The sequence below is a fragment of the uncultured Xylophilus sp. genome, from assembly GCA_913776965.1.
Lineage (GTDB): Bacteria > Pseudomonadota > Gammaproteobacteria > Burkholderiales > Burkholderiaceae_C > Xylophilus.
Genome location: CAJYQL010000072.1, coordinates 1 through 42,076, shown reverse-complemented (window position 1 = coordinate 42,076; position 42,076 = coordinate 1). Strand labels below are relative to the sequence as shown.

Sequence of the window (42,076 nt, the reverse complement as noted above, 5' to 3'; positions counted from 1 at the left end):
GCGCTTGGCGATCAGCGGGCCCCACTGCAGGATCTGCTTGACGTTCTCCAGCGTGATGACCCGCGGCTGCACCTGGCCGGCCCAGCGCACGCCGACCCAGGCCAGGCCGCGCAGCACCTTGCTGCGCGGCTGGCCGCCGCGGGCCTGGCTGTGGTGGGTGCAGTCGGGCGACATGTGCAGCAGGCCGACCAGGCGGCCGCGGGTCGCGTCGCGCGGCGCCACGTCGAACACGTCGCGGCAGTAGTGTTGGGTCTGCGGGTGGTTGGCCGCGTGCATGCTGCAGGCGTCGCTGTCGTGGTTCACAGCGATATCGACATGCCGGCCGATCGCCTGCTCGATGGCTTCGGACATGCCGCCGCCGCAGGCGAAGTCGTCCACCAGCAGTTCGTCGGATAGGTCGAGGATGAATTGTGGGGTGCGCATCAGTCGGCCCGTCCCTTCTGTGCCGCACCTATTGGCGCCACGCTACCGCAGGGCTTCCCACTGTTCGGGCAGATCGGCCCGAAGTCGGCGCAGTCGCGGCACTTCGGCTCGCTCTTGCCGACCGGCACGAATCGGCGGGGCACCAGCACCGGATCCGCAGGGGCGGCCGGCTCGGCCGGTGCCGCTGTCAGAGCACGCCAAGCGACGCCCGCCAACCATGCAGCCCAGGCGCGCTGCACATTGAACGAGTCGTAGAAGCACGCGGTGCGGTCGAGGTTCGGGCCGCAGTCGAATTCAACGACCCACGCCTCGAAGGCTTCGCGCTCGGGTTCGCCTCGGCCATCGTTGGGCTGCGACGGCAGGGTGCCGACACGCGCGAGGACCGCACCGGCATAGTCGCGCATCAGCCGGCCGAGCGCGCCCTCGACGTGCTCGGCCGCTGCGATCTTCGGCGCGCCGGTGGCGGCGTTGGACCAGCGCAGCAGCAGCGGCCACAGCTCGGTGTTCTGGAAGTCGGGCAGCGGCGGGAGGCCGCCGGCGCCGGCGGTGGCCGCGGCGGGGCCGCCGGCCGGGATGCAGGTGATGTCGGTCATGGTGTCTCCATGTCGAGGGGGAGGGAACGGGCGGCGGCCGGCGCGTCGAACATCCGGCGGCTCTGCAGGGCGGCCTCGATGCGGCGGCAGGCCACGTCGAAGAAGTGCGGGCTCTGCTCGCAGCCGATGAAGCGGCGGCCGAGCTGGACGGCGGCCACGCCGGTGGTGCCGGAACCCATGAAGGGATCCAGCACGACACCGCCGGCGCTGCAGATGCGCACCATGTCGGCCATCAGCTCGACCGGCTTCTGCGTGATGTGCTCGCGGTTGGCTGGCGGCGTGTACTGGTAGAAGCCGGGCAGGACGCCGATGCCGCGCTCCAGCGGCATCGGGCCGGCGCTGCCCCACACCACGTACTCGCAGGCGGCGGTGAAGCGGCCGAGCTGCGGCCGGGCGCTACGCTTGAACCACGGCACCACGCCGCGCCAAACCCAGCCGCCGCCCTGCAGGTAGTCAGTGGAAACGGGGAGCTGCCGCCAGTCGGTAAACAGCAGGCCCGGCGCGCCCGGCTTGCAGGCGCGCAGCGCAGCCGCCGCCCACAGGCAGCTCCAGAAATGGAAGTTCCGCTGGTCGCGGTTGTCGCCGCCGAAGTTCTCCAGCGCTAGGTTGCCGCTGTCGCTCTGCAGGTATTTCGACCGCGTGTCCATCACGCGATCACCGCGGAAGGCGCCGCCGCTGCTGTAGGGCGGGTCGGTGATGAGGGCATCGACCGACTGCGCGTCCAGGGACTGCAGCATTTCCAGCGCGTCGCCGCGGTAGAGGATCGCGTCGCCGATCTTTTCCCGGAACATCAGGCACCTCCCGCGGAGGCATAGGCCGCGGCGCCGTCTGCGTAGAGCACCGGCAGGCCCAGGCCGGCGGCCAGGGTCTGCTCGACCAGGGCGCCGCGGGAGCGCTCCCAGCCTGGCAGCAGGAACACCGCGTCGCAGGTGACCAGGCGGGCGATGTCCATGCGCATGCAGTCCAGCCACTGCGCCGACGGGTCGGCGTTGATTTCCGCCGGGTTCTCGACGTGGTGGCCTTCGGCGCGCAGGGCCGCGGCCGCGGCGTGGAAGGCCGGAAAGTTCAGCTCGGGATAGCCCGACATCGGGCCGGCGATGTAGACGCGCATCGGGTCAGTCCTCCACCCGTTCGACGTGGTTGACCGGCAGGCCGGTGACGTGGCGCGCGGCGCGCACGGCGTGGGAGGCGTGGGGAGCGCGCACGCGGATCGTGCGCAGCAGGCCGGCGGCGGCGGCGCCCTCGACATCCTCGGCGGCGACTTCGGCCGGGACGACGGTGGCGCGGTAGCTGTGCAGGGTCTGGACGTGGGGGATGGGCAGCATGGTGGGATTTCCTCGGGTGGTCGGTGGTGGATCGGGTCAGGCGACGAGCTGGAGCTGCGCCGCGTTGTCGCCAGCGGGCGGTACCGGCTTGCGGCGCCGGCGGCGCGGGGCGTTCTGCTGGGCGATGCGGGCGCGCTCGGCGTCGAACACGGCGCGCAGGTGCTCGGTGGTGGTCTTGGACGAGTTCACGTAATCGCCGTCGATCGGCCGGGCGTAGGCGTGCATGCGCGGCTCGGTGCGTTTCGCTGTCATGGGGTGGGCTCCTGGCGGTGGGGTGGGACCGGCGCGGGGGCGCCAGCGGGGAGTACTGCCGCCGTGGCCGGGCCGGCGGCGGTCGTGCGGAAGGGGGACACGAAGTCGGCGCGGGTCAGGCGGTGCTCGGTCAGCACGCGCAGCAGGTCGGCCAGCAGCTCGGGCCGCGTGTCGAGCACCGCGCGCTTCATCGCCTCGCGGGCGGCCTGGCCGTCCTCGAAGTCGTCGCAGCGCCGGCGGGCTGCATCGAGCGTCGCGGCCAGCAGCGGCGACACCGGGCGGGCGCGATCGGGCACGGCGGCGCCGGCCTGGGCGGCGGGATGGGGGCGGGTGGTGCGGTTCGGTGTCACTGGAACCCCCCGGCGGTGGCGCGGGCGAAGGCCGCACGCATTTCCGCGACCCCGGACGGGGTGCACCAGTCCGGTTTTTCGGGCTCGGGCTGGCCGAAAAGCTCGCGCGCCAGCGTCCCGGTGATGCGGGCCGTACAGTTATTGAAACCAGTCCAAGCGCACGGCAGAGCCGCGCGGACGGCCGCGTCCTCGACCGCCGGCGCGGCCTGTTCCACGGTCGGGCCTGCGCCATCGACCACCGGTGTCCAGGCGATCCGGCGCGACACCAGCCACCGGCCGGCCATGCGGCCGCACTGCGCCCGCAGGCCGACGATGCGGCCGACGGTCACGGCCTCGCCGTATTTGTTGACCTGACCGTCCTCGGGCGGCCGGTGGGCGGTGCGCAGGCGCCACTGGCAGCGCTTGACCGCGTGACCGCCCATCGCCTCCATGAAGATGCGCCAGTCCGCGCGGACAGCGCCGCGGCGGTGGCATGCGTGATAGGCCCGCACGGTGTCGCGGTCGCCCTCTTGCTGGAACAGCTCCAACTGGTCGGGCGTCACGCGGCGCAGCTCGCGCCACACCGTCACGCTCGGCATGCCGAGCGGCTGGAATTGCCGGATGCCCCAGGTGGCCGCCCAGGCATCGACCCGGCGGGCGCCGGCGTTGCCGCCCGTCGCGGCCGGCTGGTCGCCTTGGTCCACTGCCATGCCGGGCAGGTCCATCGTGATGCCCTGGCCCTCCACCACGTCAAGGTGCTCGCGCAGGGCGATGTGGCCGACGCTCTTGGCGATGTACTTCGCCACGTAGCCGGCGCCGCCGCCGGCGACCATGCGCTTGACGTTGATCCGGTTCGCCTGCGCGCCGCGTTCGTTGCCGGCGTCGGACAGCCAGTAGCGGCGCAGCGAGGCCTCGAAGCGGATGGCCTCGGCCTCGCTCTCTACCCACACCAGGGCATGCCAGTGCGGCGTGCCGTCGTGGTGCGGCTCGGCCACGCGCAGGCCATACAGGCGCAGCTTCTTGCGGCCCAGGTGGGAGCGCAGGCGCTGCCACTTGTCGCGCAGCCAGAGCTGGCCGTCGCGCGGCGTGGCGCCCTCGTAGGTGCGATTCGGCACCGGCCGGCCGCCGGTGCCCAGCTTCACCGCATGGAAGCGGCTCGGCGTGGTCAGGGTGATGAACAGGCCGACGTGGCCGCGGCTGTCGGCATATTCCTCGGCGCCGCGGATGCGCGTCATCAGCTCGCCGCCGCGGATCGCCGGGTTGGCGGTGCCGAGCGCGGCCAAGTCGCGCAGGGTGTAGACCTGGCCCACCTCGTTGCGGTACAGCGTGCGGCCGAGGCTGTCGGCGTTGCGCTGTAGCTGCTGCTGCCGGCGCTGCAGGGTGCCGTGGCTCACGTAGCCGCCGCTGTCGCGGTGGACGACGCCCAGGCCGACCGCACCGCCCTCGACCACGCGCGCCACGTGCACGCGCAGGCGGCGGCGCCACCATGTCGGATCCTGTGCGCGCTTGATTGCCGGCTCGCCGGTGATGGCCTTGTCCTCTTGGATGCCGACCGAGCGGACCAGCAGGCGCACCGCATCGACGCGGGCCGGCAGGTCCAGGCCCTGCGCGATCGAGCCGTCGTCCAGCTCATCGGCATAGCCGGCCAGCTTCTTCGCCATCGCGCAGATGTCGTCGTCGCTGATGTCCCAGCCGATCGCGTCGCCGTGTTCGCGCTCGAAGTGGCGGACCAGCTCCAGCAGGCTCCAGGCTTGCGCCCACTCGGGCAGCTCCAGGCGCCAGCCGTCGGCGCTGGTGAGGATGTCCTGGGTCTGCTCGCGGCCGAAGCGGCGGCGGATCGCCGTGCGCCAGCCGGGCGGCGCGCAGTCCACCACACGCTTGAGGTGTGCCGATGCCTGGCCGAAGGTCAGCCGGTCCTCGCAGCCGAGCGCTGCGGCGCTGGCGTAGTTGAGTTCCCAGTCCTCGACCGACTGCGGCAGGTGCACCTTGGTCATCGCCTAGACCCTCGCCGCCAGCGCGGTGACGCGGGCGAAGTAACGTTTGCCGAAGCGCACCACGCTCTTGATTTCGTCGCGCTCGGGCGGCGGAATCTCCAGCCAGGCGCGGGAGGCGAGCGTCGACAGGTCGGTCTCGGTGCCGATGCCGGCCAGCAGCACCAGGGCCATGCGCCAGTTGGACGGCAGCTCGCACCACTCCTGCGACGCGGCATCGAGGTACTTCCCCTGGCTGGCGATCTGCACGAACTCATCGCGCAGGCGCATGAACCGCTGCAGCTCTGCGGGCAGCGCCGGCCGGCGCGCGACCGCCTGCAGCGCGGCAGGCACAGCGGCGAGCCCGAGGACGGGATCCGCCGAGGTGGCGATCGGGTCGAACGACACGCGGTCAGCCCTTGAACGGCCGCCACACGCCACGCGGCGGGTTGGCGTAAAGGCGGCGGTAGTCCACCGCGACGGATTCGCGCAGGTCGCGCAGGCGGGCGCGCTCGGCGACCGTCGGTGCGCGGGGGCGATCGGGGCAGGCCGGGTTGTCGGTGTGCGGTGCCAGGGGGCACAGCACGCCGTACTGCGGCGCGGTGAGGGTCGAGGGGTTCACGCGCGGCGGCCCTTTCGTGCGGGCACCACCGGGTCCACGATGAGCAACAGGCCGCCGCGCTTGCGGATCAGCTCCACCGTCCGCTCATGTTCGTTGAGCACGATGATGTAAGCGCGGCACACCGCGTCGAAGTTGCGCGTCCCATAGGTCCGCTGCCGGGCGGCTTCGAGGTACTGGACCGCGGCGCGCTCATCCCGTTCAGCGGGCAGGAACAGGCTGCCCAAGTCGTTCTTCTTGATCGTCAGTGCCATGACCGGTTACCCCCGCCGCGGCACGCGCAGGGCCGACATCGCCCGGGCGTCGCCGAACATGCGCTCGGCGCAGTCCATCGCGTCGCCGTTGCTGCGGGCGGCGACGCACATGCGGCGGCGCTGGCCGGCGATGTCGGTGTGCTTGACCGTCCACAGCTTCATGGGCGACGGGGTGTGCGGCTGCAGCCACTGCGGCAGGGCGCGGGGCGTGCGCAGGGTGGGCGACGGGGGCAGCAGGGACAACATCAGGCTTTCTCCGGGCAAGGCTTCGCCCAATCCGCAGCGCAGCGCGCTGCAGCGGGACGGGGAACGGGATGGGGCGGGGAGGGTGGCCGCGCTACGGCGGCGGACGGTTACGGGCCATGCGCGGCCACGCCGTCGTGGAAGATGTCGAGCTGGCCGCGGGCGACCTCGAAGGCTTCGCCGCTGGGCGGCAGGTCAGCGACGTGCAGGTGCTGCAGGGCGTCCTGCAGGCCGCGCACGTTGATGGCGGGCGACAGGGGCACGTTGAGCTGCGGGTTCAGCTTCACCGGCAGTTGCAGCCAGCGGGCCACCTCGCCGGTGAACACGAACCGCGCGAAGCAGTGCGGGTTGCGGCACTCGTAATAGACCTCGGTGACCAGCTCGGACAGTTGGCGCTTGTGGGTGCCGAAGGCCGCCTTGCCGCAGTTGGGGCAGGTGATGTGCAGCTTCATGCGGTGCCGTCCCTTTCGCTGACCAGGTAGAGCACGTTGCCGCCGGCTTGGCGGCTGATGCGACGGATGCGGGTCTTGACCAGCCACTCCAGGGCCTGCTCAAGGTTCGCCATGCCGCGGCGCACGCGCACCCGCTCCAGAAGGCGCTGCAGCTCGGCATTGACGGTGAGGGTGTGCTCAGGCATGGGGGTGGTTTCGGATGCTTTTCGACCGACGACTCGCTGCTTTTTGTCGTCTTCCGTCAGGCGGCGCGCTGTTCCAGACTCGGATCCTGTTCGGTAGCGACGGAGCGCAGGGCCTCTTTCATGCCCATTTCCCGAAACATGCTGGACGGCTGTTCGCCCCGGGCGTTCGCCATCTGCTGGATGAAGTCCCACTCATAGTCGTTCACGCGGATGGTCAGCCGGATGTCGCGCACGCGCTTCGGGTCGGGGTACATGCGAAACCTCAGGAGAAAACGATGGGAGCAAAGGACGAATCAAGAGCCGCGGAGCAGGCTGGAGGGGTGGCGGTCGTAGACCTCGGCGCCCTTGAGCGCCAGCAGGCGGACGACGGATGCCAGGCTTCGTTGTTCGGTTTCGGCGATGCGCTTGTGCCGAGCGCGTTCCTCGGCAGTGAAGCGGACGGGGACAGGCTTGGAGCTGTCCAGGCCATTCGGGGCGCGACGGATGCCGGTGCTGCTAGCGGTGAGGGCCATACGGGTACGATTGAGGAACGTAGAAATGCACTTTTTCAAATTATGACGCCGAATTATGCGCAAGACAAGCTCGGTAAGGCTGAATTGCGCGCAATCATCGGATCGCGCTTGCGAGAAGAGCGACAGCGGCTCAACTTGAGCCAAGCCGACTTGGCCGAGCGCAGCGAAGTTTCCAGGCGGTCAATCGTCGAGTGGGAGAGGGGTGCGCTCGTGCCTACCGTTGAGTTCATCGCGCACGCGGCTGAACTCGGCTTTGACCCGCTCTACGTCGTCACCGGTCAACGCATTGCTCTCAAGCAGGCGCAGGTTCTCGGCGTGCAACTCGATGCTGCAGAGCTGGAAGTGGTGGAAGCGTTCCGAGCGTGTGTGGAAGATGATCGGAAAGTGGTGAAGAGGATCGCAACAACGCTGGGGGGTATTAGCCGGTGATCGGCGAGCGCCTTAAGTCCGAGCGCATGCAGCTGGGTGCTGTGCAGGATGGGTTCGCCCAAACGGCGGGGGTGTCTCGACGGACGGTGCTCGCCTGGGAAAAGGGAGAGCAGACGCCGAGTGCGGAATTTCTCGCCAAGCTTGCGGTGGCCGGCGTTGACGTGCTGTACGTGGTCACTGGCACGCGCTCCAGCCTGCAGATGCAGTTCCTCGGTGCCCAACTCACGGACGAAGAAGCGGAAATGCTGACGGTCTTTCGCAGCGCGCCGGCGGAGTTCCGACGCAGCTTGTCCCAAATCGCCGCCGGCCTGGCGCGCGGTTCACTTCAACCCGACATACCTGCACGCACATGACGGACGTGACCCTCTCCCCCATCCGGTTTCGCTACTGCAACGCCGTCGGCGAAATCACCGAGCGAACGCTGGTGAAATGGGGTGAGGTAGGGCACTACATCCGCGGATGGGGCGAGGGTGATCCGCAGGTGCGAACGTTCCGCAAGGACCGGGTGCACGAGTACTACGACGGGTGCGCGCGGCTGCTGCGCGACCCCGCCGGCCAGCCGCCGCCGAAGGTGGTGCGCGATCGCCCGGCGGATGCACGGCCCCACATCCTCTTCACCGGCTTCGCCAAGGTCCAGCGCGCGACGCTGGAGAGCAAGGCCAACGCCGCCGGGCTCAAGGTGGTGCAGACCGTGACACAGGGACTGGTCTTTCTCTGCTGCGGTCCGAACGCTGGGCCGTCAAAGGTGGAGAAATCGCGGGCGCAGAACGTCTATGTGCTGACGGAGCCGGACATGCATGTGCTGATGGCGACGGGTGAGCTACCCGACAGTGCAATCGACTTACTGATGCGGTAGCACTCTGAGTTCTGTTGGTGTTTATTCAAAGCCCGCACTATTTAAATCGGTATTCGACTAACATTTAAATTTATTGAAGGTGCGTTGTGATTAAGGTTCCAGCAATCTCTGGATTTGCCATCAAAGATGAAGGATGGAGCCACGAAGAGGAGCGATTGCGAGTTTTGCAATCAACGAGGTTGCTGGAAGATGACACCGGAGTATGTTTTGATGAAGTGACGCGGATCGCGGCCGCGCTATTCAATGTTCCCGTAGCGCTCATCAACTTGATCGACTCTCAAAGTCTCCATCCCAAAGGTCGGTTTGGGTTGGATCAAACCTGTATTCCGCGCAATGGAGCATTTTGCGATTACACCATCAGGCAATCGACGCCTATGGTCATTCAAGATACTGAGCTGGATTCGCGGTTCGGCGATAGTGACCAAGATTCGACGGGCAAGATTTTCAGGTTTTATGCTGGCGTGCCTTTAATAACTTCGAAGGGCTTTGCCGTCGGTAGCATGTGCATACTCGACTACCAGCCTAGGCAGTTTTCCGTACAACAAGTAGGGCAACTCATCGACTTGGCAGCACTTGCTCTGGTGCAGATCGAGCACCGTCTTGCCACTGGTAAGTTGGACCATATCACCGGGCTGCATAACCGCACGCAGCTTGTTGAAGATATTGAAGATCTTGATAAATCAGAGTCGGGCCATCCGCGGTCTCTGATGGTCATGGAATTGATTGACCACGGTGAGCTTCAAGACATATCACGCCTGATGGGCGTTAAAACTCTCGAGATTTTTTTTCAGCAGATCGCTCGGCGAATTGCAGAACTAACCAGCGATTATCGCGTACGCCTCTACTATGTAGGTGTTTCTCGCTTTGCGGTGCTTTTTGATCACGCAGGCCGAACTGACACAGTCGTCCATGCCAACCAGCTGATACTTGAGGTTCAGCAATACTTGCGTTCAAAGGACGTGGTGATTGTCGGCGGGATACATGGAGGATTCAAACGGATAGCACGCGGTGAATCCGGAGATGATGTCATTCGACATGCTTTTGCAGCCTTGTATGAAGCCAAGTTGCATCATCGGCTACTCTTCGATTTCAACAGCGAGATTGACGAAAGACAGCATCGCATCAACAGCCTCATACGGGAAATACCTTTGGCTGTCAGCGAGGATCAGTTTTCCTTGGTCTATCAGCCCAAGTACAACGCGCGCCTGAAGAAATTCACTGGCGTTGAGGCTCTGCTGCGATGGAATCATCCAAAGTGGGGATTTATTCCCCCCAGTGAATTCGTGCCTTTGGCTGAAGCAACGCGGATGATTCAGGATATTACGACTTGGGTGTTGTCCAATGCACTTGCTCAGTTGAGATTGTGGAAGGTGGAAGGGCATTCTTTGACAGTTGCTGTCAATGTATCGTCAAAAAATCTTGAGCAACCCAATTTTGTTGACTATCTGCGGAGTATTCTGGAGGGTAATGAAATATCGCCTGCATCATTGCACATTGAATGCACCGAAAACGCTGTATTGACGGGCGGTATGACGAAGGGCGTACTTCGTGAGATTCAGGCACTTGGATGCTCAGTGTCGCTAGACGATTTCGGAAGTGGATATTGCAATCTTGCGTGCTTGCCCGAACTACCAGCAGAGCTTCTGAAAATAGATAGAAGCCTGATCGTGGATATCGAGAATGACACCCGCGCGAATTTACTGATTCAATCCATAATTTCTATGGGTCATGCGATGGGATACCGGGTTTTGGCTGAAGGTGTAGAGAGTAAGGGTATCTTTGATATTCTCATTGGCATGGGTTGTGATGCAATACAGGGATATTTTCTCGGCAAGCCCATGCCGCCTGAAGAAGTCATAAAGTACATCAGCAATTTTGACTACGAAAGTCTGCGCTGATGTAAAACTCGCTTGATGGAGGAGCCAGTGAACACCGTGAGTTGGATACTTCTTGCGCTAGGTTTCATGTCTGCGATTGCTGGGATTGCAGGGCTCTTCAACCCACGCTGGTTCCGCAGCCGGATGACAGGGCATGTGCCACACCGATCAAGTATTGCGCTGATCACGTTGGCCGGAACTCTGTTCCTCGGGTTGCACGGAGTTTTGTTCCATGACGAAGGACGGTTATGGCATGAATGGAGCTATCACAGAGATGTTGAAGACCGTACGCCTAAGATAGTAGGGACACCGCAGAAGTTCTCGACGCCGACCGTTATGGCCAGTGTCCTTGGCGACTTTCCACCGGAGTCTGGTGCATTCAGAATGATCAGAGCTGATCCGCTGCATATCCAACTGGTAATTACCGACACAAAATTTTTAGTAGATGCGCGGCAACTTCAAACACGTATGCTGCAAGCCTTTCAGTGGGGCGTCTGGCGGACTTTTATGCACACCGATCATGACGAGGTGACCGTGACGGTGATCGCATCTATGGCGATTGATGGACATACGACGCTCAGCGGACGGGTGCGACGTGATACGGCAGTGCACGTCCTGCAGAGGCACCTAGGTGTCCAGGAGTTCGCGGCACTCATCATGCCCGACCAAAAATGGACCGAGGTGGCAAAGCGGTGCCATTACGAGGGACTTGGGGAGCCGGGCCTGCATGCCTGTTCGCGCATTCTTGCCGGACGCCGTCTTTTTTGATCGAATGTTTTTGCTCCAGTCGCCCCGGCGTCGCGCTTGGCTCCTTGCGAAGTCACCCCATTGCCTAACATCGCATAGCACTACCCGCAAGCTCATCTAGCCAGTACGTCAACCACTTTTTTCAGCCTTTCGATCAACCGAAACAACCCTTATAACCCCCGCCGTACATTTGTCAGTAGTTACGGTGGTGGTCATACATGGATAACAACGAGCGGGCCCAAGAAAGCGGCAGCGCAAGCACAGATCAGCGCCTCCGGTCGATCTTCAACAGCGCCGTAGATTTCGCCGTTATCGGCATCGATCTGCACGGCATCGTCACCGACTGGAACCCTGGCGCAGAGAACATCCTGCGCTGGTCTGCCTCCGAGATGGTCGGACAAGACGCCAACCTTTTCTTCACGCGCGAGGATCGTGCAGAAGGTCGGATGTACACTGAAATGCGCTGCGCCCGGGAAGCAGGCCGCGCCTCGGACGAACGCTGGCATCTGCGCAAGGACGGCTCACGGTTCTGGGCCAGCGGCGAAATGATGCCGTTGCTCGATAGCAACAAAACCCATGTTGGCTATCTCAAGATCCTGCGCGATTCCACGGCCAAACGGATCGACGAAGGTGTCCTACGGTCCGAAACCGACTTTCTGAAAAGCGTCCTGGCGTCGTCGGCCGACTGCATCAAGGTACTGACCCTCGATGGCAGATTGGTCTACCTGAGCGAAGGCGGCCATTCTGCGCTCGAGGTCGAAAACTTTGACCAGATCCAAGGAAAGTTCTGGCCCGACCTTTGGCCGGATGCAGCGCGAGCCCAGGTAGCGGCATCAATCGACAGCGCCCGCGTCGGTGAAGGTGCGCGCTTCCAGGCATTCGCCCCCACGCTTAAAGGTACCGAGAAGTACTGGGATGTGCAGGTCTCTCCCATCCGTGGCCGCGATGGCACTGTCTCCCGGCTGCTGTCAGTTTCTCGCGATGTGACGGACGTGCGGTCTGTCGAGAGCAAGCTGGCTCGCAGCCAGGAACGCCTGCAGGCCGCGCTGAACGCTTCCGACATGATCGGCATTTGGGATTGGGACATTCGCGGCGATGTGGTGTACGCCGATGCGAAATTCGCCAAAGCCTATGACGTCGATCCGCAGGAGGCCGCGGCCGGGGCGCCCCTCGTGCGGTTCTTAGAAGGCATCCATCCCGACGATCAGGCGATGGTTGCGCAGGCGATCGACCGCGCACTGAAAGACGGCGCGGACTACGCATGCGAATACCGGCTTCTGCAAAAGGGCGGTGAGCCCATGTGGATCTCCGCACGCGGTATCGTGATCCGAGATGAGGCTTGGCAGCCGCTGCGAATGACCGGTGCCGGGATCGACATCACCGCACGCAAGCGTGCGGAAGAAGCGGTTCAAGACGCCAACCGCCGCCTTGCATCCCAGGTGCTCGAGGAACTGGCGAAGCGTGAGGTAGCGGAAGAATCCCTGCGTCAGTCCCAGAAGATGGAGGCCGTTGGCCAACTCACCGGCGGCTTGGCGCACGACTTCAACAACCTGCTGACCAGCGTGGGCGGCAGTCTGGAACTGGTGAAGAAACGCGGCGCGCAGGGTCGCTTCGACCAGCTGGACAAGTACCTGGATATCGCCTTGGGCGCCACCCAGCGTGCGGCAGCGCTTACCCATCGGCTGCTTGCTTTCTCGCGCCAGCAGACGCTCGATCCGAAGCCCACGAACGTGAACTGGCTGGTTGAGGGTATGGCCGAGCTCATCAACCGCACGATCGGACCGGAGATCACGTTGACGACCCGGCTCGATCCGAACCTGTGGAGTTCGCTGGTCGATCCCAGCCAACTCGACAACGCCCTGCTGAATCTGTGCATCAACGCCCGCGACGCGATGCCCAATGGCGGCACCTTGAACATCACGACCTTTAACTATCCGATGGGCGAAGCCGAGGCGGGACGCTGGGCGATCGAGCCGGGAGAGTATGTCGCGATCGATGTGAAGGACGACGGGGGCGGCATGCCCCCCGAGGTCATCAAACGGGTGTTCGAGCCGTTCTTCACGACAAAACCGTCAGGCCGGGGGACCGGGCTGGGGCTCTCGATGGTCTACGGATTCGCCAAGCAATCCGGCGGAGACGTGCGGATCCGTTCGTTCGTCAATGTAGGCACGACAGTCACCATCTGCCTGCCGCGGCACCATATTCATGAAGTCGAGAAGATTGCCAGCGAAACAGTGGCGACACCGCTCGCACAAGTCGGCCAGACGGTCCTGGTGGTCGATGACGAGCCATTGGTGCGCATGCTGCTGGTCGAAGTGCTGCAGGAACAGGGCTACACCGTGCTGGAGGCCGGTGAAGGGCCCAGCGCGACGGCGATCCTGCAGTCGGAAGCACGCATCGACCTGCTGGTCACGGATGTCGGCCTGCCGGGCGGCATGAACGGTCGGCAGATCGCTGATGCGATGCGGGTGAAGCGGCCGGACCTGCCGGTGCTGTTCGTGACCGGTTATGCGGAGAAGTCGCTGTCAGGCGAGCTGCCGGCGCGTATGCACGTGCTGACCAAACCATTCGCGATGGACCTATTCGTGGCGCGGGTGGAACAGTTGATCGACGTGCCTTGACCGGCGTCCGGCGCATGTTTGGCTAATCAGCGTCGTCGTCGGGCGTGTAGTTCGCGCCCGGCGCAGGCGCATCCGCGTTCTCCAGCTCCACCCGCGTGTGGAAGCCCGCATCACCCATCGTGTGCGTCGTCTTGACCGTCAGCCACGACGTGCCATCGATCTGCGGTTTGAAGCCTGCCACCGACACCGGCACCTGCGGGCCGAGCAGCGGCACGCCTAAGGCCAGGGTCAGCTCCAGCGTGGAGGCGCCGCGCTTCACGCGCTGATATTCCGCCTTGGCGGCGCGCAGCGCGTCTGTGGCGTTCGCATAGGTTTCGCGCAGGCGCTTGGCGTTGCCGCTGGCGCCGACGAGCACTCCGCGGCGCTTGGCCTTGCCCGGGTCATGCCAGTACGCGCGCACGCCGCTGTAGGCGTCGCGGTCGCTGGTGTGGTAGCGATGGTTGTCGCCCGATGCGCGGGTGATGGCGACGGCCTGCAGCGGCTGGCCGCCCGAGGTGGTGGTGCCGTTGATGGGCAGGAACAGCAGCCGATCGCGTTTGACGGTGCACACTGCGTCGTGCTGCTTCGCCAGGCGGGTGAGGAAGTTGACGTCGCTCTCGCCGATCTGGTCGATGTGTTCGACCGGCAGGGCGGCCAGCGTGGGATCCACGCGCGGCGTCAGCTGGTTGCGGCCGGCGATGGTGCCGACGATGGCGCCGACGGTGGTGCGGTGGTAACTGTGCTCGGCACGCACCCGCAGGGACTGCCGCAGTTCGGCACTGCGGGCGCGGATGGTGAGCATGTCGGGCGCGCCGGTATGTTCGGTTTCGTCCACCACGAACGTTCCTTTATCGACCAGGCCGGTGTCGGCCCAGCCGATCGCCAGCGACAGCTCCACGCCCTTGCCGGGGATATCGAGCAGGCCGTCATGGTCGGAGAGCGACAGGTCCAGCCGGTCGGCCTCGTCGCCGCGGCACTCGGTCAGGCTCAGGCCGATGAGGCGGGGATCCACGGTCGGAGTAATGTCCCGGCCGTCGAGGGTCAGGCGGTAGATGGGTCGGGGGTGCGCGGCCATCAGTCGTCCAGCCCGTTCGCGCGGACGGTGGCGGCCTGGGCGCGGCGGTCATCGACGCGGGTGAGCTTGAGCTGGAATTCGATGCGCTGGGCGGTGCCGTCGGCGAGGAACACGCTGTGCGTTTCGTTCATCGACTCGAGCACGAACTCGCCGTAGATGCGGCCGGCGCCGTCGGCCAGTGGCTCGGCCGCGCCGCTGTCGCCCATTTTGCGCAACTGGTCCAGGCCGACCCGGCCGCCGGTGATTTCGAGCGCCACCAGGCCGTTGAGGTCGATGGTGTCGTCACCCGGGCCGACGAACTGGCGCGCCGGCCGGGCGCCGACGCGGCTGTGCCACGGGTGGCGCCAGGTGGTCTGGCGCTGCAGCTCCTGGAACGCGGCGGTGGTGAGGCTGAAAACGAATTGTCCGAAGGCCATCATCATGACGGGCGGCTCCTGGCGGTCAGTCGATGTCGGAGAGGCGCGAGCGGGCGGCGGCGCCGCGCTCGCGCTGGCGGCGGTCCAGCTCGGCACTGATGGCGCGGGCGATGGCCTGCGCATCCATGCCGGGCGCGGCGGTGATGTTGATCGTGATGGTGTCGCCGCCGGCGGCGGCGGCCTGCGCGGTCCGCGGGCCGGCGGTGAGCGGCGGCCGCGCATCGACGCCGAGCGCGTCGCCCGCCATCGCGGCGCCCGGCATGGCGACCATCGCCGAGGCAGCCAGCGCGGCCGCGGCCCGGCGCACCTGGGCCTGCCGGTTGTCGATGCCGATGGCCGCGCCTTCGCCGATGTACTGGCCGGCGGCCATGAAAACCCGGCTCGGGCTTTGGATGCCCAGCTTTTCCTTGAACCAGCCGAGCGCGGCACCCGCGGCGCCGACGATCGCGTCCTTGACCTTGCCGAGCGTGCCGGTGATGCCGTTCGCTAGTCCGTTCATGATTTCCGCGCCGGCGTTGTAGAAGCGCATGGGGAGCTGCACCAGCCACGCGAGGGCCGAGTCGAAGGCACCGCGCACGGTGGTCCAGAGCTGCTGGAAGAAGGCGGCGATCGGACCCCAATTCCGATAGATCAGGTACGCGGCCGCGGCCAGGGCGACGATGACGGCAGTGATGGCCCACACGACAGGGCCGCCGGCGACGAAGGCGGACCACATCAACCCGGCGCCGCGCGCCACCCAGGAGAACACGCCCACGAGCTTGGCGAAGCCGCCGGCGACGGTCGCCAGGACAGGGCCCGAGAAGTACGCGAACACGAAGCGCGCCAGCATCATCTTGCCGACGACCAGGGCGAGCGGGATCAGCAGCATGCCGAAGGCTGCGACCAGGGCGGAGGCTGCTAGGGCCAGCGTGAGCACGCCGCTGACCAGGGCGGGGTTGTTCTGCACGAAGCGGGTGAAGTGCTCCAACAGCGGATTCACGACAGCGCTAATGCGTGCCAGGGCCGGCTCCAGCCGCTCGCCCAGCACGGCGCCCAGGTTGAATGCCCGGTTTTGCGTGGTCTGGAGTTGCGCCGACATGTTCTGCATGCGGGCCTCGAACTCGCGCGCCATCGCGCCTTTGGCCTTGTCGCCGTTCGCCAGATCGCGCTGGCGCTGCAGTTCCTCGGGCTTGTCCACCAGCTTCGCCAGCGTGTCGGAGTGCTCCAGGCCGGCCAGCTCGACCATCACGCCGATGCGCTTGTCCTTCGGCAACTTGCCGATGGCGGCGATCACCTTGTCGAGCGTGCCGACGGCATCGACGGACATGCCCTTTTGCACGTCCTTTCCCTTTAGGCCGATCTCACCGAGGGCGGCCTGGAACTTCTTGGAGCCCTTGGTCGCCGCGGCGAACTTCTGCACGATGGCGTTGGTCGCGGTGCTGGCGGTTTCCGTCCGCTCGCCGAGAGTCAGCAGGGTGGAGCCGATGGCCGCCGCGTCCCGCGCAGACATGGCGACGGTGGACACCACGCCCGACGTGCGGTTGAGGAAGTCGATGATGTCGCTGCCCTTGCTGATGGCGTTGTCATCGAGGTAGTTGATGGAGTCGGCCAGGCCCGCGATTTCCGTCACCGGAATTTTGAAGTTTTTCGCGACCTTGCCCATCGACTCGGCCACATGGTCGGGCACGGCGTCGAAGGCGGTCGCCATCATCGCGGCGGTGCGGGCGAAGTTCTGCAGCTCCTGGCGCGGCACCTCCATCCGGGCGGCGGCGGTGACCATTTCCGCGATCTGCGTCGTCGGGATCGGCAGCTCATGGCTCAGGCTGCGCACCTGTTCCTCGATCGCGCGATAGACCGGCGTGAGCTGGCCCAGCTCGCGGGCGCCTTCGACCTGGCGGGCGACGCCGAGCATGGCGTCCTGATGGGCCATGTAGCTGCGGACGGGGCCGAGCACCGTGCGCACGCCGGCCTCGCCGGTGGCCTTGAGCGCCACACCGGTGCCGGCGGCCATGCCGGTGTGCAGCATCGCCTTGGCGTGCCGTGCCTTGAGGTCGGCCAACGCACGCTGTTTGTCGGCAACCCCTTTTAACTGCGCCTCCTGCAGTTTTAGCGTGGCGTTGAGCTGTTCCGCGCTGGCGCGATATGCGCGGGTCTTGCCGGCCAGCCCATCCGTACCGATGCCCGCCTCTTCCAACCGCCTCCGGTAGCCTGCGAGGCGATCTTCGCCGGCACGCATCTGGGCGCCGACTTGGGCAGTGCGATCGCCGACATTCTTGACCTGCGCTTTAAATTTCGACAGGGCGGCGGCGGACCGTTCATAGGCCGACTGGTTTGACAGCAGACTGATGCGCGCAAGTTCGAGTTGGCGCGTGTATGCCGCGCTCTCGATCTTCCCGTCTTGATATCGCTCGGTAAGTTCCTTGTGTGCCTGTTGGGCGACTTTCAGACTCGCCTTGATGTTGATGTGCCGTGTGCGCTGCTCTTCGAGTTGGGCCGCGAAGCGCACGCCCTTTTCCTGAAGCTCCTGCAAGGTCCGGCCCTGGGTACGGAGCTGGACCGTGGTGGTGCGGAAGCCGCGCATGTCCGCCTGGGCGCGGTCGAGTTCCTTGAGCCGGTCGCGGGTTTCTTTCAGCGCTTTGCCAGCTTCGCCGCCGGTCGCATTGATCTTGCGCAGGACGGCGCTTGCCTTGTCGATGGTCTGCAGGACAACCTGCAGGCGCAGGTCATTCGCCACGGGCACCCCCTGCCGGGGTGCGGCCGGTCAGTCGCCGGCTAGGACGCGCTCCATGTCGCGCACCCGCTCGGCGTCCTCGCGGGCGGAGAAATACGCCCATACGCTCGACAGCGCCAGGAGCGGCCAGCAGACGAACGCCAGCACTGCCAGGCAGAGCAGGACGACGAACAGCAGGGACAGGACGGTGGACATGTGGGCGCATCGTACTACTCATCGGCGGGGGTGTTGCGCGCGCGGGCGCGCTCGCGCCACTCCATCAGTTCGGTCAGGGTGAAACCCTCCATGTCGGCCGGCCGCCAGTGAAACACCAGGGCCAGGTCCGCCATGGCTTCTTCTACGCGGTCGGGGAGGCCGGCACCCGGTCCGCCTTCGGCAGCAAAAAATTCGACACCTCGGTGCCGAGCTGCACCAGGTCGGCGGGGTCGAGGTTGTCCACGTCGGCCTTGATGAGCATGGGCGTGGTGATGCGCGGCAGCACGGTCTGCAGGGCGCCCACGTCCATCTGCAGCAGGGCGACCAGCGACACGCCGCGCAGCTCGCCGGACTTCGGCAGGCGGACCTGCACCTGGGTGACGGTCTGCGATCCGCGCTTGATGGGCACATCGAGGGTGACGGTGCCGGCCATGACGGGGCCGGCGGCCGGGGTGGCGGACGGTGCAGCGGATGCGGGGAGGGTTTCGGATGCGTCGGGCATGGTGGTGGCTCAGGAGGGAGGGCAGAGAGGAAGGCGCCGCGGCGTCGGCCGCCGCGGCAGGACGGCGCCGGTCAGGCGATGCCGAGGGCGGTGCGGACCCGCGCGAGGCGGTCCACGCCGGCGATGATCTCGACCATGTTCATCAGGTCGATTTCGTGCAGCACCTCGCCGTCGTAGGTGAGCTTGTAGTAGCTCAGGACGCTCTTGACCTTGATTTCCGTTGCGTCGCCGGCCTTGTGCTTGCCGAAGTCGATTTCGGAGTGCCGGCCGCGCACCACCACCTCCAGCGGGATCGCGTCGGCCACGTCGTCGGCCTGCAGCGCTCCGGCGAAGCGCAGCAGCACCGCGTCGTGCCGCAGCTCGGCCCATTGGGTCAGGAGGGACCGCAGGTAACCGGCGGCGGTCCATTCCATTTCGAGCGCTTCCATGCCGAAGTCGAGCTTGATGGGGCCGTTCATGCCGCCGGCGCGGTAGTCCTCCATCTTGCGGGACAGCTTGGGGAGCTGCACCTCGGGCACTTCGCCCGCGTAGGACACGCCGTCGTTGAACAGCACGAAGTTTTTGAGCTTGCGGGGCAAGGTCATGGGGCCTCCAGGGCGATGCGTTGAGAGGGGCGGCGGTCGGGTCAGGTGCCGGCGGCGACGCGGCCCGCGAAGTCGGCGAAGTAGCGATCGGTGATGCGCTGCTGGAACGTCAGATCCTCGATGGGCGGGATCGGCGTGTAGTCGTAGTCGATGGTGAGCTTGCCGCTCTTGAGCGTGGCCGACGTGTTGAATTCCTCGTTGAACCAGGCGCTGCCGTCGATGATGTAGCCGAAGGCTTTCAGCTCGCGGAACTTCGCGTTGATGCCTTCGATGATGTCTTTCACGATGGACGGATGCAGGGGTTTGTCCACCGCCCACATGTGCGCCTCGGCGATGCTGTCGGCCAGCACCTGGGCGGTGCGGGTGGCGGACTCGAAAGCGAACAGCGGGTCATCGCTGCAGGTGCGCGAGCCCCAGAAGCGGAAGCCGTTTTTGTTGACGAGCGTCGTCACGTCGGCCGCGTTGAGCACGCCGGCATCGGTGGCCGGGTTCTGCAGGTCCCAGTAGATGTCACGGCTCAGGCCGGTGACGCCGTTGACTGCCATGTTCGACAGGGTTTTGTGCCAGCCGATGTCTTGGTCGATCTTCGAGCGCAGGCCTAGCGCATAGGCAGTGGCCGGCGCGTTGACGGTTGCGCTGGTGCTGGTGTCCCAGCGGGTGAAGTCGGGATGGATGAGCATCAGCTCGCGCGCGGCGAACAGGTTGCGGTAGGCGGTCGCGTCGGCCACGGTCTTGCAGTCGTGCGCGCTGGCATAGACGAAGCCGCGGAGCTGCTGGGCGATGCTGACCAGCTCGGCCGTCACGGCTTGGGTGTCGAGGCCCGGCGCGCCGAGGATGCGGGGCTTGACGCCGAGTTGCGACGGGGCGGCCAGCAGGGCCTTCGCGCCGGTGTACTGGCCGGTGTTGGTGACGGTGCCGATGACCTTGCTATTCAGGTCGGCTGCCTTTTCTGCGGCGGTGGCGCCCACACCGTCGGCCACGCGCACCACGACGATGACGGGGCGGACCTGCTTGGAAATGGCTTCGAGCGAGGCGGCCAGGGTGCCCAGCGTGCCGGCCTTGCCGATCGCGGCGAACACGTTGGTGACGAGCACCGGCTTGTTGAGGGGGAAGGTGGCCGCATCGGCGTCGGAGCCGGTGGCGACCAGGCCGATGACGGCCGTCGAAACCATGCGAATCGGGCGCGTGCCTTCGTTGATTTCGATGACGCGTACGCCGTGGTGGTATTCGGTGGGCATGGGGTTGAGCCTTGCGGTAGGAGGTGCCCCCATTGCACCGCGCCGCGCGCGCGCGGGCCAGCGGATGCTGCGTTGCACCCGCTGTGCCACAACGGCAGATGCTGCTACTGAAGCACGCCCGAGAGGATGGCCGCGGTGCGGGCCTCGATGTCCTCGACCACGCCCAGGCCGTGCAGCACGGTGAGTACCTGCGCGATGCCGGCCTGGGTGGACGCCAGCGACAGGTTGACGTGGGTCAACCGCGGGTCATCGAGGATGTCGAAGAAGTCGTCGAAGGCGTCGGACAGGTTCTGTTGTTCCGGGTCGGTGCTCGCGCGAATGCGCTTGATGGCGATCCGCTCGGGCGCGGTGAACAGGAGCTTGAACTCGGGCGGGGTAACGGTGACCGTGACGCCAGGCGCTGGAGCGCTGGCGGGCGGCACGTATCCGACGAAGCGGTAGTCCGACCAGCCGCCGGTAAAACAGCGGCCGCCGTCGAGTTCCAGGCATTGGTCGAGCGCGATGACCGAGGTGAACTCGTGCGCGACATCGTTGTGATCGATGAGTGCGGGCATGGGTCAGTTTCCGTTGAGGCGGAGGTATCCGCTGTCGATGAAGCCCTTGGCGCCCGGCGGATTGCTGGCGCTGTGGTCGAAGGTGCCGGCGTAATTCGCATACGTCGTCACGAAGTCGCCCCGGGTGTTGACTGTCAGGGCGCCGCCGGCGGCAGCGGCTGCGGCAGCGACGCCGCGCAGGACGGTGTTCTGATACTTCACCAGCAGACAGGCCGAGGCATAGTTGCCGTTGGTCTGATCGCATTGCTGGAAGCCGAATGGCGTGAAGCGGACCTTGGTGTTCCCCGAGATCGACGGATTGAAGTAGGTTTGAATTTTGGACTTTGCAGCGTCGAGGGTGAACGTCACCGCCACGCCTTTGTAGACCACGATCAGCTGTTTGCCCGCGGTGTCCCGGCCCACACGCATTTCCGAGTTGTAGGCGACCATCACGGCGGTATAGACCGGCACCGCGTCGAAGACTCCGGCATCGGACACCGAGAACACAGCCAGGTTTGCATTGCCCTCGCTGACGGACGTTGCGCCGTAGGCGACGCCCGCATGCACCAGCAGCGCGTGGATGCCCGCCACCCCGTTGCCGAAGTTCCAGAGTGTGGAGGTTGTGATCACGCCCGAGAGGCTGATGAACGTGCCTTCGGTTGCGGCGCTGGTTGACGAATGCACGAACACCGTGCCGGTCGGCGTGCGGACAGCTTTGGCGTTTCCCCCGCCGGACGGCAACAGGTTCTTCGGGAAGCCTGCCTTGGCGACGCCGGTGCCGCTGGTGTAGTGGATCGCGTAGCCACCGGCGGAGATGTTGGCGATGAACACGAAGCCGCCCACTGCGTCGGCCAGCACCTTCATTTCGCTGCCGCCCGGACCGAGCAGCGTGCCATCGGCGGTCGCGCCCAGAACGATGTTGCCGGCATCGCTGACGATCCCGTAGTACCCGACGTTGTTGGCGAGCTGGACAGCCCAGGCGATGTTGCCGCCCGCGCCGGGTTGACCGGCCAGGCCCACCCGAAGGCCGTTGATGCCCTGGGCGCCGATGGCGAGTAGCGAGGCGACCGGCGTGCGCAAGGTGCCGTCGGCGTTGGCCTGCAGGAGGCTGACCCCGAGCCCGCCCTTGCAGAAGAAGAAGCCGAAGCCGCCATTGCTGAGCGGGACCGGCGCCAGGTTCTCCACGACGTGGCAGCGCGGGTTGTAGAGCGCCGCTTGATCATCGTTCAGGTCGGCCTGCCGCGCCAGGTTGTTGACATCGCCGGTGTAGAGCTGGGTTTGCACGCCCGTCGCGCTGACGAAGGTGAAACCTGTCGAGTGAACGATGATGAAACCGCCGTTGTTGGTTTCCTGCAAGTAGATAAGCCCTTGCGAGGTGCCGTTCGGGTTGCCCGACGCGATCGGTTGCATCGACGGCGACAGAATCACAAAGCGGCCGGCCGCGTTGCGGATGTAGCCAAGGGCGATGTTGCCGTTCGACAGCACCGTGAGCATCAGGTTGGAAAGTACGCTACCCGTAGTCGGCTCCACGTCGTACCGGGCGAGCTGAACACCTCGCGGCGAGTAGCGCGCTACAGAGATCGTGTACTGATTTCCGGCCGTGGTGATGGCGCAGGTTGCCACCACCGTGTCGCCGTTGGGCAGGGTCACGGATGCCGCGGCTGACTGTTGGGCAGACGCGAGCTGATGGGTGTACGCCATCGCGGCCGGGCCGGCGGCGAGGGCCAAGGTAGGAGGCGCACCGAGTAGGCGGTGGTAGGTGTTTTGCTTGATGTCGCTGAACACCAGGTCGCCGGCTGCGAAGTTCTCGGCAGCGACGAGTGGCGTGATCTGGCCGAGGGCGGCCGCAGTGGCGCTGTCGATGGTCCCGACGGCCGCGGCGGCGACGCCTGCATTCGCGTTGCGTCCCATGTTATGCAGCCTCCACGAAGCCGTGCGCGCGGGCGGCGATGGTGGCCGCCACGTCGCTGCGCACCCACACCTTCTCACCGGCGGAGATCACGATGCCGGTGCGCTCCAGCGGCGGGCTTCCCGGGTTGATCGGGGGGTCGTATTCGAGGTAATCGGCTGCGGCCGGTGCTGCGCCCGTACCGACAGCCAGGCGCACCTTGGCAGTCGCCCCGCCGACGTTGCACAGGCTAACGGTGAGGGTCGTCACCTTGTCCGGCTCGCCAGTGCAGAGCAGCGTGTCAGCTGCAGCCGCGAGCAGCGCGGCGCCGAGTTTTCCAGAAGGCATGGATCACATCCCCGATGCGAAGTAGTAGCGCTGGGCGCGCTTGTTGGAGAGGTGCGCGGCGAGCCGCGCGGCGTTGTAGTACTGGGTGTGGGGGTCGGCGGTGTTGACGTGGGCGACCAGCAGGGCGGCGCCGTCCAGGGCGCGCATGTACTGCGGGTGGGGGTTGGCCTTCGCCTCGTGCGCCGCGATCGCGTTGGCGATCGACTGGTTCGTCGCCACCGCCACCGATGGATCCACGGTGAGCTGCACCGCCGCGGCGTTGCCGACCTGCACGATCATTCGCACCACCAGGTCGCGGGCGCTGCCCTCGGCCAGGACCGGCTTGTAGGTGGCCGGGAAGGTGCCGACGGCGATGAGCTTGCCGCCGGCGCCGACACCGCCGATCAGGCCCACCTCGCGCGCGGTCCAGCCGCCGATCGCGGCCGGCAGCACCGCCTCGACCACCAGCCAATTCGGGTTGTCCACGTCGGCCGTGATGCTGCTGACCGGCACGCGGTGCACCTCATGGGCCAGGGTGGCCGTGGCTTCGGTGAAGGCCGGCAGGGCGCCGTTGCCGTCGCCGATCGCTAGGTGCGTCAGCGGCACGGTGACGCCGCTGGCCTGGGCGTTCACGAGTTCGGCCGCGCCGATCGCGGTCAGGAGGGTGTAGTAGGGCGTTGGCGTGGGCATGGGGGGTGGCAGGCTCAGGCGGCCCGGGGGTAGACGGCGACGCTGCCGTGGTCATGGGTGGCGAGCCCGAAGCGCGCGGCCAGCGGCAGCGCCTCGATGGCGGACACGCTGTGCGGGTAGACGGTGGTGATGTCGCCGCCGAAGGTGGCGCAGGCGGTGCGCATGCTGCCGATGGTTCCGACGGACACCACCAGGCGGCGCAGATGCGATCGAGCGGGCTTGTACGCATCGACCAGGCCGGCGATCTTGGCGACGACGGACTCGACCAGCGGGCGGTCGACCACGGTGAGGTCCACATCGAATTCCGCCCAATGGGCGCCCGGGATGTGCTCGACCAGGCGGACCTGCTCGATGCCCGCGCGCTCCAGCGCCTGGCGCACGGCCCAGGGGGTGCCCTTCTTGCGGTGGAGGGCGATCGAGGCGGCGACGGTAGCGCGCTGCTGCGCCTCGGTCCAGTCGGCGTCCCACTCATCGACCGAGAGTGCCCAGGCGAGCCAGGGCAGCAGCGGCAGCGGGCAGCGTTGCGCGTCCCACAAGCGCGCCACGTCGGCCGCATCGGCGTCGGGTGCGCAGGCGACGGCCAGGGCCGCGTCGAGGGCGGACTGGTTCGGCGGCAGGAGCAGGGTGCGCTCAGACATCGGTCGCCCCCAGCGTGACCGTGACGGCGGTGCAGTGGCCAACCTGGGTGGGGGCGATGACGACATCGGCGGCCGGGCTCGCCAGCACGACGCGTTGCACGCCGGGGCGGTGCAGGCAGGCATACAGGCCGGACAGGGTGACGTCGTGGCCCAGGCGGGCGTGCTCGGCCAGGTAATCGGCGAGCGCGGCCTGCGCGGCGGCCAGGATCGGCGCCGGGGCCGGGCCGGGGTAGACGATGAGGCTTGCCGTCACAGCGAACGGCACGACACCGGCGGGCTGGACCACCACGGTGTCGGTGAGCGGCCGGATGTCGTCAGCCGAGAGCTGCGCGGCCACGGTGGCGAGCAAGCCGGCCGACGGGGTGCCGTTGCCATCGGCGGCCATGACGGTGACGCGGACGGTTCCGGGCATGGGGCTGTCGATCGCCACATCCTTGACCTGGGCCGATGCGGACAGCGCATGGAAGGTGTAGCTGCCGACGCTGCCGGCAACGGTTTCGCCCTCCAGGGCAAGCTGGGCGCGCTGGCGCAAGCGCGCATCGGACTCCATGACGGCCGGCACGGGCGGCAGGGCGCCCGGGTTGCCGGGGTCGAGCACCAGGCGCTCGACGGCCAGCAGGGCGGCGAGGTTGTCGAGGTCGGTCCCGGTGGCGTAGGCCAGCATGCAGGCGCGGGCCGCATCGTTGACCCGGGCGCGCAGGACGAGCTGCTGGTAGGCGCCGACCTGCAGGAGCTTTTGCAGCGGCTCGGACTCCAGGTCGATGACATCGGCCGCGGCCGGGTAGAGCTGCAGCAGCTTCGCGCGCATGCCGGCCAGGATCGTCTCGAAGTCCAGCGGATCGAGGACGGCCGGCGCCGGCAGCTTGCTCAGGTCGATAGTGCCGCTCATGGGCGGACCCCCGTTGCCAAGGGCACCGACAGGTCGACCTCGCGCTCGATGCCGTCGCGCAGGTAGATGCCGCTCACCTCGACGGTGGCTTGGCCGGGCTGCGGCCCGCTGTAGAAGCGGACCCGGGATACGCGCAGACGCGGCTCCCAGCGCATGAGGGCGCCGGCGGTGGCCGAGTGCAGGCGCACCCGCGTGGTCGGGTTGTCGGGGTGGTCGATCAGCTCGGGCAGCAGACTGCCGTAGGTGCGGCGCTGCAGCCGCGAACCGATGGGCGTCAGCAGGATGTCGGCGATGCTCTGCCGCAGGTGGTCGATGTCTGCCAGGGCCGCGCCGGTGTTGACGTTCATGCCGGGCACGGTCAACCCCCTGCGAACACGTCGGGCGAGCCTTCGGCCACTGCGGTGCAGGTGGCGTCGCCGACGCGGCCGCAGCCGCGGCCGTTGATGAAAACCGTGGTGCTGCCGACCGCGATGGGCGCAGCGTGCGATGCGCACGGCGACGGCGGCAGGAGGTGGCCGGTGTTGTTGTCGCCCTGGCGCGAGATGGGGCGGCCGTTGCAGAACACGTCGGGCGAGCCTTCGGCCCGGGTCATGCCGCTGCAGTGGGAAATGTCGGCGTCACCGACGCGGGTCACTGCGGGCACGGCGCGGCCTTTCCCTGGCGCTCGCGCGCCAGCAGCTCGCGCAGGCGGGCGACCCAGCCGTGCGGGGCGTTGTGCACGTTGTGGCGCAGCTTCCGCGCTTCGCCGGCGTGCTGGTAGTGGATGGTGAAGTCCACATCGTGCGGATCGGTGCCGGGCAGGAAGCGCACGACGGCATCGATGACGGCGGGCAGGTCCTTCCAGCGGTCGAACATGCGGCGCTGGCCGTCGACCGTCACCTCGAAGCAATGGCCGGTGAACAGCTCGAAGCCGTAGTGTCCGACGACGGCGAAGCCGCACGCGCCCTGCTCGATGCGGATATCCGCCGGCTGGTAGGGCTCCATGCGCAGGAAGTGGCCGGGCAGCGCGACGCGCAGCGGGTCGAACTGCATCACCTGGCCGTCGGCCAGTGGGGCGTGGTGGTGGTGGTCGCAGGTGGCGTGCATGGCGGCGGACGGCATCAGTTGAGGTGCACGGTTTCGCCGGCGATGCGCACGGCGCCGCTGCACTGGATCCGCAGCTCGCCGGTGGCGCTGTCGTGGGCCATGAAGTCGCCGTTGTCCCAGGTGAGGCGGTGTTCGGTCGGCGATTCGCTGTTCTGCGGGTGCGCGTCGCTGTAGGCGCCGAGGAACACGACGCCCTGCAGCAGGTCGCCGCCGGGGGAGAGGACCACGCACTGCTCGCCGACGGTCGGCGGGTGCCACTCGACGGCGCCGCCGGCGCGGCGGGCGAGCCAGGGGAGCCAGTCCGTCAACAGGTCGCCGGACCGAACGCGGCAGCGGGCCGGGGCGGCGTGCTGCACTTCGGCGACGGTCCCGAGGCGCACCATGTTCTCCAGGCGGCGCACCAAGTCCATCGGCGAATCGGCGGACTGCGGTAGTTGGTTCATCGACACCGATGGTGCCGATCGCGCGCGCAGGAGGCGAGGGGATACGGCGTTGCACCCGCTGTGCAACAACGGCGGTCCCTGCCGTCAGCCGGTCAGGTGGGCCAGCACGCTGTCGCGGAGCTGTTCGCGCTCGGCATCGGTGAAGCCGAGCAACGGGCGGGCCGGGTAGCGGTGGGTGGGGCCGCCGGGCTTCACGCGATCCTCGCGGCCTTCTTGGTGCACCGTGGCGATGCGGGCCGCGCGGCCGAGGAAGCCGACCGCCACGCCTTCTTCGGTGGCCTGTACCTTGAAATGCTTGGCGGTCCGCAGCTTGGCGAACATGGTGCGGCGAATCTTGCCGGGCATGGCCCGCGCGCGGGTGGGTGGTGCCTTGCGCGGGGCGTAGTCGGAGCCGTCCGGGGCACGCTGGGCGGCGATCCGGGCGGCCTGGGTGCGGCGCAGGTCCTGGCCGACCTTGCGGGCGAGCTCGCGGCGCTCCTGCGCCGACAGCGCGGCCAGCAGCGGCGACAGCCAGTCCTCGAGCGAGGTGAGGGGGTCGCTCATCCTGCGGGGACTATGCCGGGATCGTGGTCCCACTCGGCCAGCAACTGGTCGCGCAGCCACAGGCTGTAGTGCTCGCGCTGGTCGAAGGTGCCGGGGCGGGGCTGCTCGCCCACGTGCTCGATGGTGTAGCGCGTGGCGGTGGTGGGCGGCAGCGGTGCCGGTTGGCCGTTGGCGGGTGGCGTCGGGGCGGGCACAGCCTTGACTATCACGCGCTCGGACAGGTCCACCTCGATCGTCAGGTCGATGGTTTCCTTGTTCAAGAATTCGGCCTCGAAGCGGATGGCCTTTTCTCGGGTATCGGGGTTGTCGAACAGTTCGACCTGATGGCGCTGCAGCCACGCCAGCATCGGCACGAGGATGGCATCGGGGTGGCCGGCGTAGTCGAGCACCGTGAGCGTGAGGGTGTAGCGGTACTCAAAGGAGAGCGAGCCGGCGGCGGCGGCCACGATCTTTCCGGCGTTGACGTAGACCGCCAGCTTGTCGGGGTCGCGCTGCAGCTCGGGCGTGGCCGCGGTGATGTGGGCGCGCAGCGCGGCGGGTTTACGCATGGCTATGGCGCCGGGTCAGCGGACGGGTGGCGGCGGTCCTCGATGTCGAGGATGGCGCTCAGTTGGCTGGCGATTTCGCCATAGCGGGTGCGGCAGGTGGCGATGTGCTCGGCGACATCCCGATCGGTGGCAACGGCTGCGGGCGCACCCGCAGGGTCGAGGGCAGGGGCTCGCAAAGGGTCTGCACCGCTGGTGCCGGTGGCGTTGAGCACGCCGACAGTGCCAGCATCGAGACAAGCGCGGCCAGGCAGGGACGAGATACGGGCACGGGCGGCTCCATCGTTGCGGTTGAGGGCGGCCAGCTCGCGGGCGTGCTGGCCGGCCAGGGTTTCCATGAGCTGGTGTTGCAGCGCGCGATCGGTCGCGGCGGCCTGCTCGGCGCGGCGGTCCTGCGCGTCGCGCGCGGAGGTGACTTCGGCGGCGCCGTTGTCATGGCCGAGGCGATACAGGCCTGCCGACCACGCGACGGCCACGACGGCGCCGACCAAGCAGGCGACGAGGGCGCCCCGCATGGTCAGACGCCCAGGAGCGCCACGTAGCGGACGCGGCGCGGCTCGATGGGCACGGTGGCGGCCACGTGCTTCCGGTTGATGTCGCAGGCGCTGTCTCCGTAGCCCTGCCACTTCGCCCGGCTCTTGAGGCAATGCCGCTCGACGTGACCGAACCACTGGTCGGGGTCGCAGCCGGCGACGAGGCCGCAGGCGCGGCGCTCGCTCTGCACGCCGCCATCGCCGCCGTTGTAACCGGCGTCGCAGAAGGCGACCCGGGCCATGTCGTCGGCCACGCCGAGCTGCTGCAGCCGGCGATCGCAGTGCCGCAGCTTGACGAGGATGGCGCGCACGCCCAGGTCGGCCCGCTGGTAGACGGTGGCCCAGGTCAGGTCCCGCAGGGCGGCCGGCGCCAGGGCGCGGACCTCGGCCAGCGCGTCGAAGCGCAGCGATCCGTCAGCCGCCCAGGCCCGGGTGAGCTGGCCCAGGCCGGCGCCTTCTTCGCGCGCCGTCTTGAGGCGAGCGGCGGTGCTCCAGCAGTAGGGGTGCCGCAGGGTGATGCAGGTTTCCTTCTCGATAAGCGCGCCGACGTAGGAGCGCCGGGGGATGTCGGGCCAGTGCTGGTCGATTTCCTGCAAGACGGCCGGGCCGAGGGCCACGGCGCCGGGCGGCAGCGGCTGGGCGCGCGCGAAACTGACCAGGCCGAGGAACAGGGCGGCCGTCACCACGCAGATGCCGAGGAACGACAGACCGGCGCCGGTGCTGCCCTCCAGCGACTTGCGCCACGCCTGGCCGGCCTGCACGTAGTCGAACAGGGCGGTGCGGGCACTGTGCGTGAGCGCGACGGCCAGGGCAGACCAGGCCAGCCCGATGCACTTGACCAGCGGGTCGCGCCAGCCGTCAGGCGACAGGAGGGCGGTGCCGAGGATGACGAGGGCCGGCAGCACCAGCACGGCCCAGGTGCGCCAGCGGGTGAGGGAGGGCTTGCGGTCGAACATGGGGGCTCCTTTCGCCTATCGGCGGTTGCGGTCGCTGGTGGTGGAGGGCGGCAGGCCCTTGAGGGCGCGGATGTCGGATTCCGCGGTTTCCATGCGGAACCGCAGCAGGGCCTGTTCGGCGGTGATGGTCGAGGCTTGGTTGTTCCAGGTCTTGACCTCGATCTTCAATTCGCGCACTTCCTCCTGCACCCGGTTGCCCTGGAAGTACATGACGGCGATCAGCATTGCCAGGCCGCCGAGGCTGGACAGCACCCACGCGAGCGGCAGGCGGAAGTCGATGACGCGGGTGATGCGCGTAGCGCCGGATTCGGCGCGGGAGTCTCGGTCGGTCATGGCGTCAATCCCACAGCTTTACGGTGGGCCGCTCGGGAGCGGCCGGGGTTTCGGGCAGCTCGACCAGCACGCCGGCCGGCAGGAGCGGGCCGCGGGCGGCGAGGCCGGGGTTGGCCTGCAGGGTGGCCTCGACCACGCCGCCGGTGCGGCCGAGCACGCGCCAGCACAGCGCATCGACGCTCTCGTTTTGGACGGTGCGGGCCTGCATCAGATCAGCTCCACCGTGGTGCGGCGGATGCCCAACAGGTCGCTGATGGCCCAGCGCACGTCACGGCGCAGCGCGTCGCCGCGCAGCTCCAACTTGTCGGCGGCCTTGTCGCCGTCGCCGGTGGTGTCGTAGTCGCGGAACCGCTCCACCAGGTCGGCCTGGGTGGCGCTGTAGACGGCGCGCAGGTAGTGGCTGACCTTGACCTTGCGCCCGCCGACGGTCGGGCCGGGCACCGCGGCCAAGTCGGCGAAGCCGAGTTCGCGCTGCGCATCCTGAAACCGCTCCAGCTCGGCGTTCACCGACACGATGGCCTGCATGGCGCTGTAGCGCAGCCGCGCCTGGGTGACGGTGCCGTCGAGCCGGGCGGTGGCGCGCAGGTCGGCCAGGTCGATCGCGGGGAACCACCCGTCGTTCTCGATGGGCGGCTCCGCGGCGGGTGCCGGTGCAGGAGCGGGCGGATTCAGGAACGACATGGGCGGTGGGGCAATAGTTCGGCGGTGGCCTGGCTACATGCGTGCGGGGTGCGAGCACCGCGCCTGCAGGTAGCCAGGGCCGCCGGGGTGCGGGGTACGCTCGGGCTCAGGCGCCGGGCGGGGCGACCTTCTTCAGGTGCCGCTCCAGGCGCTCGATGTCTTTTTTCACGCCGACCCGCTCATCGAGCAGCAGGGCACGGGCGAGGTGGGCGGCCGCAGTGCGGCAGGCTTCGGGTGCGGGCGGCGCGCTCTCGTAGTCCACGTCGGCCGCAATGCTCTTGCCGATCAGGGCATAGCCGAGCGCCTTGTAGAGCTTGGCCCGCGCTTGGTCGGGCGCGTCGCGGCCCTGGGTCGCTTCGAGCACGCGCGGCAGCAGCTCCAGCGCGTCGCCGCGCGACATGGCGCCGGTGATGGCGGCCACACCGAATTCATCGATCAGCACCGTCGGCAGGTCGCGTTCGTACTGGTCGGGCATCGGCAGGTCGTGGGCCAGGGCATAGACCGCGATTTGCAGGGCGCGGGCGTAGTTGCCCGCGTCGATGTGCCACACCATGACGGTAGTGAGGACCAGGTCGGCCGCGCCTGCACCTGCCGACAGGGCGCCATCGACCCAGGCGTCGTATTCCGGGAGGAATTCGCGCTTTGCCTGAATTTTGCGCTCGACCGACTGGATGTCTTTCAGCTTCCGGCGATGGTCGGCGAGCTGGGCGAGCATCAGCTCGTAGGCGGTGCCCTCTAGCTCGCCGCCGTGCGGTGCGGCGGCGCTGGCCTGGGCGGCGAGTTTGCGCTGCAGGGTGCGCTGGGCGGGCGTGGTGCGCATGGGCTTAATCGACCAGCTCGATGTTTTCGATCAGCGCGCACATGCCGTAGTCCTCGACCACGTAGGCGTCGTTGCTGCTCTCGTAGTTCTCGATGCGGTCGCGCTTGGCGTTGTCCACGATCGTGCGGCGGCGGGCGCCCTCCTGCCAGTAGATCGACAGGTTGTCGAGGCGCGTCACCAGCACCGTACCGGCCGGGAAGTAGGGCGCGGTGATGGCTTGCAGGCCACCGAGGCGACGCTGGCTGCGCACGATGTCGGCGGCGAGCTGCTCGCTCGGTGCATTCTGCGCGCCGACCAGTGGGAACAGCTTGTCGTGCATCAGGTTGCCGCCGACGATGGCGACCAGCTTGGTGTCGTTGCGGAACCAGGGATCGATGAGCGTTTGCGCCGCGTCGTACACCAGGCCGTCGAGGTTCTTGTAATCCGCGCCGGCGGCGGGGCCGACCTTGATGGGGCCGACACCGGCAGCGCCGCCGTCGTTCATCACCCGGGTGGGTGCGTCGGTGCGGATGTGCTGGAGCCAGCCGATGTTGACGTCCTGCAGCAGCGGGTTCGCGCCGAGGTTGGTGGTGGCGGCCGCGCTGGTGCCGTTGAAGCCGATCACCAGGCGGTCGAGCGCCTGGCGCTGCACGATCACATCGCGCAGCCGGGCCTGAAAGTCCTTGAACTTCGCCCAGGCGTCGAGCGTGCCGTACCGGACGAACGTGTCGTAGTTGGTCTGCTTGCAGTCGTAGTCGGTCGCGTTCATGGCATCGACAGCGCGCGGCACCCGGTCGGTGGTGTCGGTGTTGGTCCGGCTGGCGATTGGGCCGCTGACGCCCAGGCCGAGCTTCTGGCCCTGCTTTTCCGCCACGCCGATGACGTTGATGGAGCGCAGCAGTTCGCTCGACTCCTGAATCCGGGTTTCCAGGGTCTGTTGCACGGTGGGCGCCACAGAGAAGGATTCGCGCGCGCTCGGCACGCTGTTGAGCTGCTGCTGGCGTTCGATCCAGGCGTTGAAGGCAAGGCGGGTCGGGTTCTTCATGGTGCGGGGTGCTCCTGGGGAATTGCGGGAGGACGGCGACGGATCAGCAGTCGGTCTGCTCGATGCCGGCCTTGTCGCCGGTGGCCGGCGGGCGATGGCTGTGATTGGCGGCGTCGGTGGTGTCGATCGCGTCGAACTTGGCCTGCAGGGCGGTGTGGTCCTTGCGCAGCGCTGCGAAGTCGGCGCGCAGGGTCTTGAGCGCATCGGTGTTTTCGTCGGTCGCGTCGGCCACCTTTTCGGTGGCGCCCAACAGGTCGCCGAACGCCTGGGCCAGGTCGGCGGCATTCGCTTCGGTCTTGCGGGCGCGGCCGGTGAACTTGTCCAGGCGCTCGCGCATGCCCTTGAGCAGGCCGGCCATCGCGCCTTCGGCTGCGTCGTCGTCCTCCAGCTCTAGGGAAAACTCGGTGGCCGCAGTGAACAGGTTTTCGGCCTGTTGCTTGCGCTTGGCGAACGGGCTGGCGTCCGGGTGCTGCGCCGCGAAGGACAGGATCTCGGTGCCCAGGCTGGCCGGGCTGTCGGTGACGCCGAGGCCCATCAGGTACGCCTGGCCGCTGTCGCTGAATTTCGGGTTGACCTCGATCGAGGAATAGACCTTTTGGCCGGCCTTGGTCATCGCGACCAGCTCGGGCAGCGGTGCGATCTGCGCGAACAGCGCCAGCTTCTTCTTGCCGTCGATCTCGACTTCTTCGGTCTTAAGGGCGGTCACGTCGCCATAGGCGCGGAACGGGCTGTCGGCGACGACGCCGCGGATGTGTTCCATCCAGACGCGGGCGCCGTATTTCTTGGCGTCGTAGCTGGCCGCCATCTGCTCGATCCAGGCGCGTTCGATGACGCGGCCGTCGGTGGTGGCGCCTTCGACGGCGACGCGGAAGAACTTGGAGGATTTCGGCATGGTGATGCTTGCGTTTGGGGGTGCATGCATCGTCGCCGCGGCGGCCCGCCAGCTCAACGACTTGAGGCGTTGCACCTGCTGTGCAACAACGCGTCCCCTCGCGCGCGCGGGAGCGTGTCCATACCCTCGGGGCACATGTCAGACGCCGCCCTCGACACCCCCATCACCACCGACGAAAACCCGATCGCGGAAGCGCGGCGCACGGCCCGGCATCTGTACTGGCAGGGCTGGCGGCTGTCGTCCATCGCGGAGTTCATCCGCCACCCGCGCAGCACGGTGCAGGGCTGGAAGGAGGCAGAGAAGTGGGACGAGGCCCAGCCGGTGCAGCGCGTTGAGGGCGCGCTGGAGTGCCGCATGGTGCAGCTCATCGGCAAGGAAGCCAAGACCGGCGGCGACTTTAAGGAAATCGACCTCCTGGGCCGGCAGATGGAGCGCCTGGCGCGTATCGGCAAATACAGCGAGACGGGCAAGGAGGGCGACCTGAATCCGGCCATCCTCGCGCGCAACGCTGGGCCGAAGAAGCGGGCACGGCGCAACGATTTCAACGAGGAACAGGTCGACCAGCTCGACAGCGCATTCCGCGATTCGCTGTTCGGGCATCAGAAGGTGTGGTTCCGCAACGGCCATGAGCGCACGCGGATCGCGCTCAAGAGCCGGCAGGTGGGCGCAACGTGGTACTTCGCCCGGGAGGCGCTGCTCGACGCGATCAAGACCGGGCGGAATCAAATTTTCCTTTCGGCGTCGAAGTCCCAGGCCCACATCTTCAAGCAGTACATCGTGCAGTTCGCGCACGAGGCCTGCGGGGTCGAGCTGACCGGCGACCCGATCGTGCTGGGCAACGACGCGCACATCTATTTCCTCGGGACCAACGCACGGACCGCGCAGGGTTACCACGGCAATTTCTACTTCGATGAGTTCTTCTGGACCCATCGCTTCGATGAGTTGAACAAGGTCGCTTCGGGCATGGCGATGCACAAGCAGTGGCGGAAAACCTATTTCTCCACGCCCAGCAGCATCCAGCACCAGGCATACGCGCTCTGGAGCGGCGCGCGGTTTAACCGCAACCGCCCGAAGGCGGAGCGGATCACGCTGGACCTGTCGCACGAGCGGCTGTCCGGCGGGTTTACCGGCGAGGACCGGATCTGGCGCAACATCGTCACGATCATCGATGCGATGCAGGGCGGGTGCGACCTGTTCGACATCGATGAGCTGCGGGCTGAGTACAGCGCGGAGGAATTCGCCAACCTGCTGATGTGCGAATTCATCGATGACACGCAGAGCGTGTTTCCGATGGCCGAGCTGCAGCGGTGCATGGTTGATAGCTGGGCGGCCTGGGGCGATGTGTACAAGCCCCTGGCACCGCGGCCCTACGGGCACCGGCCGGTCTGGATCGGCTATGACCCGTCGCACACCGGCGACACGGCGGGCTGCGTCGTGCTGGCGCCGCCGGATGTGCCGGGCGGGAAGTTCCGCGTGCTAGAGCGGTTCCAGTGGCGCGGGCTGGACTTCGAGGCCCAGGCGGCGTCCATCAAGAAGATCACCGATCGCTACAACGTGACGTTCATCGGGATCGACACCACCGGGCTCGGGCAGGGGGTCTATCAACTGGTGCGGAAGTTCTTCCCGCAGGCGAAGGCGATCAACTACAGCGTCGAGGTGAAGACCCGGCTGGTGTTGAAGGCCAAGAGCGTGTTTTCCAAGGGGCGCATCGAGTTCGACGCCGGATGGACGGACCTCGCACACGCGTTCCTGGCGATCCGCCGCACGCTGACGGCGAGCGGGCGCAGCGTCACGTTCGACGCGGGCCGCAGCGAGGAAACCGGCCACGCTGACCTGGCCTGGGCCTGCATGCACGCGCTCGACAACGAACCGCTCGAAGGCGAAGCGAGCGGGCAGCACAAAAGTTTCATGGAGATTTCGTGATGGACCAACAGGCAGGCACGGGCACGGCCGTGGTGGATGCGAGCCGCGGCGGAGCGGCGCGCACCGAGGCGTTCTCTTTCGGCGAGCCGGTGGCGGTGATGGACCGTCGGGAATTGCTCGACTATGTGGAATGCTGGTCGAACGGGCGGTGGTACGAGCCGCCGATCAGCCTCGACGGCCTGGCGAAGTCGTTTCGCGCGAGCACGCATCACAGCAGCTCCATCTTCTTCAAGAGAAACATCCTGTTGAGCACGTTCCAGCCCCACGCGCTGCTCGACAAGGCGACGTTCTCGGCGTTCGCGCTCGACTATCTCACTTTCGGCAACGCCTATCTGGAGAGCCGGCGGTCGCTTACCCGGCGCACGGTGGGCCTCAAGCACGCCCTGGCGAAGTACATGCGCCGCGGCGCCGAGCTGGACCGCTATTTCTTCGTGCGCGGCTGGCGCGATGAGCACGAATTCCCGTCCGGGTCGATCTTCCACATGCGCGAGCCCGACCTTAATCAGGAGGTGTATGGACTGCCGGAATACCTGTCGGCGCTCCAGGCCGCTTGGCTCAACGAGAGCGCCACGCTTTTCCGCCGGCGCTACTACAACAACGGAAGCCACGCCGGCTTCATCATGTACATGTCCGACGCGGCGCAGCAGCAGGAGGACGTGGATGCGATCCGCCAGGCGCTGAAAGACTCGAAAGGGCCGGGCAACTTCCGCAACCTGTTCGTGTATTCACCGAACGGCAAGAAGGACGGGATCCAGCTCATCCCGGTCAGCGAAGTCGCCGCGAAGGACGATTTTTTCAACATCAAGAACGTGAGCCGCGACGACGTGCTGGCGGCGCACCGCATCCCGCCCCAGCTCCTGGGGATCGTGCCGAGCAACACGGGCGGCTTCGGCGCGGTGCTGCCGGCCGCTCAGGTGTTCGCGCGCAACGAGATTGAGCCGCTGCAGGACCGGTTCCGGGAGTTGAACGACTGGCTGGGCGACGAGGTGGTGCGCTTCCGGCCGTACGTGGTGCCGACGGTGCCCGGGCCGACGCCGGCCGCGGCGTAGCGGTTTCAGTCCTGCACGTCGGCCAGGCCGTCGCACGCCTGCGCGAGCCGGTTCCGCAGGGGCTGCAGCAGCGCATGCATGCTGCTGGCCTCGACCTTGCTGCCGATGGTCGCCAAGCGCAGCAGCTCGCACAGTGCGTCGAGCTGGGAGTCGACCGCCTCGAAGTCCACGCGCAGCTCACCTAGTCCACGGGGCGTGTGCGACAGATTGGCGGCGGTGTGTTTCATCGGCGTGCGTCTCCCGACAGATTGCCGAGGGAGCACCGGGTGGCAGCTCAAACTGCCCCGGCAATACTGTATGTTCGTACAGTATAGGCACGGGCGAAGCCCTCGCGCTAGGCCCGGACGGCCGGCGCCCCGGCGCCGCGCATGAATAGAACAGCAGGAAGCTCGCGCGGAGCTTCTCTTTCGTGCTATTAATTCGATAGTGCCCGCACGACAGGGGTGCGGGCGGGATGCGTGTTCGCTCCACCCATGACCCCCCGGGCGGCCCGCCTCGACCGGACGCCCGAACCCCTCCCATTTCCTGCCTGTTTTTTGGGCACTTTCGTCCACATCGACCCTCAGCGCGCAGACGAGACCCCGCCCCGCCTGCTCGCTTAATGTCCCTCTTTTCACGGAGGTGCCGGGAAGGGCCGAGACGGCCCCATGCGGCGCCGCGCGGGGCTTCGCCGAGGGTTTGCCATGCCTGAAAGCGTGACGCGATTTAACGGGGTTTTGCCCTGTCGGCGACCTGGCGCCGGATGGCTGGGCGATTAGACTGCCAGCGCGGGATCCATATCGAAGCCCCAGCCATCAAGTTTTTTTGTAGGTAAGCGCGTAGGTAAAAGCCGAAAAAACGCGCTAAGTTGTTGTCAGCATTAGGTGCGTGACTGCCTCCGTTTCCGCCAATAGCTTCTTCTAAGTTATTGATCCAGAACAGAAAAGCCGCCCGATCAGGCGGCTTTTTCTTTTTCTACATACAGTTCTACATACAGTCATGGTCGCGCTGTAGTGAGCTGTTGTGAGACTACATTGGACAAGCTCTAGCGGCGCTTTATTTTTCGCTTCGGCGACGTCGGCTGGACCGGCTCGAGTTCCACAATCGGTCGCCCTCTAGGAAATTTAAAGAATTTCGAGAGCGCTCTGGTCAGAGTGGACGCGGAGTAGCTCTTCATCAGCGGCGCCATGCACGCCAGTTCAAGTACTGCGTCCTTCCTGAGATCCGTGTGAAATCTGTTGCCCCGTGCATGGCGAATAACTGCGTTCTTTGATCCAGCTTCCCGAGTCAGGACGGAGCGCAGTTCATTGATCACTCCGCGTCCGCAACTTTCTTCGTAGGCATTTTTCGCCCGGCGGTGCTCATTCGGTTTGGACTTGATCTCCGGCGGCTGATTCTTATCAGCGGAGCGGACGTGCCGTTTGGGCGTCGCAAACTTCGGCGGCAGCCGTTCTAAATCGGCGCTAGCAATGCCGGCGGCATCGCAGCCAGGTTCAGCGCTTGAAGCTGGCATTGTGGACGCCGGACTTTTAGGTACGGGCACCAATTTCCAATTCACACCGTATGGAAATTGCTCACACACAGGCAGCATTGCAAGCTGTTCAATCGTGTAATGCCGCTGATCATTAGAGGGCATCCCGTCCAATGGCAGCTTAACCTTTGCCTGCTTGTGCTCGTCTCGGGCTTCAAACAGCGTTGGTCCGCGCCGCTCGCGATTCAACCGCCATTTGCCATATGCATTGATCGCCTCAAGTTGGACATCCGTTCCACCTGGAACCTCGAGGATGCGAAACCAGAGAACCGCATGCATTCTGTGTTCGGCTGGGATCCTCAGTAGTCCCATCCTCTTCGTGATGTCAGAAATAGCGTCCCGAACTGTCTGGTGACACTCAGCAAAGTCGCATTGCGTTCCAAGCTTCGCTGGATCAGCGAATGCAGCTTTTAGATCGGCTAAGACGCGATCGGATGATTCTGCACTGGGCCCTGGATAGATGGCTGGCGGTAGACACAACCTTGCGACTGCTTCGACCCGAGTTCACCGCACATTCCAGCCGGGTGCTTCGGTCTTCGACTCACCACGTAATTTGACTTGCCCAAGAATCTTAGCCATAAGCCTCCTCTTTTCCTCTCATTATTCCACCGAATTTCCTCCGAAATAAAGCTCTTCTGCGATTGCTGTCAATAAAGTTTTCTATGGGACAGGTGCGACTTCCCGCAACCGCTGTAGAGACATGGAGTTGACGGATGTCCAAGTTTTTTTTCACCAGTGATAGTGAGTTGAATGTTCCCACGCGATTTACCTACGTCGGTAAAAACAGCAACGGGAAGCTTAGGTTCATGGACGGCGATTGTCGGCTTGTGGGCGTGGGGCTGATTCAGCGGTACGGTAAGTTGGGCTTGTTCAGCAAGTATCGCCATCACGTGCCCGGGTACGTGCCCAACGCTAAGTTGGACGAGACTGTGCTGTGCCGCGGCAGCAACGGCACGGTGTGGCAGTTCGTGGGCACGTTGGTGATCTGTAAGGGTCAGGCATTTGCTCCCGGGCCAATGCGTCTGCTGCCCTTCGAACAGGGTCCCGCCATCGACGAGGAGCTTTCGCCCGCGGCGTTGTTGGTCCCTCCGGCGGTGAAGCAGGTCGCTGCCGACAACTCTTCGACGGCATCGCAACCGACCCCGGTCGAGCCTGTGGCGGCGCCGCGTTCTGACGAGCATGACGGCCACGCTCGAGCAAGGTCGGCGGAAAGCAGCGCGCGTTCCGCACGCTGTCGTAGCGTCAAGGCCCCGCGGCCGCTGCCGGACTGGTACATGCATGAGCTTGACCGTATCGGCGCAGAGCGCGCAGCCGGTCTGGATAGCACCGTCCGCATCGAGTTCTTGATCATCTACCTTGGCGAATCGCGGGCCAACCTATACCGCAAGATGAGTTTGGTCCCGGCCCAGTTTCCGCAGCCCGTCAAGCGCGGCCGCGGCAGCTTCTGGTTGATGTCGGTCATCGATGCCTATAAGACCGGCAAGTTGGGGGGTAGTCATGTCTAAAACCAGCACTTTTGAAGCACGGCGGCAGCCTCTGATGGTCGAAGCCGCGGCGGAGCCTGGCACGGGGCTGACGCTCGTGCAGATGCCGGATGCTGAACCGGCAGTGCATCAACTCATCATGGCGGCCATCCACGCCAAGGCGCGCATCGCAAGCGACCGGCTGTGCATCAAGATGCCGAAGGTGGAAGGCATGGTGACGGTGGTGTCCGGCAACGAACGCGCGAAGCAAGTTGTTGAGCAGGTGCAGCGCGCATTCGTCCAGCGTAAGAAAGGCGGTGTCCAGCACCGCCACCACTACATCGCGAGCAGCCGGCAGATCAACTGGCTTTCCGAAGAGGGTTTGGCACACATGTCACCGCTGCTGACGTCGTTTCAGGGGTGGGTTGTCATTAAGCAGTCTTTTGCCACGGCGTTGTCTGCACAGGCCGCCCATGTGCTGGTCAAAATGGATGCGATGGCGCGTGCTGCCGACACCCGGGTGATGTTCTTCGTCAGCGGGTTGTCGGATCACGAATCCTTGTCCAGCTATTGCCGTGACCTGTGGACGATAGCACTCTGCGATGCGGAAGAGGGCACGCAGTGTGTCTTCACTGTCGACTGCGCCGGCTTGAGCGCTCTGGGTGCGCTGCGCACCAGTCAGCGTATGGTGCGCATCAGTACTGGTGCATCTGGCCTGGAAGTACGCACGGAGCAGTTTCTGGCCTTGAAACTCCACATCCGGCTCATGGCCAAACTTGTCGCCGCGGGGGCGACGATGACCGAGATCGCGAAGGCGTACGGTTGTGACAAATCTACTGTGTCGCGATCGCTCAAGTCCGTACCGCTCTGGACCGGGGACACGCGGAAGACGTCGAAAGACGTATTGCTCAAGCAGTTGGCAGCACTCAGTCCAAAGGCGTTGAACGAAGAGAAACTTGCTGTTGAGTTCGATCTTTAGCAGGTCGACTCGGCAGTTTGATCAGTAGTGCGTTGCGCGTGTTGCACGTCCGGACAGTATTGGACGCAACACGCGCAACACGCGCAACACGCGCAACAACCGCAATGTCAGGATCTGCCGATCTCAGCATTTGTAGTTCCGCTTTTCCCGTCCATTTGGCGTAAGTGGGTGGAAGATTCTCGCTGGAATCGTGGTGCCAACTCTAGTAGAGCTATGTATATATAGCTCATAGATAGATGAGCTATAGGGATATGTTGAAACTTGGATAGATGGATATGACCATCACCAAGCGGATATGACCATCACCAAGCTTTCGTGTAAATGGATATAGCCATCACACCATCACCAATGCCATTGAATCGAGAGATCACGATTTGTATGGCAGTGCCGATGACCATGACTATCAGCAATTTATGGGGTTTAACAATGATCGACTTCTTTGATGTGCGCTTTCCCGCACAGAACTTGGACTTCATCGGCAAGTCCTTGACTACACAGCAGCCGAGCGGCGCACTTTCGCATTCGTTCACCGAACAATCCGTTGGCTATGACGATACTCGTGCGCCCAAGATCAAGCTGAAGTTCAACAGCCGCTCCAACGAACTGCGTCTATGGGGCTGTCCTTTGCGTTGGCTTCAGGGTCAAAACGGTCTCGGATCCAACGATCTGCCGTTTCTTGTCGAATCTGCCAGCACTCTGGTGTTTAAGCACCTGAAACGCCCGGTTCCCGAGTCCATCAGGCTGCAGTTGCGCGACCGCAGCTACCGGGTGGCTGAAGTTCATGTTGCGGAGTTGCACCGCATGCCGCATGGTTTGATCCCCGCGTTCTGTGATTCGGTGCGTCGCCATGCCCCCGCCGCATTGCACGCGACACCGTCGGAAAAGGGCATTGGCGTCCGGCTCTGGCCGGATTCCCGCGAGCGGCAAGTGCTGATGTACGACAAACATCACTACTTCTGGGACGGCATGCTCAAGCACCGCCTGACGTTGCTGGGCAAGCTGCCGCTGCGGTCGTGGGAGCGCTTGGGGCCTGCGCTCAACTTCAGCCGCATGATGGACGAACACTTGAACCAAGGCATCCGCATTGAGACGCGGCACCTGCGCAATCTCAAAACTCATGGCCTTGCGGTTGGCAGTGCGTGGCAGCCAGGCAGCGCACGTCAGCTGCACTACCGGGTGCTGGGTGATGTGCCGCTAACCGATCTGCCGCCGCTCACGGATGCCGAGATGTTGTTGAAGTTGGCCAGTCAGGAAGATCGGCGCTTGCTGGCGCTTTGGATCGACGGGCGGCCTATGGCCCAGTTCTTCGATTCCGATTCCACTTACGCTCGCTGGCACCAGCGCATTTTGCGGACCCACGGCATCGACATCAAACGTGCGCCAGTTCCGTGTGATGCTGCTCGTTGGACCAACTTGATTACGCCTCAGGCTGTTCTGGATACCCCGGATTGGGCTGTTGAATCGGCGTTTGTCTGCGACACGAGCCAAGCCGTTGTCGGCCGCATTCGGCCGGCTGCGGCACTTGCTTGGCCCGTTGCCCCGTAGTTGCCATCGCTTCCAATCATAGGGAGCCCGCCGGCTCAATTTGATCGCGCAGTGCCGTAATCTCTGAGGTGTGTTTTCAACCCGGCCGTCAGGAGTTGATGACCGCGGAAACTACGGCACTGCAGTAGATCGGCAGCGGAGCCAAGTGGATAGGGGTACCAACGGAGCAGGGCATCAGCGGCGTGCGACTGTAAATCCCGGTTGCCCAGCGTGGCGAATGCTCTACACTGTATGCAATTACAGGTGCACGCATATCCATGTCAGCCCAGCTTCTTCCGCTCTCGCCTACTGCGCCCGGCCGCAGTGCGGATGATGCGCTGGCCGCGATTGAGGGCCTCTGGCGCGGTTCCGACATCGAGCCCCTACAGTCCCGCATTGTCCCCACCAGCTGGGCCGCGCT

Annotated in this window: 56 protein-coding genes; 11 read left to right on the top strand and 45 right to left on the bottom strand. The window is 65.9% G+C overall.

The features are described 5' to 3' along the window. The 15 genes from QZ500_RS11280 to QZ500_RS11210 form a co-directional block, all read right to left on the bottom strand. Positions 1 to 423: DNA cytosine methyltransferase (locus QZ500_RS11280; RefSeq protein ID WP_295855255.1), on the bottom strand; the 423-nt coding region annotated here is incomplete at its 3' end. Beyond that, the gene (locus tag QZ500_RS11275; protein WP_295855253.1) at positions 423 to 1,016 is read right to left on the bottom strand and encodes a hypothetical protein; all 594 of its coding nucleotides are present in this window, start codon (positions 1,014 to 1,016) and stop codon (positions 423 to 425) included. The genes QZ500_RS11280 and QZ500_RS11275, both read right to left, overlap by 1 nt. Further along, positions 1,013 to 1,807 (bottom strand): site-specific DNA-methyltransferase, encoded by a 795-nt coding sequence (locus QZ500_RS11270; RefSeq protein WP_295855252.1) that lies wholly within the window; start codon positions 1,805 to 1,807, stop codon positions 1,013 to 1,015. The genes QZ500_RS11275 and QZ500_RS11270 overlap by 4 nt, the downstream gene beginning before the upstream one ends. Beyond that, the gene (locus QZ500_RS11265; RefSeq protein WP_295855250.1) at positions 1,807 to 2,127 is read right to left on the bottom strand and encodes a DUF4406 domain-containing protein; all 321 of its coding nucleotides are present in this window, start codon (positions 2,125 to 2,127) and stop codon (positions 1,807 to 1,809) included. The genes QZ500_RS11270 and QZ500_RS11265 overlap by 1 nt, the downstream gene beginning before the upstream one ends. Before the next feature lie 4 nt (positions 2,128 to 2,131). Continuing rightward, positions 2,132 to 2,341, bottom strand: coding sequence for a hypothetical protein (locus QZ500_RS11260; RefSeq protein ID WP_295855247.1), 210 nt, complete (start codon positions 2,339 to 2,341; stop codon positions 2,132 to 2,134). 36 nt (positions 2,342 to 2,377) lie between these two features. Then, complete coding sequence (locus QZ500_RS11255; RefSeq protein WP_295855245.1) at positions 2,378 to 2,593, bottom strand: hypothetical protein; 216 nt, start codon at positions 2,591 to 2,593, stop codon at positions 2,378 to 2,380. Continuing rightward, positions 2,590 to 2,943: a hypothetical protein gene (locus QZ500_RS11250; RefSeq protein ID WP_295855242.1), complete on the bottom strand. Its 354-nt coding sequence runs from the start codon at positions 2,941 to 2,943 to the stop codon at positions 2,590 to 2,592. The genes QZ500_RS11255 and QZ500_RS11250 overlap by 4 nt, the downstream gene beginning before the upstream one ends. Beyond that, positions 2,940 to 4,916, bottom strand: a complete 1,977-nt coding sequence (locus tag QZ500_RS11245) for a replication endonuclease (protein ID WP_295855240.1) — start codon at positions 4,914 to 4,916, stop codon at positions 2,940 to 2,942. The genes QZ500_RS11250 and QZ500_RS11245 overlap by 4 nt, the downstream gene beginning before the upstream one ends. Before the next feature lie 3 nt (positions 4,917 to 4,919). Further along, entirely contained in the window at positions 4,920 to 5,300 is a 381-nt protein-coding gene (locus QZ500_RS11240) for a hypothetical protein (protein ID WP_295855239.1), read from the bottom strand. Between the two features lie 4 nt (positions 5,301 to 5,304). Next, positions 5,305 to 5,514, bottom strand: coding sequence for a hypothetical protein (locus tag QZ500_RS11235; protein ID WP_295855238.1), 210 nt, complete (start codon positions 5,512 to 5,514; stop codon positions 5,305 to 5,307). Beyond that, positions 5,511 to 5,765 (bottom strand): hypothetical protein, encoded by a 255-nt coding sequence (locus QZ500_RS11230; protein ID WP_295855235.1) that lies wholly within the window; start codon positions 5,763 to 5,765, stop codon positions 5,511 to 5,513. Before QZ500_RS11230 ends, QZ500_RS11235 begins: the two co-directional genes overlap by 4 nt. Positions 5,766 to 5,771: 6 nt before the next feature. After that, positions 5,772 to 6,011 (bottom strand): hypothetical protein, encoded by a 240-nt coding sequence (locus QZ500_RS11225; protein ID WP_295855234.1) that lies wholly within the window; start codon positions 6,009 to 6,011, stop codon positions 5,772 to 5,774. A gap of 107 nt (positions 6,012 to 6,118) precedes the next feature. Continuing rightward, positions 6,119 to 6,460 carry an ogr/Delta-like zinc finger family protein gene (locus QZ500_RS11220; protein ID WP_295855233.1) on the bottom strand — a complete coding sequence of 114 codons (342 nt, stop codon included), beginning with the start codon at positions 6,458 to 6,460 and terminating at the stop codon, positions 6,119 to 6,121. Next, on the bottom strand, positions 6,457 to 6,645 hold the full coding sequence (locus QZ500_RS11215; protein ID WP_295855229.1) for a hypothetical protein: 189 nt from the start codon (positions 6,643 to 6,645) through the stop codon (positions 6,457 to 6,459). Before QZ500_RS11215 ends, QZ500_RS11220 begins: the two co-directional genes overlap by 4 nt. A gap of 56 nt (positions 6,646 to 6,701) precedes the next feature. After that, entirely contained in the window at positions 6,702 to 6,899 is a 198-nt protein-coding gene (locus QZ500_RS11210; protein WP_295855226.1) for a hypothetical protein, read from the bottom strand. Between the two features lie 21 nt (positions 6,900 to 6,920). Between QZ500_RS11210 and QZ500_RS11205 the strand changes: the two genes are divergently transcribed. The 6 genes from QZ500_RS11205 to QZ500_RS11180 all read left to right on the top strand — a co-directional run bounded on the left by QZ500_RS11205 (position 6,921) and on the right by QZ500_RS11180 (position 13,687). After that, on the top strand, positions 6,921 to 7,586 hold the full coding sequence (locus QZ500_RS11205; RefSeq protein WP_295855223.1) for a helix-turn-helix domain-containing protein: 666 nt from the start codon (positions 6,921 to 6,923) through the stop codon (positions 7,584 to 7,586). After that, positions 7,583 to 7,939 (top strand): helix-turn-helix transcriptional regulator, encoded by a 357-nt coding sequence (locus tag QZ500_RS11200; protein ID WP_295855220.1) that lies wholly within the window; start codon positions 7,583 to 7,585, stop codon positions 7,937 to 7,939. Before QZ500_RS11205 ends, QZ500_RS11200 begins: the two co-directional genes overlap by 4 nt. A 5-nt stretch (positions 7,940 to 7,944) precedes the next feature. Continuing rightward, positions 7,945 to 8,442, top strand: a complete 498-nt coding sequence (locus tag QZ500_RS11195) for a hypothetical protein (protein ID WP_295855217.1) — start codon at positions 7,945 to 7,947, stop codon at positions 8,440 to 8,442. A gap of 86 nt (positions 8,443 to 8,528) precedes the next feature. Next, positions 8,529 to 10,340, top strand: coding sequence for a sensor domain-containing phosphodiesterase (locus QZ500_RS11190; RefSeq protein ID WP_295855215.1), 1,812 nt, complete (start codon positions 8,529 to 8,531; stop codon positions 10,338 to 10,340). A gap of 27 nt (positions 10,341 to 10,367) precedes the next feature. Beyond that, positions 10,368 to 11,087 (top strand): hypothetical protein, encoded by a 720-nt coding sequence (locus tag QZ500_RS11185; RefSeq protein WP_295855212.1) that lies wholly within the window; start codon positions 10,368 to 10,370, stop codon positions 11,085 to 11,087. A 197-nt stretch (positions 11,088 to 11,284) separates the two neighbouring features. Continuing rightward, a complete protein-coding gene (locus QZ500_RS11180; RefSeq protein WP_295855209.1) occupies positions 11,285 to 13,687 on the top strand; it encodes a PAS domain S-box protein in 2,403 nt (800 codons plus the stop codon). A 22-nt stretch (positions 13,688 to 13,709) separates the two neighbouring features. Here the strand turns inward: QZ500_RS11180 and QZ500_RS11175 are convergent, their stop codons facing one another. From QZ500_RS11175 to QZ500_RS11040, 28 genes are all read right to left on the bottom strand, one after another. Then, positions 13,710 to 14,678, bottom strand: coding sequence for a contractile injection system protein, VgrG/Pvc8 family (locus QZ500_RS11175; RefSeq protein WP_366763017.1), 969 nt, complete (start codon positions 14,676 to 14,678; stop codon positions 13,710 to 13,712). A gap of 62 nt (positions 14,679 to 14,740) precedes the next feature. Next, entirely contained in the window at positions 14,741 to 15,163 is a 423-nt protein-coding gene (locus QZ500_RS11170) for a phage tail protein (protein ID WP_295855205.1), read from the bottom strand. Between the two features lie 19 nt (positions 15,164 to 15,182). Beyond that, positions 15,183 to 17,870: a phage tail tape measure protein gene (locus tag QZ500_RS11165; RefSeq protein WP_295855202.1), complete on the bottom strand. Its 2,688-nt coding sequence runs from the start codon at positions 17,868 to 17,870 to the stop codon at positions 15,183 to 15,185. Positions 17,871 to 17,897: 27 nt separating this feature from the next. Beyond that, complete coding sequence (locus tag QZ500_RS11160) at positions 17,898 to 18,062, bottom strand: hypothetical protein (RefSeq protein ID WP_295855200.1); 165 nt, start codon at positions 18,060 to 18,062, stop codon at positions 17,898 to 17,900. A gap of 14 nt (positions 18,063 to 18,076) precedes the next feature. Then, complete coding sequence (locus QZ500_RS11155; protein WP_295855196.1) at positions 18,077 to 18,196, bottom strand: GpE family phage tail protein; 120 nt, start codon at positions 18,194 to 18,196, stop codon at positions 18,077 to 18,079. A gap of 8 nt (positions 18,197 to 18,204) precedes the next feature. Then, complete coding sequence (locus tag QZ500_RS11150) at positions 18,205 to 18,564, bottom strand: phage tail assembly protein (RefSeq protein WP_295855194.1); 360 nt, start codon at positions 18,562 to 18,564, stop codon at positions 18,205 to 18,207. A gap of 71 nt (positions 18,565 to 18,635) precedes the next feature. Continuing rightward, positions 18,636 to 19,148, bottom strand: a complete 513-nt coding sequence (locus tag QZ500_RS11145) for a phage major tail tube protein (RefSeq protein WP_295855193.1) — start codon at positions 19,146 to 19,148, stop codon at positions 18,636 to 18,638. A 41-nt stretch (positions 19,149 to 19,189) separates the two neighbouring features. Further along, positions 19,190 to 20,386 (bottom strand): phage tail sheath protein, encoded by a 1,197-nt coding sequence (locus QZ500_RS11140; RefSeq protein ID WP_295855191.1) that lies wholly within the window; start codon positions 20,384 to 20,386, stop codon positions 19,190 to 19,192. 104 nt (positions 20,387 to 20,490) lie between these two features. Beyond that, positions 20,491 to 20,940 (bottom strand): hypothetical protein, encoded by a 450-nt coding sequence (locus QZ500_RS11135; RefSeq protein ID WP_295855189.1) that lies wholly within the window; start codon positions 20,938 to 20,940, stop codon positions 20,491 to 20,493. Positions 20,941 to 20,943: 3 nt separating this feature from the next. Further along, positions 20,944 to 22,830, bottom strand: a complete 1,887-nt coding sequence (locus QZ500_RS11130; RefSeq protein ID WP_295855186.1) for a hypothetical protein — start codon at positions 22,828 to 22,830, stop codon at positions 20,944 to 20,946. 1 nt (position 22,831) lies between these two features. Then, complete coding sequence (locus QZ500_RS11125) at positions 22,832 to 23,155, bottom strand: hypothetical protein (RefSeq protein WP_295855185.1); 324 nt, start codon at positions 23,153 to 23,155, stop codon at positions 22,832 to 22,834. Positions 23,156 to 23,158: 3 nt separating this feature from the next. Next, a complete protein-coding gene (locus QZ500_RS11120; protein ID WP_295855182.1) occupies positions 23,159 to 23,824 on the bottom strand; it encodes a phage tail protein in 666 nt (221 codons plus the stop codon). Between the two features lie 14 nt (positions 23,825 to 23,838). Further along, a complete protein-coding gene (locus QZ500_RS11115) occupies positions 23,839 to 24,462 on the bottom strand; it encodes a phage tail protein I (protein WP_295855180.1) in 624 nt (207 codons plus the stop codon). Continuing rightward, positions 24,455 to 25,351, bottom strand: a complete 897-nt coding sequence (locus QZ500_RS11110; RefSeq protein ID WP_295855177.1) for a baseplate J/gp47 family protein — start codon at positions 25,349 to 25,351, stop codon at positions 24,455 to 24,457. Before QZ500_RS11110 ends, QZ500_RS11115 begins: the two co-directional genes overlap by 8 nt. Then, positions 25,348 to 25,698 (bottom strand): GPW/gp25 family protein, encoded by a 351-nt coding sequence (locus QZ500_RS11105; protein WP_295855174.1) that lies wholly within the window; start codon positions 25,696 to 25,698, stop codon positions 25,348 to 25,350. Before QZ500_RS11105 ends, QZ500_RS11110 begins: the two co-directional genes overlap by 4 nt. A gap of 11 nt (positions 25,699 to 25,709) precedes the next feature. Then, positions 25,710 to 25,994: a PaaR repeat-containing protein gene (locus QZ500_RS11100; protein ID WP_295855171.1), complete on the bottom strand. Its 285-nt coding sequence runs from the start codon at positions 25,992 to 25,994 to the stop codon at positions 25,710 to 25,712. Next, complete coding sequence (locus tag QZ500_RS11095) at positions 25,982 to 26,452, bottom strand: hypothetical protein (protein WP_295855168.1); 471 nt, start codon at positions 26,450 to 26,452, stop codon at positions 25,982 to 25,984. The genes QZ500_RS11100 and QZ500_RS11095 overlap by 13 nt, the downstream gene beginning before the upstream one ends. Then, positions 26,452 to 26,880 (bottom strand): phage baseplate assembly protein V, encoded by a 429-nt coding sequence (locus tag QZ500_RS11090; protein ID WP_295855165.1) that lies wholly within the window; start codon positions 26,878 to 26,880, stop codon positions 26,452 to 26,454. Before QZ500_RS11090 ends, QZ500_RS11095 begins: the two co-directional genes overlap by 1 nt. An 84-nt stretch (positions 26,881 to 26,964) precedes the next feature. Further along, positions 26,965 to 27,423 (bottom strand): phage virion morphogenesis protein, encoded by a 459-nt coding sequence (locus tag QZ500_RS11085; RefSeq protein ID WP_295855163.1) that lies wholly within the window; start codon positions 27,421 to 27,423, stop codon positions 26,965 to 26,967. After that, complete coding sequence (locus tag QZ500_RS11080) at positions 27,420 to 27,971, bottom strand: phage tail protein (protein ID WP_295855159.1); 552 nt, start codon at positions 27,969 to 27,971, stop codon at positions 27,420 to 27,422. The genes QZ500_RS11085 and QZ500_RS11080 overlap by 4 nt, the downstream gene beginning before the upstream one ends. A 2-nt stretch (positions 27,972 to 27,973) precedes the next feature. Continuing rightward, entirely contained in the window at positions 27,974 to 28,483 is a 510-nt protein-coding gene (locus QZ500_RS11075) for a hypothetical protein (protein ID WP_295855156.1), read from the bottom strand. Between the two features lie 2 nt (positions 28,484 to 28,485). After that, complete coding sequence (locus QZ500_RS11070; protein WP_295855154.1) at positions 28,486 to 29,457, bottom strand: hypothetical protein; 972 nt, start codon at positions 29,455 to 29,457, stop codon at positions 28,486 to 28,488. Positions 29,458 to 29,472: 15 nt separating this feature from the next. Next, positions 29,473 to 29,790 (bottom strand): hypothetical protein, encoded by a 318-nt coding sequence (locus tag QZ500_RS11065; protein WP_295855152.1) that lies wholly within the window; start codon positions 29,788 to 29,790, stop codon positions 29,473 to 29,475. 4 nt (positions 29,791 to 29,794) lie between these two features. Next, on the bottom strand, positions 29,795 to 29,998 hold the full coding sequence (locus tag QZ500_RS11060; RefSeq protein ID WP_295855149.1) for a tail protein X: 204 nt from the start codon (positions 29,996 to 29,998) through the stop codon (positions 29,795 to 29,797). Further along, the gene (locus QZ500_RS11055; protein WP_295855145.1) at positions 29,998 to 30,471 is read right to left on the bottom strand and encodes a head completion/stabilization protein; all 474 of its coding nucleotides are present in this window, start codon (positions 30,469 to 30,471) and stop codon (positions 29,998 to 30,000) included. Before QZ500_RS11055 ends, QZ500_RS11060 begins: the two co-directional genes overlap by 1 nt. Positions 30,472 to 30,577: 106 nt before the next feature. Further along, entirely contained in the window at positions 30,578 to 31,291 is a 714-nt protein-coding gene (gene gpM / locus QZ500_RS11050) for a phage terminase small subunit (RefSeq protein ID WP_295855142.1), read from the bottom strand. A 4-nt stretch (positions 31,292 to 31,295) separates the two neighbouring features. Then, entirely contained in the window at positions 31,296 to 32,315 is a 1,020-nt protein-coding gene (locus QZ500_RS11045; protein ID WP_295855139.1) for a phage major capsid protein, P2 family, read from the bottom strand. Positions 32,316 to 32,358: 43 nt separating this feature from the next. After that, positions 32,359 to 33,207 (bottom strand): GPO family capsid scaffolding protein, encoded by an 849-nt coding sequence (locus tag QZ500_RS11040; protein ID WP_295855136.1) that lies wholly within the window; start codon positions 33,205 to 33,207, stop codon positions 32,359 to 32,361. Positions 33,208 to 33,342: 135 nt separating this feature from the next. On the opposite strand from QZ500_RS11040, the gene QZ500_RS11035 reads away from it, so the two are divergent. Beyond that, on the top strand, positions 33,343 to 35,130 hold the full coding sequence (locus tag QZ500_RS11035) for a terminase family protein (protein WP_295855132.1): 1,788 nt from the start codon (positions 33,343 to 33,345) through the stop codon (positions 35,128 to 35,130). Beyond that, a complete protein-coding gene (locus QZ500_RS11030; RefSeq protein ID WP_295855128.1) occupies positions 35,130 to 36,179 on the top strand; it encodes a phage portal protein in 1,050 nt (349 codons plus the stop codon). Before QZ500_RS11035 ends, QZ500_RS11030 begins: the two co-directional genes overlap by 1 nt. A 5-nt stretch (positions 36,180 to 36,184) precedes the next feature. Here QZ500_RS11030 and QZ500_RS11025 read toward each other — a convergent pair whose 3' ends face one another. Next, on the bottom strand, positions 36,185 to 36,406 hold the full coding sequence (locus tag QZ500_RS11025) for a hypothetical protein (RefSeq protein ID WP_295855126.1): 222 nt from the start codon (positions 36,404 to 36,406) through the stop codon (positions 36,185 to 36,187). A 797-nt stretch (positions 36,407 to 37,203) separates the two neighbouring features. Beyond that, positions 37,204 to 37,968 (bottom strand): hypothetical protein, encoded by a 765-nt coding sequence (locus tag QZ500_RS11020; protein ID WP_295855122.1) that lies wholly within the window; start codon positions 37,966 to 37,968, stop codon positions 37,204 to 37,206. 434 nt (positions 37,969 to 38,402) lie between these two features. On the opposite strand from QZ500_RS11020, the gene QZ500_RS11015 reads away from it, so the two are divergent. The 3 genes from QZ500_RS11015 to QZ500_RS11005 all read left to right on the top strand — a co-directional run bounded on the left by QZ500_RS11015 (position 38,403) and on the right by QZ500_RS11005 (position 41,676). Beyond that, positions 38,403 to 39,194, top strand: coding sequence for a hypothetical protein (locus QZ500_RS11015; RefSeq protein ID WP_295855119.1), 792 nt, complete (start codon positions 38,403 to 38,405; stop codon positions 39,192 to 39,194). After that, complete coding sequence (locus QZ500_RS11010; RefSeq protein WP_295855116.1) at positions 39,187 to 40,131, top strand: hypothetical protein; 945 nt, start codon at positions 39,187 to 39,189, stop codon at positions 40,129 to 40,131. The genes QZ500_RS11015 and QZ500_RS11010 overlap by 8 nt, the downstream gene beginning before the upstream one ends. A 321-nt stretch (positions 40,132 to 40,452) precedes the next feature. Beyond that, positions 40,453 to 41,676, top strand: coding sequence for a phage/plasmid replication protein (locus tag QZ500_RS11005; protein ID WP_295855112.1), 1,224 nt, complete (start codon positions 40,453 to 40,455; stop codon positions 41,674 to 41,676). Positions 41,677 to 42,076: the final 400 nt, after the last annotated feature.

Coding starts and splice junctions, on each gene's coding strand:
- QZ500_RS11080 (WP_295855159.1), bottom strand. CDS start 27,971: ATGCGTAAACCCGCCGCGCTGCGCGCCCACATCACCGCGGCCACGCCC.
- QZ500_RS11260 (WP_295855247.1), bottom strand. CDS start 2,341: ATGCTGCCCATCCCCCACGTCCAGACCCTGCACAGCTACCGCGCCACC.
- QZ500_RS11085 (WP_295855163.1), bottom strand. CDS start 27,423: ATGAGCGACCCCCTCACCTCGCTCGAGGACTGGCTGTCGCCGCTGCTG.
- QZ500_RS11040 (WP_295855136.1), bottom strand. CDS start 33,207: ATGCCGAAATCCTCCAAGTTCTTCCGCGTCGCCGTCGAAGGCGCCACC.
- QZ500_RS11205 (WP_295855223.1), top strand. CDS start 6,921: ATGGGAGCAAAGGACGAATCAAGAGCCGCGGAGCAGGCTGGAGGGGTG.
- QZ500_RS11210 (WP_295855226.1), bottom strand. CDS start 6,899: ATGTACCCCGACCCGAAGCGCGTGCGCGACATCCGGCTGACCATCCGC.
- QZ500_RS11035 (WP_295855132.1), top strand. CDS start 33,343: ATGTCAGACGCCGCCCTCGACACCCCCATCACCACCGACGAAAACCCG.
- QZ500_RS11245 (WP_295855240.1), bottom strand. CDS start 4,916: ATGACCAAGGTGCACCTGCCGCAGTCGGTCGAGGACTGGGAACTCAAC.
- QZ500_RS11065 (WP_295855152.1), bottom strand. CDS start 29,790: ATGACCGACCGAGACTCCCGCGCCGAATCCGGCGCTACGCGCATCACC.
- QZ500_RS11155 (WP_295855196.1), bottom strand. CDS start 18,196: ATGGCGGACCTGGCCCTGGTGTTTCACTGGCGGCCGGCCGACATGGAG.
- QZ500_RS11180 (WP_295855209.1), top strand. CDS start 11,285: ATGGATAACAACGAGCGGGCCCAAGAAAGCGGCAGCGCAAGCACAGAT.
- QZ500_RS11005 (WP_295855112.1), top strand. CDS start 40,453: ATGGATATAGCCATCACACCATCACCAATGCCATTGAATCGAGAGATC.
- QZ500_RS11220 (WP_295855233.1), bottom strand. CDS start 6,460: ATGAAGCTGCACATCACCTGCCCCAACTGCGGCAAGGCGGCCTTCGGC.
- QZ500_RS11225 (WP_295855234.1), bottom strand. CDS start 6,011: ATGTTGTCCCTGCTGCCCCCGTCGCCCACCCTGCGCACGCCCCGCGCC.
- QZ500_RS11030 (WP_295855128.1), top strand. CDS start 35,130: ATGGACCAACAGGCAGGCACGGGCACGGCCGTGGTGGATGCGAGCCGC.
- gpM (WP_295855142.1), bottom strand. CDS start 31,291: ATGCGCACCACGCCCGCCCAGCGCACCCTGCAGCGCAAACTCGCCGCC.
- QZ500_RS11075 (WP_295855156.1), bottom strand. CDS start 28,483: ATGCGGGGCGCCCTCGTCGCCTGCTTGGTCGGCGCCGTCGTGGCCGTC.
- QZ500_RS11265 (WP_295855250.1), bottom strand. CDS start 2,127: ATGCGCGTCTACATCGCCGGCCCGATGTCGGGCTATCCCGAGCTGAAC.
- QZ500_RS11015 (WP_295855119.1), top strand. CDS start 38,403: ATGTCCAAGTTTTTTTTCACCAGTGATAGTGAGTTGAATGTTCCCACG.
- QZ500_RS11110 (WP_295855177.1), bottom strand. CDS start 25,351: ATGAGCGGCACTATCGACCTGAGCAAGCTGCCGGCGCCGGCCGTCCTC.
- QZ500_RS11020 (WP_295855122.1), bottom strand. CDS start 37,968: ATGCATGCGGTTCTCTGGTTTCGCATCCTCGAGGTTCCAGGTGGAACG.
- QZ500_RS11105 (WP_295855174.1), bottom strand. CDS start 25,698: ATGAACGTCAACACCGGCGCGGCCCTGGCAGACATCGACCACCTGCGG.
- QZ500_RS11150 (WP_295855194.1), bottom strand. CDS start 18,564: ATGCCCGACGCATCCGAAACCCTCCCCGCATCCGCTGCACCGTCCGCC.
- QZ500_RS11130 (WP_295855186.1), bottom strand. CDS start 22,830: ATGGGACGCAACGCGAATGCAGGCGTCGCCGCCGCGGCCGTCGGGACC.
- QZ500_RS11140 (WP_295855191.1), bottom strand. CDS start 20,386: ATGCCCACCGAATACCACCACGGCGTACGCGTCATCGAAATCAACGAA.
- QZ500_RS11060 (WP_295855149.1), bottom strand. CDS start 29,998: ATGCAGGCCCGCACCGTCCAAAACGAGAGCGTCGATGCGCTGTGCTGG.
- QZ500_RS11070 (WP_295855154.1), bottom strand. CDS start 29,457: ATGTTCGACCGCAAGCCCTCCCTCACCCGCTGGCGCACCTGGGCCGTG.
- QZ500_RS11025 (WP_295855126.1), bottom strand. CDS start 36,406: ATGAAACACACCGCCGCCAATCTGTCGCACACGCCCCGTGGACTAGGT.
- QZ500_RS11145 (WP_295855193.1), bottom strand. CDS start 19,148: ATGACCTTGCCCCGCAAGCTCAAAAACTTCGTGCTGTTCAACGACGGC.
- QZ500_RS11125 (WP_295855185.1), bottom strand. CDS start 23,155: ATGCCTTCTGGAAAACTCGGCGCCGCGCTGCTCGCGGCTGCAGCTGAC.
- QZ500_RS11045 (WP_295855139.1), bottom strand. CDS start 32,315: ATGAAGAACCCGACCCGCCTTGCCTTCAACGCCTGGATCGAACGCCAG.
- QZ500_RS11215 (WP_295855229.1), bottom strand. CDS start 6,645: ATGCCTGAGCACACCCTCACCGTCAATGCCGAGCTGCAGCGCCTTCTG.
- QZ500_RS11115 (WP_295855180.1), bottom strand. CDS start 24,462: ATGTCTGAGCGCACCCTGCTCCTGCCGCCGAACCAGTCCGCCCTCGAC.
- QZ500_RS11010 (WP_295855116.1), top strand. CDS start 39,187: ATGTCTAAAACCAGCACTTTTGAAGCACGGCGGCAGCCTCTGATGGTC.
- QZ500_RS11160 (WP_295855200.1), bottom strand. CDS start 18,062: ATGTCCACCGTCCTGTCCCTGCTGTTCGTCGTCCTGCTCTGCCTGGCA.
- QZ500_RS11090 (WP_295855165.1), bottom strand. CDS start 26,880: ATGAACCAACTACCGCAGTCCGCCGATTCGCCGATGGACTTGGTGCGC.
- QZ500_RS11275 (WP_295855253.1), bottom strand. CDS start 1,016: ATGACCGACATCACCTGCATCCCGGCCGGCGGCCCCGCCGCGGCCACC.
- QZ500_RS11095 (WP_295855168.1), bottom strand. CDS start 26,452: ATGCCGTCCGCCGCCATGCACGCCACCTGCGACCACCACCACCACGCC.
- QZ500_RS11120 (WP_295855182.1), bottom strand. CDS start 23,824: ATGCCCACGCCAACGCCCTACTACACCCTCCTGACCGCGATCGGCGCG.
- QZ500_RS11270 (WP_295855252.1), bottom strand. CDS start 1,807: ATGTTCCGGGAAAAGATCGGCGACGCGATCCTCTACCGCGGCGACGCG.
- QZ500_RS11135 (WP_295855189.1), bottom strand. CDS start 20,940: ATGCCCGCACTCATCGATCACAACGATGTCGCGCACGAGTTCACCTCG.
- QZ500_RS11170 (WP_295855205.1), bottom strand. CDS start 15,163: ATGATGATGGCCTTCGGACAATTCGTTTTCAGCCTCACCACCGCCGCG.
- QZ500_RS11230 (WP_295855235.1), bottom strand. CDS start 5,765: ATGGCACTGACGATCAAGAAGAACGACTTGGGCAGCCTGTTCCTGCCC.
- QZ500_RS11055 (WP_295855145.1), bottom strand. CDS start 30,471: ATGTCGTTCCTGAATCCGCCCGCTCCTGCACCGGCACCCGCCGCGGAG.
- QZ500_RS11255 (WP_295855245.1), bottom strand. CDS start 2,593: ATGACAGCGAAACGCACCGAGCCGCGCATGCACGCCTACGCCCGGCCG.